This window comes from Glaciecola punicea, from assembly GCF_001756615.1.
GTDB lineage: Bacteria > Pseudomonadota > Gammaproteobacteria > Enterobacterales > Alteromonadaceae > Glaciecola > Glaciecola punicea.
In genome coordinates this window covers 57672-115342 of record NZ_LZXY01000009.1, presented here as the reverse complement: position 1 = coordinate 115342, position 57671 = coordinate 57672, and the positions used below count along the sequence as shown (strand labels likewise).

50 protein-coding genes and 1 other RNA gene (1 of these 51 only partly in view) are annotated in these 57671 nt (G+C 43.9%); 12 read left to right on the top strand and 39 right to left on the bottom strand.

Going from position 1 to position 57671, the window contains the following annotated elements:
- From udk to BAE46_RS11335, 3 genes are all read left to right on the top strand, one after another.
- Positions 1-402, top strand: partial view of a uridine kinase gene (gene udk / locus BAE46_RS11345; RefSeq protein WP_006002929.1) — the 3' portion only. The gene continues 249 nt to the left of window position 1, outside the view; the window shows 402 of its 651 coding nt (coding positions 250-651); its start codon lies beyond the left edge, outside the window; the stop codon is at positions 400-402.
- Positions 395-1618, top strand: coding sequence for a NupC/NupG family nucleoside CNT transporter (locus BAE46_RS11340; protein ID WP_006002930.1), 1224 nt, complete (start codon positions 395-397; stop codon positions 1616-1618). Before udk ends, BAE46_RS11340 begins: the two co-directional genes overlap by 8 nt.
- Positions 1619-1700: 82 nt before the next feature.
- Complete coding sequence (locus BAE46_RS11335) at positions 1701-2540, top strand: 2OG-Fe(II) oxygenase family protein (RefSeq protein ID WP_006002932.1); 840 nt, start codon at positions 1701-1703, stop codon at positions 2538-2540.
- Between the two features lie 71 nt (positions 2541-2611).
- Here BAE46_RS11335 and BAE46_RS11330 read toward each other — a convergent pair whose 3' ends face one another.
- From BAE46_RS11330 to BAE46_RS15130, 3 genes are read right to left on the bottom strand one after another with little or no spacing between them, the layout of a single operon-like run.
- Positions 2612-3292, bottom strand: a complete 681-nt coding sequence (locus BAE46_RS11330) for a 3'-5' exonuclease (RefSeq protein WP_006002934.1) — start codon at positions 3290-3292, stop codon at positions 2612-2614.
- A gap of 2 nt (positions 3293-3294) precedes the next feature.
- Positions 3295-4314, bottom strand: a complete 1020-nt coding sequence (locus BAE46_RS15135) for a DUF294 nucleotidyltransferase-like domain-containing protein (RefSeq protein ID WP_342341488.1) — start codon at positions 4312-4314, stop codon at positions 3295-3297.
- Entirely contained in the window at positions 4295-5170 is an 876-nt protein-coding gene (locus BAE46_RS15130; RefSeq protein WP_342341487.1) for a CBS domain-containing protein, read from the bottom strand. Before BAE46_RS15130 ends, BAE46_RS15135 begins: the two co-directional genes overlap by 20 nt.
- A 153-nt stretch (positions 5171-5323) precedes the next feature.
- On the opposite strand from BAE46_RS15130, the gene BAE46_RS11320 reads away from it, so the two are divergent.
- Entirely contained in the window at positions 5324-8770 is a 3447-nt protein-coding gene (locus BAE46_RS11320; protein WP_006002937.1) for a PAS domain-containing hybrid sensor histidine kinase/response regulator, read from the top strand.
- A gap of 5 nt (positions 8771-8775) precedes the next feature.
- On the opposite strand, the gene BAE46_RS11315 is transcribed toward BAE46_RS11320, so the two are convergent.
- The 5 genes from BAE46_RS11315 to BAE46_RS11295 all read right to left on the bottom strand — a co-directional run bounded on the left by BAE46_RS11315 (position 8776) and on the right by BAE46_RS11295 (position 15064).
- Complete coding sequence (locus tag BAE46_RS11315; protein ID WP_006002939.1) at positions 8776-9426, bottom strand: response regulator transcription factor; 651 nt, start codon at positions 9424-9426, stop codon at positions 8776-8778.
- 125 nt (positions 9427-9551) lie between these two features.
- Positions 9552-11495 (bottom strand): acetate--CoA ligase, encoded by a 1944-nt coding sequence (acs, locus tag BAE46_RS11310; protein WP_070112862.1) that lies wholly within the window; start codon positions 11493-11495, stop codon positions 9552-9554.
- Between the two features lie 224 nt (positions 11496-11719).
- Positions 11720-13336 carry a sodium/solute symporter gene (locus BAE46_RS11305; RefSeq protein WP_006002943.1) on the bottom strand — a complete coding sequence of 539 codons (1617 nt, stop codon included), beginning with the start codon at positions 13334-13336 and terminating at the stop codon, positions 11720-11722.
- Positions 13336-13554, bottom strand: coding sequence for a DUF485 domain-containing protein (locus BAE46_RS11300; protein ID WP_070112860.1), 219 nt, complete (start codon positions 13552-13554; stop codon positions 13336-13338). Before BAE46_RS11300 ends, BAE46_RS11305 begins: the two co-directional genes overlap by 1 nt.
- A gap of 340 nt (positions 13555-13894) precedes the next feature.
- Complete coding sequence (locus tag BAE46_RS11295; protein WP_006002947.1) at positions 13895-15064, bottom strand: DcaP family trimeric outer membrane transporter; 1170 nt, start codon at positions 15062-15064, stop codon at positions 13895-13897.
- A 292-nt stretch (positions 15065-15356) separates the two neighbouring features.
- On the opposite strand from BAE46_RS11295, the gene BAE46_RS11290 reads away from it, so the two are divergent.
- Positions 15357-17507 carry a TonB-dependent receptor family protein gene (locus tag BAE46_RS11290; RefSeq protein ID WP_070112857.1) on the top strand — a complete coding sequence of 717 codons (2151 nt, stop codon included), beginning with the start codon at positions 15357-15359 and terminating at the stop codon, positions 17505-17507.
- On the opposite strand, the gene BAE46_RS11285 is transcribed toward BAE46_RS11290, so the two are convergent.
- From BAE46_RS11285 to BAE46_RS11270, 4 genes are all read right to left on the bottom strand, one after another.
- Entirely contained in the window at positions 17504-18718 is a 1215-nt protein-coding gene (locus tag BAE46_RS11285) for a Na/Pi symporter (protein ID WP_006002951.1), read from the bottom strand. The genes BAE46_RS11290 and BAE46_RS11285 overlap by 4 nt on opposite strands.
- A gap of 186 nt (positions 18719-18904) precedes the next feature.
- Entirely contained in the window at positions 18905-19957 is a 1053-nt protein-coding gene (locus BAE46_RS11280) for an aldo/keto reductase (RefSeq protein ID WP_070112855.1), read from the bottom strand.
- Positions 19958-20118: 161 nt separating this feature from the next.
- Positions 20119-21042 (bottom strand): histone deacetylase family protein, encoded by a 924-nt coding sequence (locus BAE46_RS11275; protein WP_070112853.1) that lies wholly within the window; start codon positions 21040-21042, stop codon positions 20119-20121.
- Positions 21039-22928, bottom strand: coding sequence for a bifunctional acetyl-CoA hydrolase/transferase family protein/GNAT family N-acetyltransferase (locus tag BAE46_RS11270; RefSeq protein WP_006002954.1), 1890 nt, complete (start codon positions 22926-22928; stop codon positions 21039-21041). The genes BAE46_RS11275 and BAE46_RS11270 overlap by 4 nt, the downstream gene beginning before the upstream one ends.
- 160 nt (positions 22929-23088) lie before the next feature.
- Between BAE46_RS11270 and BAE46_RS11265 the strand changes: the two genes are divergently transcribed.
- Positions 23089-23325, top strand: a complete 237-nt coding sequence (locus BAE46_RS11265) for an RNA recognition motif domain-containing protein (RefSeq protein ID WP_006002956.1) — start codon at positions 23089-23091, stop codon at positions 23323-23325.
- A gap of 57 nt (positions 23326-23382) precedes the next feature.
- Here BAE46_RS11265 and BAE46_RS11260 read toward each other — a convergent pair whose 3' ends face one another.
- The 16 genes from BAE46_RS11260 to phoB all read right to left on the bottom strand — a co-directional run bounded on the left by BAE46_RS11260 (position 23383) and on the right by phoB (position 42519).
- On the bottom strand, positions 23383-24861 hold the full coding sequence (locus BAE46_RS11260; RefSeq protein WP_083256867.1) for a tetratricopeptide repeat protein: 1479 nt from the start codon (positions 24859-24861) through the stop codon (positions 23383-23385).
- Between the two features lie 11 nt (positions 24862-24872).
- Entirely contained in the window at positions 24873-25478 is a 606-nt protein-coding gene (locus tag BAE46_RS11255) for an energy transducer TonB (RefSeq protein WP_006002960.1), read from the bottom strand.
- A 3-nt stretch (positions 25479-25481) separates the two neighbouring features.
- Positions 25482-25886 carry an ExbD/TolR family protein gene (locus BAE46_RS11250; protein ID WP_006002961.1) on the bottom strand — a complete coding sequence of 135 codons (405 nt, stop codon included), beginning with the start codon at positions 25884-25886 and terminating at the stop codon, positions 25482-25484.
- Between the two features lie 89 nt (positions 25887-25975).
- Entirely contained in the window at positions 25976-26503 is a 528-nt protein-coding gene (locus BAE46_RS11245; protein WP_070112851.1) for a MotA/TolQ/ExbB proton channel family protein, read from the bottom strand.
- Positions 26504-26518: 15 nt separating this feature from the next.
- Positions 26519-27943 (bottom strand): MotA/TolQ/ExbB proton channel family protein, encoded by a 1425-nt coding sequence (locus BAE46_RS11240; protein ID WP_006002964.1) that lies wholly within the window; start codon positions 27941-27943, stop codon positions 26519-26521.
- 22 nt (positions 27944-27965) lie between these two features.
- The gene (locus BAE46_RS11235) at positions 27966-28745 is read right to left on the bottom strand and encodes a DUF3450 domain-containing protein (protein ID WP_070112849.1); all 780 of its coding nucleotides are present in this window, start codon (positions 28743-28745) and stop codon (positions 27966-27968) included.
- Positions 28746-28909: 164 nt separating this feature from the next.
- On the bottom strand, positions 28910-29308 hold the full coding sequence (locus tag BAE46_RS11230; RefSeq protein WP_070112847.1) for a DUF2784 domain-containing protein: 399 nt from the start codon (positions 29306-29308) through the stop codon (positions 28910-28912).
- Positions 29298-29642: a PBPRA1643 family SWIM/SEC-C metal-binding motif protein gene (locus BAE46_RS11225; RefSeq protein WP_006002970.1), complete on the bottom strand. Its 345-nt coding sequence runs from the start codon at positions 29640-29642 to the stop codon at positions 29298-29300. The genes BAE46_RS11230 and BAE46_RS11225 overlap by 11 nt, the downstream gene beginning before the upstream one ends.
- Before the next feature lie 324 nt (positions 29643-29966).
- Entirely contained in the window at positions 29967-31010 is a 1044-nt protein-coding gene (locus BAE46_RS11220; RefSeq protein ID WP_070112845.1) for an alpha/beta hydrolase fold domain-containing protein, read from the bottom strand.
- Between the two features lie 97 nt (positions 31011-31107).
- On the bottom strand, positions 31108-33753 hold the full coding sequence (locus BAE46_RS11215) for a TonB-dependent receptor domain-containing protein (protein WP_070112843.1): 2646 nt from the start codon (positions 33751-33753) through the stop codon (positions 31108-31110).
- A gap of 189 nt (positions 33754-33942) precedes the next feature.
- On the bottom strand, positions 33943-36726 hold the full coding sequence (locus BAE46_RS11210) for a hypothetical protein (protein WP_070112841.1): 2784 nt from the start codon (positions 36724-36726) through the stop codon (positions 33943-33945).
- A gap of 308 nt (positions 36727-37034) precedes the next feature.
- Positions 37035-38315 (bottom strand): DUF3422 family protein, encoded by a 1281-nt coding sequence (locus BAE46_RS11205; protein WP_006002979.1) that lies wholly within the window; start codon positions 38313-38315, stop codon positions 37035-37037.
- A 218-nt stretch (positions 38316-38533) separates the two neighbouring features.
- Positions 38534-39124: a hypothetical protein gene (locus BAE46_RS14840; protein ID WP_171901031.1), complete on the bottom strand. Its 591-nt coding sequence runs from the start codon at positions 39122-39124 to the stop codon at positions 38534-38536.
- Positions 39125-39435: 311 nt separating this feature from the next.
- Entirely contained in the window at positions 39436-40509 is a 1074-nt protein-coding gene (locus tag BAE46_RS11195) for a PstS family phosphate ABC transporter substrate-binding protein (RefSeq protein WP_006002982.1), read from the bottom strand.
- A 2-nt stretch (positions 40510-40511) separates the two neighbouring features.
- Positions 40512-41825 carry a phosphate regulon sensor histidine kinase PhoR gene (gene phoR, locus BAE46_RS11190; protein ID WP_006002984.1) on the bottom strand — a complete coding sequence of 438 codons (1314 nt, stop codon included), beginning with the start codon at positions 41823-41825 and terminating at the stop codon, positions 40512-40514.
- 4 nt (positions 41826-41829) lie between these two features.
- Entirely contained in the window at positions 41830-42519 is a 690-nt protein-coding gene (gene phoB, locus BAE46_RS11185; RefSeq protein WP_006002986.1) for a phosphate regulon transcriptional regulator PhoB, read from the bottom strand.
- A 227-nt stretch (positions 42520-42746) separates the two neighbouring features.
- Between phoB and rdgC the strand changes: the two genes are divergently transcribed.
- Positions 42747-43652, top strand: a complete 906-nt coding sequence (gene rdgC / locus BAE46_RS11180; RefSeq protein WP_070112839.1) for a recombination-associated protein RdgC — start codon at positions 42747-42749, stop codon at positions 43650-43652.
- 133 nt (positions 43653-43785) lie between these two features.
- Here rdgC and BAE46_RS11175 read toward each other — a convergent pair whose 3' ends face one another.
- Entirely contained in the window at positions 43786-44529 is a 744-nt protein-coding gene (locus BAE46_RS11175; RefSeq protein WP_141567192.1) for a hypothetical protein, read from the bottom strand.
- A gap of 161 nt (positions 44530-44690) precedes the next feature.
- Here BAE46_RS11175 and BAE46_RS11170 point away from each other — a divergent pair, with 161 nt between their 5' ends.
- Positions 44691-45851, top strand: a complete 1161-nt coding sequence (locus BAE46_RS11170) for a sensor histidine kinase (RefSeq protein ID WP_006002989.1) — start codon at positions 44691-44693, stop codon at positions 45849-45851.
- Positions 45844-46491, top strand: coding sequence for a response regulator (locus tag BAE46_RS11165; RefSeq protein ID WP_006002990.1), 648 nt, complete (start codon positions 45844-45846; stop codon positions 46489-46491). The genes BAE46_RS11170 and BAE46_RS11165 overlap by 8 nt, the downstream gene beginning before the upstream one ends.
- Positions 46492-46574: 83 nt before the next feature.
- On the opposite strand, the gene rnpB is transcribed toward BAE46_RS11165, so the two are convergent.
- The 3 genes from rnpB to zapE form a co-directional block, all read right to left on the bottom strand.
- Positions 46575-46963: RNase P RNA component class A (gene rnpB / locus BAE46_RS11160), an RNA gene on the bottom strand.
- Positions 46964-47041: 78 nt separating this feature from the next.
- On the bottom strand, positions 47042-47758 hold the full coding sequence (locus BAE46_RS11155; RefSeq protein ID WP_006002991.1) for a YebC/PmpR family DNA-binding transcriptional regulator: 717 nt from the start codon (positions 47756-47758) through the stop codon (positions 47042-47044).
- A 209-nt stretch (positions 47759-47967) separates the two neighbouring features.
- Entirely contained in the window at positions 47968-49065 is a 1098-nt protein-coding gene (gene zapE, locus BAE46_RS11150) for a cell division protein ZapE (RefSeq protein WP_006002992.1), read from the bottom strand.
- Between the two features lie 201 nt (positions 49066-49266).
- Between zapE and BAE46_RS11145 the strand changes: the two genes are divergently transcribed.
- The 3 genes from BAE46_RS11145 to BAE46_RS11135 all read left to right on the top strand — a co-directional run bounded on the left by BAE46_RS11145 (position 49267) and on the right by BAE46_RS11135 (position 52466).
- Positions 49267-49725 (top strand): ZapG family protein, encoded by a 459-nt coding sequence (locus BAE46_RS11145; RefSeq protein ID WP_006002997.1) that lies wholly within the window; start codon positions 49267-49269, stop codon positions 49723-49725.
- 86 nt (positions 49726-49811) lie between these two features.
- Entirely contained in the window at positions 49812-51170 is a 1359-nt protein-coding gene (locus BAE46_RS11140) for a DegQ family serine endoprotease (RefSeq protein WP_006002999.1), read from the top strand.
- A 213-nt stretch (positions 51171-51383) separates the two neighbouring features.
- A complete protein-coding gene (locus tag BAE46_RS11135; protein ID WP_070112837.1) occupies positions 51384-52466 on the top strand; it encodes a trypsin-like peptidase domain-containing protein in 1083 nt (360 codons plus the stop codon).
- A 71-nt stretch (positions 52467-52537) separates the two neighbouring features.
- Here the strand turns inward: BAE46_RS11135 and murA are convergent, their stop codons facing one another.
- The 7 genes from murA to BAE46_RS11100 are packed head-to-tail and all read right to left on the bottom strand — an operon-like array spanning position 52538 to position 57328.
- Positions 52538-53803, bottom strand: a complete 1266-nt coding sequence (gene murA / locus BAE46_RS11130) for a UDP-N-acetylglucosamine 1-carboxyvinyltransferase (protein ID WP_006003003.1) — start codon at positions 53801-53803, stop codon at positions 52538-52540.
- 9 nt (positions 53804-53812) lie between these two features.
- The gene (locus BAE46_RS11125) at positions 53813-54061 is read right to left on the bottom strand and encodes a BolA family protein (RefSeq protein WP_006003005.1); all 249 of its coding nucleotides are present in this window, start codon (positions 54059-54061) and stop codon (positions 53813-53815) included.
- A gap of 53 nt (positions 54062-54114) precedes the next feature.
- Positions 54115-54429, bottom strand: a complete 315-nt coding sequence (locus BAE46_RS11120) for an STAS domain-containing protein (protein ID WP_083256866.1) — start codon at positions 54427-54429, stop codon at positions 54115-54117.
- A 2-nt stretch (positions 54430-54431) separates the two neighbouring features.
- The gene (locus BAE46_RS11115; protein ID WP_006003008.1) at positions 54432-55205 is read right to left on the bottom strand and encodes an MlaC/ttg2D family ABC transporter substrate-binding protein; all 774 of its coding nucleotides are present in this window, start codon (positions 55203-55205) and stop codon (positions 54432-54434) included.
- Positions 55206-55730 carry an outer membrane lipid asymmetry maintenance protein MlaD gene (gene mlaD / locus BAE46_RS11110; protein ID WP_006003011.1) on the bottom strand — a complete coding sequence of 175 codons (525 nt, stop codon included), beginning with the start codon at positions 55728-55730 and terminating at the stop codon, positions 55206-55208. It abuts the gene before it with no gap.
- Between the two features lie 12 nt (positions 55731-55742).
- Positions 55743-56528, bottom strand: a complete 786-nt coding sequence (mlaE, locus tag BAE46_RS11105; RefSeq protein WP_006003013.1) for a lipid asymmetry maintenance ABC transporter permease subunit MlaE — start codon at positions 56526-56528, stop codon at positions 55743-55745.
- Positions 56525-57328, bottom strand: a complete 804-nt coding sequence (locus BAE46_RS11100; protein WP_006003015.1) for an ATP-binding cassette domain-containing protein — start codon at positions 57326-57328, stop codon at positions 56525-56527. The genes mlaE and BAE46_RS11100 overlap by 4 nt, the downstream gene beginning before the upstream one ends.
- Positions 57329-57671 lie beyond the last annotated feature (343 nt).

Below are 57671 nucleotides of genomic sequence, written 5' to 3'. Positions count from 1 at the left end.
AGCAAAAGTATCGACTACCCTAGCTATTGCTACAAGACCCACACTCGCCTTAAAAAGGCGCAAAAAGTAGAGCCCTCTCCTATTATTATTATTGAAGGTATCATGCTGCTCACGCAGATACAGCTTTTCGACCATTTCGATTTTAAAGTATTTGTTGATACTCCCTTAGACGTGTGTTTAATGCGCAGAATGCTGCGCGACACACAAGAGCGTGGTCGTTCGCTAACCTCGGTTGCCACCCAGTACGAGCAGACCGTAAAGCCGATGTATCATAAGTTTATTCGTCCCAGCAAAAACTTTGCTGACTTAATTGTGCCTCACGGCGGCGAGAACTTCTTAGCAGTGGATGTGTTAAGCGCATATTTATTCAAACAACGAAATGGAAATACGCTTGATGATTAGCTTCCTTGGAATAATTTTTATATTTGCCGTTGGTTTTGCCTTAAGTAGTGCAAGAACGCGCATAAATTGGCGTACAGTGGGCGGTGCATTTGCCCTGCAGGCCCTAATTGGCGGCTTTGTTCTGTATACAAGCGTAGGCGTTGAAGTGTTAAATGGCATCACCACCTTTGTACAAAACATCATTGACTATGGAAAAGCAGGCACTAGCTTTCTATTTGGTCCCTTGAGTGACTTGTCACGGGCTGAGAACATAGGCTTTATATTCGCCTTTCAGGTACTCCCAGTCATTATATTTTTCTCTGCTTTAATATCGGTGCTCTACCATCTTGGCATTATGAGTATCATTATTAAAATAATTGGGGGCGGGTTGAAAAAGCTATTAGGCACAAGTAGCCCTGAATCTATGTCTGCTGCAGCGAATATTTTCGTAGGACAAACCGAGGCGCCCCTTATTGTAAAACCATTTATTCCCACCATGACTCGATCTGAGTTGTTTGCACTAATGGTGGGTGGATTAGCCTCAGTGGCTGGCTCAATTATGGCTGGCTATGCTAGTTTAGGAATAGACCTTAAGTATCTTATCGCGGCAAGCTTCATGGCCGCGCCTGCGGGTTTAATGATGGCCAAGATTTTAGAGCCTGAAGTAGCCGAACCAAATCAAACCTTGAGCGATTTAAAAACCGATGCTGAAACCTACGCTAACATATTTGACGCCGCGGCAAGTGGCGCAGCTTCAGGTCTTAAACTAGCGGTTAACGTGGGCGCTATGCTGCTAGCCTTTATCGCATTAATCGCTATGTTTAACGGCATCATTGGTTATTTTGGCGGATTATTTGGGGCACAAGATCTTACCTTACAAGCTATCTTAGGCTATTTATTTCAGCCGGTTGCATGGCTAATTGGCATTCCATGGGCAGAAGCCAATTTAGCTGGTAGCTTTATTGGCCAAAAAGTAGTGGTAAATGAATTTGTCGCCTATCTTGATTTTGTGAAGTATAAAGACGAATTGTCTATATCGTCGCAGGCCATTATTACCTTCGCACTATGCGGTTTTGCCAATTTGTCTTCTATTGCCATTTTAATGGGCGGTATTGGGGCAATGGCACCAAAACGCAGGCCCGAAATAGCCCGTCTTGGCTTAAAAGCAGTGTTGGCGGCTACTTTAGCCAACCTAATGAGTGCTGCGCTAGCCGGCATATTCTTGTCACTAGCCTGACTATAAAGCACGCGTTGTTGTAGTATGCGCGCTTTATGACATGACAAGAGCATTTATTAAAAGAGTATAAAAAGAGAGATTTATGGAATTAAAGGCTGTTGATTATCAATCCCCTACTGCCGCAGAAGACTTTGTTGAGTCCTTAAGACAAACAGGTTTTGGGGTGCTGAAAAATCACCCAATATCCAAGCAGCAAGTCAGCAATATTTACACTCACTGGCAGGCGTTTTTTAATTCGCAACACAAGGCGGACTTTACCTACAATAAAGGTACACAAGACGGTTTTTTCCCGCAGTCGGTGTCTGAAATTGCCAAAGGCTTTAAGAGGAAAGACATTAAGGAGTATTATCACTACTATCCATGGGGACAATGTCCAGCAGAGCTTAAGTCTGAAATTGATAAATACTATCAAGATACCTTAAGTCTAGCCGAGCATTTATTAAACTGGATAGAGCAAGAATCTCCTGAAAGTGTCAGCAAAAACTTTCGTGAGCCCTTGTCTAATATGATCATCAATAGCGGCCAAACTTTATTGAGAATACTTCACTATCCACCTTTGGCAGGCGATGAAGAGCCTGATGCTATCCGTGCGGCGGCGCATGAAGATATTAATTTAATTACTATTTTACCCGCAGCAAATGAGCCAGGCCTTCAAGTTAAAGCCAAAGATGGTACGTGGCTAGAAGTGCCCAGTGATTTTGGTAATTTAATTGTGAATATTGGCGACATGCTGCAAGAGGCTTCTGGTCATTATTTTCCATCAACAACTCATCGTGTCGTCAACCCCAAAGGTGCTGACGCCACAAAAGCGCGGATTTCGCTACCCTTGTTTTTGCATCCTAGGCCTGACGTTGTATTATCAGACAACTACACCGCCGATGCTTATTTGAAGGAACGACTGCGAGAGTTGGGTGTTGTTTAAACCCCCAATTTGTCCATAATAGCGCAAAGCTTTTGCTGTTCACTGCGCTATTTTCAGACTCAAATAGCACTCTACCCTAGCGTATAAGCTCTCACTGCCCCTGTATGGCCTAGTCCTTGCAGGGTTATTTTACTGGCTTTATTAAGCGAGTAGAGCTGCGCAAATAATAAAGTTAAGGTGGCTAGAGCATCGTCTAGTGAATTATGCGCGGGTGTAGAAGCTAGCTCATAACGGCCTCTTGATTGCCCTAGCGTCACCTCGCCATTAGGCACAAAACCATGTTTTTTCTCTACCACATACACTTCTAGCAACATGGTGTCGATGGTAGTAATGGTAACGGGTTCAAGCTCAAGCAGTTTCCACAGCTTACTCAGCACAGCGACATCAAGCGCGGCGTTATGAAACACCCAAACATGGCTTTGTGCATATTGCTGTAGCTGCGCTATTTGCGCCTTAACATGCTGGCCTTTCGCAATTTCATCGGCCACTAGGCCGTGTATTACTGGGCTTTGCTTCAAATCGCCGCTGGCTCGCACCACCTGATAATAAGCGCTCGACAAGTCTACATCAAAGCCTATACCTTGCACCCAGCCAATAGACGTTACTTTAGCCAGCTTTGTATTTAAGTCGGTAAGTTCTAAATCTAGCGCTAACATAGGCAGCTCGCTACAGAACATATTTTTAAAACGCTCTGCACTAGGCGGCGGCCTTCGCAGTATAGTAGTAAAGACCCGCACTATTTTGTCAATCATATTTAGCTAGCTCCGCCTGAAAACTTAAATACAACCGCCTGCTGCGTTTTATAAATGGCCTGCAAGGCCGCTTTAAGCTGATGCCTTTCAATAGAAGACAAATCACTTACCCGCACAAAATTGTTATCGACCTTGTTGGTGAGCTGATGACGCCACCTTAAACGATTCATAAACAACCATATATCGCGAAGGTTGTTTCTGTCTTTAAGCGTTAAGTCGGAGTTGTGCGGTAAATTATGTAGTCTAGCCACCGTGCCAGGCAAAGAAAGCCCGCTCGCTAAAGCGTAAAGTCTCACCACGTTATTAATAATTAGAACGGCCGATTTTTTGATATCAATGGCGTCTTTATGCTCATAGTCTTTTGCATAGATGAACTTTTGAAACATTGATAGCGGCACGCTTGCCTCATGCGCATTTCGCGCTAAAGCAGCCAAGAATGATGACTCTTTAAATAAATCTTGGCGATATTTTTGCAACTCAGTAAACAAGTCCATATCACCTGCAACTGCTCGCGCATCCAAATAAATATTGAAGTCTAATATTGCCTCGTTGGTTGGATTATCCACCCAGTTTTTTGATTCAAGCTTAGCCGCTTTCAGTGAAACGCGAAGTGCAGGATTGCTGGCCATTATATTACCGTCGCAAAGTTTAATACCGCATTCACCAAGCGCGTTACATACATAATCTGCTAAACGAGAGAAATACAGGGCTTGCGCCTCGCTAGGCTCACCTTCCAATAATAAGGCATTGTCTTGATCAGAGCCCATTGTTTGATCCTCTCTGGCCTGTGACCCAAATACTAACCATGTAAATGGCATTGTAGCGTAACCAATTTCTTGTTCAAAAAAGCTAATGAGTTTGCGGGTAATAATATCGGTGGCTTGTGCAAGTATCTTCCCAGCAATGTCATAGTCGCCCGCTTTAGTTGCCGACTTAGCAATGTACTGGGGTACTTGCAGGGCTATCTTTACTAAGGCCTCTTTATTGTTAGCTTTGGTTAAATCACGAATAACAAACAACACGCTGGCCCTTTGCTGTTTGGAAATATCGGTGTTTGTAATTATGGAGTACGGCTGCTTTGTGTGCATCTAAAACAGGTAAATGATGAATACTTTGTTCATTCATGATGCATATCGCATCAAATATAGTCTCATTTCTAGTTAAAAACACGGGCTGTTTAGTCATTACCTCACTCACCGGCGTAGACAAGGAAATACCTGAGGCAACGACTCTGCTTCTCAGGTCGCGATCGGTCAATATGCCCACCAGCACTTTTTCGCGGTGCACTTCGTTGCTCATGACTAACACCGACGACACTCTGCGTTCGTTCATTTGAACCGCCGCATGCTTTACGGTATCAGTAGGCAATACACAAAGCGGTATATTATCAACCACCTCATCTAAACGCTTATGCAACCACATGGAATTAGAATCACTGACCGCTTGATTCTGCAAAGCGTCGGCATTAAGAGCGTTGAAGAACCCTTTAAAGGCCCGCGTTTTAAGCCCTTTGCTAAAGTTAGCCGCGCTGACACACTGAACTATTCCGGGGCTGTCCACTTCAACGCTGAGACCATAGTCAATATTGTCGATTAAATTGGAAAAGCCAAAATAATCGCCGTCACTTAAGTGCCTAATAGGTGAAGAGGCGACCTTAATCGAAAATTGCCCGCTTTGAATCAAAAATAAAGCGCCACGATGCTTCCCTAATAAAGACTCTTTGTTTTGGGTGGTTAAGTAAATTAGATGACTCGTGCTGGCTATGTCACGTAAAGTACTAATATCAAGCTTATCGAAGGGGCTTTGCTGTTGTAAAAAACTTAAGGTTTGCTGCGAACTGTGGTTTGTGTTGGGCGGATGATCTGTTGTCTTACTCATAGTCCCTCCTTGTTAAGCGTCACTTAAGTGTATGCGCAATGTTAACAGCAAAGCTTTACCAAGCTTGTAAAATAATACCTTAGTCGTACCACCTTGGTATCAAAACGGTTTATGATAGAGTACAAGTTGTTACTTATTTGTTAGGAAGTTTACATGTCTTTTGCTTGGCTAGCCTTGGCTATAGCGTATTTAATGCTGCTATTTTGGGTCGCAAAATGGGGCGATACAAACTCACCCGCGGCGCGCTGGTTAACCTCTCACCCTCTAGTTTACTGCCTTGCATTAGGTATTTATTGCACCGCGTGGACTTTTTTTGGGGCAGTTGGCCAATCAAGTAAGCAGCAATGGATGTACCTGCCCATTTTACTGGGTCCTGCTATTGTATATTTGGTCTTCTATCGCTTCATTTACAAGCTTACGCACGTGAGTAAAAAACAGCATATAAGTACTATTGCCGACTTTATAAGCTCTCGCTACGGCAAACGTCAGGTGATTGCATTGCTGGTCACGATTATTGCACTGTTAGCCGCTATTCCTTACATCGCGCTGCAACTTCAGGCAATAGGCTCTACCTTTAGGTTAATCACAAAGCAAGAAGACACCGCCTTGATGATTATTTTATCGACTTCTTTCATTGCTGTTTTTGCCATGTATTTTGGCACACGCAACACCGACGTAACACAGTATAGAAGAGGACTAATATTAGCCATATCCTTTGAATCATGCTTCAAATTGTTCGCGCTTGTGTTGATTGCCATCGTTGGCTACAGCTATTGGGAAAGCACGTCTGGCGAAACGCTATTGCACGAATATACGCAGCCAAATGCCCTGCGTGCGTTCGCATCATTCGACTTTTGGATGCAAACATTGATGGCGGCCGCGGCGGTTATTTGTTTGCCTCGGCAGTTTCACGTAGCGGTTATCGATAATTTAAAAATAAGCCATTTGCGCACAGCCCGATGGTTTTTTCCTGCTTATTTAGTCTTAATAGCCTTGACCATTCCGGTAATTGCCGCAGCAGGTAAAGCAATTTTTGCTGAGCAAGGCTTAGGCGGCGACAATTACGTAATGGGAATTGCAATGGTGTCAGATTCTATCTTATTACAAGTAATTGTATTTTTAGGCGGTTTGTCAGCTGCGACCGCGATGATTATAGTCGCCACACTTACCCTTAGCACTATGATAACCAACGATTTGGTGCTACCTAAATTGATGGACAAGGAGACCTATGCTGGCGTGAACCGCGTGAAGAGAATCAAAAGTATAAGGCGCTTTATTATTTTTGGTATTTTATGCCTTGCATTTGTCTATCAACAGTATATGGCAAACCAAGCATCGCTTGCCTCTATAGGCTTACTTGCTTTTTCACTGGTCATTCAGCTATTGCCGGCTATTGTAGGCGGCTTATACTGGCACCGGGCACATGCCCATGGTGTATATGCGGGACTAATTGCAGGATTCTTAGTATGGCTTATGTTTCTTTTTATTCCCTTGTTGACTCCGAATGGATCTGACTATCTTTCTGGTTATCAAACCCACTTATTGAGCCAAGGTGCCCTGTATAGCTTGTTAACCAATATTATATTTTTTATTGGTTTTTCTCTTTTTGCAAAACCAAGCCTTAATGATCGCATTCAAGCCAAACTATTCGTTGAGCCCTCTAGTTTAGGCAATCAATATAGCGAAAATAAAATAGTTGAAGTCAGTGTCGCTGACTTAAAAACCTTAATTGCCCGATTTACAGGCAAAAGACGATGTGAGCAGTTATTTGAAGCATATGAGCGACAGTCATTAAATAAATCAGGCTTACACAACAAAGTAGATGAAGCACTGCTTGCGTTTTGCGAACGTGCACTTGGCGGCGCGGTAGGCTCTTCTAGCGCTAGGGCATTAATAGAAAGCTTAGTGCGCGGCAAATCACTCGATATTACAGACGTCGTCAATTTTTTTGATGACACCGCTCAAGCCATGCAATTTAATATGAGTGCCCTGCTTGCGTCTCTTGAAAATATTGATCAAGGCATAAGTGTCATAGACAAAAACCTTAAGTTAATTGCGTGGAATAAACGCTATACTAATTTATTTAATTATCCAGATCATCTTATGAACATTGGCACTCCAATTGAGCTACTAGTGCGTCACAACAGACTTCGAGCGAACTTCGATTCAAGCGATATTGAAGCACAGATTGACAGCCGAATGCGCTTATTGCGAGATGCCGCACCGCATAAATTTAGGCGTACTCAAGACAACGGTCATGTCATTGAGATGGTGGGTAATCCGCTGCCGGGCGGCGGCTTCGTTATTAGCTATCATGACATAACGGGATACATTGAAACGCAAGAGGCCTTAAAAAAATCAAATGTCAATTTGGCTGCACGCGTGGAAAAAAGAACCGAAGAAGTGCATTCTATTAATGCTGAACTACGCTTAGAAATAGAAAGACGTAATCATTTAGAAAAAAGCTTAATTCGCGCAAAAAAAGAAGCCGAAGATGCTAACGAAAGTAAAACCCGCTTTCTAGCCTTAGCCAGTCATGACGTTTTACAGCCCTTAAATGCAGCAAAGTTATATTTGGCTGCGCTACAAGAAAACAAATTTGACAATGATACAGGTGATATCTTAGCAAAGCTCAATGACTCTGTCGTATCAAGTGAGACCATTATAAGTACCATACTGGACATATCACGGTTTGATCAGGGGCAGTTAAAACCCTTTATAGAAACCGTCGATATTGCGGCAACCATTACGCCTATTATTAACGAAATGAGTATGAAAGCAAAAGAAAAAGGATTAGAGCTCAGGTATAAAGCGGTTGAATGCTGGGTGAGCGCTGACAAAACCTCTCTTTACCGAATTATTCAAAACCTTGTCTCAAATGCAGTGAAGTACACTCAAAAAGGCAAAGTATTACTGACCGTAAGAAAACGGGGAAGCAAAGTCCTTATTCAAGTGCGTGACACCGGCATCGGCATATCAAAACTTCAGCAAGCGGCTATTTTTGGCGATTTTTACAGAGTAGAAAATACGCAAGAGCAGGGGATGGGCCTGGGCTTGAGCGTAGTAAAAAGATTAAGCCAACAGCTTAAATGCAGTATTCGCGTAGACTCTAAAGTGAAAGTAGGTTCGTGCTTTAGTATTGAGTTTGCCAGTGTTGCGCCCCCTGAAGAACGAAAGGTAATGCCAAGCCCGATTAATTCTATTTTTAGCAAGCTAAGAATACTGTGTATTGACGATCAGCAAGAAAACCTTGATGCCATGAAAACAGTTCTGGAGAAATGGGGGATTGAAGTAGGCCTTGCGCAGTCTTACAAAGAATCTATTGAGGTCGCAAATACCCTTAAGCCGCATATTTTGCTGGTAGATTATCAGTTAGGCAAAGGCGCTGATGGCTTAGAAATAATAGATTTGTTGCGTACGCAGCTTAATATGATTATGCCTGCATGTTTAGTGACTGCGCAAAAGAGTGATGACTTGCTCAAGCTTTGCAGCGATCAGGGAGTAAACTACTTATCGAAGCCACTGAAACCCGCAAAACTACGAGCGCTTATTCAAAGCATGGCGAAATTTATACAAAACGTGGATGTTACCCAGGAGTGACATTTTTAATACTCGTTTACGGGCGGCTCTAACTGCAGCCCTGTTGCAATTAATACCCCTTGAGTGCGATTGTTTATACCTAGCTTACGGAAAATGACGGTGACGTGGGCTTTTACAGTCGCCTCAGCAATACCTAAGTTGTAGCCAATTTGCTTATTGAGCAGCCCGTCTTTCATGTAACACAGCACTTTGTATTGCGACGGCGTGAGACTGGCTACATCTTCAGCAAGTTTACTGAAGTTTTTGTCTACGTCTTTTATTTTCAGGCGCACAGACTCTGGCAGCCATACATCACCTTCAAGCATTGTGCTTATTGCCTCATTTATGCTGCTAGCGCTAGCCGTTTTAGGGATAAAACCAATTGCGCCTAAGGCTATAATTTTAGAGATGAGGCTGGCATCTTCAGTGCCCGATATAACCGCTATAGGCAAATCTGAAAATTGCTTTTGAATATGTAAAAATCCAAATAAATCGCTGCTGCCTGGCATATGTAAATCTAATAAAAGCAGGTCTACCTCATTTTCTTGCAATGTAGATACGGTGCTGTTTACATCGTTAGTTTCTAAAATGTTAAGGTCGGTAAAGGACAGGTTTAAAGCGCCTTTTAAGGCGTCTCTGTATAACGGGTGATCGTCTGCAATTAGGAGGGTGATCATAAGGCTTCCGTGTTTGTTAATCTACTTCAAGTAGTTTAACAATTTATTAACCAATCGCAACGACTGAATGAATAAAATAGTGAGGTAAACGTGCGTTCACCTCACTTCACGGCCTTTGTGACTAATTATCGGTTAAGTCGTTTGTCTATCAAGGAATCAACGACGCTAGGATCAGCTAGGGTAGATGTATCGCCTAGTTGATCATGCTCATTTGCTGCAATTTTTCGTAAAATACGCCGCATAATTTTACCTGAACGCGTTTTCGGTAGGCCTGTTGTCCATTGAATTAAGTCAGGCGTTGCAATAGGCGACAGTTCTTTTCTGACCCACTTTTTCACATCAGCGGTTAATTCGTCGGTAATTACGGTGCCTTCAATTGGGGATATATACACGTATATGCCTTGGCCCTTAATATCATGCGGGAAACCGACTACCGCCGCTTCTGCGATATTCTTATGCGACACCAATGCGCTTTCAATTTCAGCGGTACCTAGGCGATGACCCGACACATTCAGTACATCATCCACACGCCCTGTTATCCAATAATAACCGTCTTCGTCTCTGCGCGCGCCATCGCCCGTAAAGTATACGTTCGGGTATGCGCTAAAGTAGGTTTCAATAAAGCGTTTGTGATCGCCATAAACCGTTCTGGCTTGACTTGGCCAGCTGTCTTTTATGATTAAATTACCCTCTCCAATACCTTGGATTTCATTACCTTCGGGGTCAACTAGCGCTGGCTGTACACCAAAGAATGGGCGTGTTGCTGAACCAGGCTTTAACATTGTTGATGTTGGCATTGGGAAAATCATCATGCCCCCAGTTTCAGTTTGCCACCACGAATCTACTATTGGGCAGCGCTCTTCACCAATAAGCTTGTAGTACCATTCCCACGCTTCTGGATTAATAGGCTCGCCTACCGAACCAAGAATACGCAGCGACGATAAATCACAGCCTTCTACTGGCTTTTCACCATGGGCCATCAGTGCCCGAATTGCGGTTGGCGCTGTGTAAAGGCTGTTCACTTTATATTTTTCAACGATTTGGGCAATGCGACGTACGTCTGGATACGTGGGTACGCCTTCAAAGAATACCTGCGAAGCGCCATTTGCCAAAGGACCATACGCCATATAACTATGACCTGTGATCCAGCCTACGTCGGCAGTACACCAATAAATGTCGTTGGGCTTATAATCAAAAGCATAGCGAAACGTTAGTGATGTGTATAACAAGTAACCGCCTGTGGTGTGCAAAACACCTTTAGGTTGACCTGTAGAACCCGATGTATATAAAATAAATAGCGGGTCTTCAGCGTTCATGACTTCTGGCTCGCACTGCGCGCTACAGTCATCCACTAATTCATGCCACCAAACGTCAATGTTATTATTAAAAGAGACGTCGCCACCGGTAAGCTGAAGCGTTAACACTGCGCTTATCGAGGGGCAAGCGCCATTTGCAATGGCTTCGTCTACGTTTGATTTCAGCACAACGCAGCGCCCTGCTCTGCGCCCTTCATCGGCGGTTATGACTACTTTAGCTTGGCTGTTATTAATTCTGTCAGCGATTGCATTTGGCGAAAAACCACCAAAGATAACAGAATGAACTGCGCCTATTCTGGCACATGCTAGCATGGCGTAAGCAGCGTGAGGCGTCATGGGCATATAAATCGCAACACTGTCACCTTTTTCAACGCCTAACTTTTTAAGACCGTTGGCAAGCTTACACACTTCATAGTGAAGCTGTTGATAAGTGATTTGTTCTGAACTGTCTGGTGAGTCGCCTTCCCAAAAGATGGCCACTTTTTTAGCCTTATCTTTTAAATGCCTGTCTATACAGTTGTAGCTTGCGTTAAGCTGGCCATCTTCAAACCATTTAATCTGGCAGCTGTCGGAGGAGAAGTTGGTATTTTTAATGATTGTGGGGGTTTTAATCCAATCAAGCTCATCAAGATGTGAAGCCCAAAATGCATCAGGGTCACTCACCGAAGCTGCATACATTTCTTTATAATCGGCGTCGCTGAAATGCGGGCCTTGGGTTAAAGAAGCGGGTACTGGGTATTGTTTAACACTCATGGTTTTGTCTCCGTTGATCGGGTAATAAGTCCTTGCTTACAATAGTCTAATTCGTGTATATAAAAATAGTACTTTGGTAGTAATTGTTAAGACGTCAGACCAATGTAAGGCTCGTACTTTTTTCGATTGGCGCTTGTATTGTTGATAGCGAGTACCTAATAAAAAAGGGCGCACAAGCACCCTTTTTTCTACACTAGGTAGGACAAAACGAACATCGTTTTACATTACTTACCGTGTGCTTTAGCCATAAACTCGTCGAGTTCACCACAGTCGTTGGTCATTAAACTTACCACTATAGTGACCACAACAGCAAGCGGCATAGAGTAAAGCGCTGGGTTAATAAGTACGTCTAAGCCTATTATTGAATCGACACCGAAGAAGCGGGCGAATGTAAATAATAAAGACGTAACCAAACCTGTTGCCATACCAATAATAACTGCTTGACTAGTAAGCTTGCGCCACCATACGGCAAATACTAAAGCTGGTGCAAAGGTACTAGCGGCTATACCAAAACACATACCTACAAGCATTGCTACGTTTTGGTCTTTAAGCCAAACAGACATGCCAATAGCAATTAGGGCTAAACAACCAGCGCCTATTTTAGCAAAACGTAGCTGCTGTTCGTCAGTACTGTCAGGCCTCAAAATACCTTTATACAAATCATGTGAAAGACTTGTGGTAGCTGAAATTAGCAGGCCAGCAGAAGTAGACAGCATCGCCGCCATAGCACCTGCCGCAATAACACCCAAAAGCACTTGTCCGCCCATCATGTCGCCTAACATAGGCATGGTCATGTTGGTAGCAACGCCGCGCTTACCTTCTGCAAGTAAAGCAACTAACTGAGGATAAAGACCGTACATAGCGATTAAGCCAACAAAGAAAACCGCCGCGTAGAAAATCGCTAAACCCCATATAGTAATTTCAGCTGATTTACGCGCTTCTTTTGCACTTGAAACCGTGTAAAAGCGGATTAGGATGTGTGGTAAACCTAGCACACCAAAGAACAACGCAATAACCAAACTTGCATTATCAGCAAGGCTTCTCAAGCCAACACCAGGCGTTACTGCGCTAGCGGCGGCGGGCATTAATTCGCGTACTGCCGTTATTGCTTCACCAGGAGCAGCATTTGCCATACTGGCAGTAAGCGCGACTGCTTCAGGGTTAGCCGCTGCTAACAAAGGGGGCACCATTTCATTGGCCGCTGTAATAACACCAACAGGGTTACCAGCAAATATTGAAACAATACCAAACACTAACAAGAATAATAACGCGCCGAACAAGATCGCACCTTGAATCGCTTGGTTATAAGACGTACCTTTCATACCGCCTAAAATAACAAATACACCCATTAGCGTACCAGTAACCATCACCGTTGGTAAGTAGCTCCAGCCCAACAATAGACCAAACAAATGACCAGCACCTACAATTTGTGGAATTAAGTACATAACACACAGCGCTAAAGTAGACACCATGGCGATAGTACGAATACCTTTCTCTTTACCTTTAAAACGGGCATTGAGTAAGTCGGCAACCGTATACTTTCCCACGTTTTTGAGCGGGCTAGCGATAAGCAACAAAACAACAATCCAAGCGGCAAAGAAACCCAGTGCAAGCCACCAGCCGTCTACGCCCATAAGCGCAACCGCACCTGCCACACCTAAAAAACTAGCAGCACTTGCGTAATCTCCCAGCATAGCCCAGCCGTTTACGCGAGGTGAAATACCGCCACCCGCCACATAAAAGTTAGCAGTTGAACTGGTAGAACGACGATGGTAAAAACTGATAAAAAGTGACAGCGCAATACCTAACATTACAATGCTTAACGCAACTATATTTTCCATTATTTAGAATCCTCTTCACTCATCTTTTTGAGGTATAAACGGGTAATAATTACGCCCGTTACAATGATCAGCAAACCACCCCAAATAGCTAAAGGTAATCCTGCAATTGGTATTGCCGCGATGTCTTTAAATGCTGCAGACGTCATTAACGCAACACCAAAATATAGAACCGTATAAATTGATAACGCAATGGCTGCAAACTTAGTTTTACTATCCATAATGAAGCCCCCGTAGGTTTTTAAAAGTTTTATTTGACATATTATTCCTCAATATTTTTTTATAAATGGAACCGGACATGTATATTTTTAAAATCTGCTGTAACGGTGTGCCCATTCGACTACAGCAGATTATTTTTTTGATTCATTCAGTTATTAGCAACACAGCTTCATATCTTAATGTGTCTTAAACGTTAATTTTGTAAATAATGTGTTATCTAAAAATAACAAGAAACTAGCATTTATAACAATAAAGAATCGCACATTGCCACTAAAGTCTGATGATAATGGCTATGCTCTAATAAGGTAAGCATAAGGCCCGTCTTCACCAGAACACTCGCTATTAAAATGCATACTTCATTGAAAACTGAAGGCGGTTCATATCACCGTCAGCGCCTGACTCTATCTCACGTTTAGCCAATGCGTACTCAGCGCCAACGGTTATTTTAGCTGTTGGCTGATAGAATAAATTCAAGCGCATGCTTTGAGTCTTAGCTGTGACACTTTCTCCTGTTAACACCACGTTGTTGTCGGCGCTAAACGCTGAGTAAATAATGTTAGATCTGAATTCATCATTCCAAACATGGCGATAAGCAACAGCAAATGCACTTGAATCAATGGTTTCTATTTCTCCATTTGCGGTTAATACACCGCCGTTGGCTGCATTTATTGCCGAGTAGCGGCCTAAACCGGCGCCGCTGTTAACCGAAATACGGATGTCGTTTTGCGCGCCAACACCTATTTTACTGGTGACACTAAGACCATAAGAGGCTTGTGTAGTGTCAATGTCAGCGCCATTGTCATAGGCCAACTGACGCGCTAAACCAGCTACTTTCACATAACCCCAGTCAGCGGTATGAGTATATCTGACCACAAAATCAGGAATGGCGCCGTCATCGGCCACAATACGACCACCGCCGCCAAAGGGCGTGATTGTACTTTCAGAGTTTTCTACTGCAAAATCCCAGCTTCCAGCAGTATACCTAAGCTGTGTTTGACGATTGAATATTGTGCCGTCAGTGCTACCGATAAAATCGACAGACTCTGGTAGCGCGCCGGTGTCCATAAAGGTTGACCATGTTTGGCCTACTAAAAAGCCTTTATACTTAATAAACGCGTGTCTTATCCGTGGAACATAAGAATTGCTAACGCGCTCGTCCCCACCACCCGTTGCTAACATGTCAAATTCTAAAACACCTGTTATAGAATCACCTTCGTCGGTAGGCGTGTTAGTGGTGAAGCGAAAACGACTCTGTCTGATATGCGCATCAAACTGTGTGCTTTCCTTATCTTTGCCCACTGGTGTAAGCGAAGGTATATAAAAATCTCTGCCAAGGTTGCCTGAACCAAGCGACCCGTCTGAATAATTACTGAATATAGCATCGGCTTTTATATAACCGCTAAACTTAACGCTAGTATCGCCCAAAGTCGCGCTTGCTGCACTTGCAGTGCTACAAAGGCCTAAAGTACCTAGCGCAATTAAAGTGGCAGAACATAATTTTGTTAATTTCATTATAAGATCCCGTAGTTTGTTAACATTGTGTACATATTTAATTAACACGGAGTATTCACGATAATCAGCCTAGTTGAAATACGCCAATGGTCTGTAAGACTGAAGTCGTACTTGCGACTTTTAAAATATGAGATTACCGGCTAGTTCGAAAAAACCTTGCTTAGCTTTCATTATTTTCTACTTGTATTTTAAAATAATTAATATTCTGACTTGCAAATATACATGCAAATGAGTACTATTCTCGTTTACAAAAATGACTCTCCCACGTATTACGCCACCGACAAGGATCAAAATGAAACGAACTACACTTGCCAAGGCAGTTATTGCAGCATTAATCTCGCCGTTGTCAGTATCAGCGATAGCTGACGATACACTCGCCCTTGAAAGCAATATTGAACAGATAAAGATTATAGGCAGCAAGTCCCAAGCTAGAAAAATTGCTGGTTCTAGCGCGTATATCGACCAAGCCCAAATAACGGTAGAAGCCTCTACCGACATTAATCAGTTAATGAAAACCATTCCTGGTGTTTACATTAGAGAAGAGGATGGAGAAGGTCTGCGTCCAAATATTGGGATCCGCGCTGCTTCTGCAGGTCGTGTTAGTAAAGTAACCCTGTTAGAAGATGGCGTAATGATGGCACCTGCGCCCTACTCGAATCCCGCAGCTTACTATTTCCCTACCGCGTTTCGTATTTCAGCTATAGAGGTATTAAAAGGCGCGCCTCTCCTGCGCTATGGGCCACAAACCACAGGCGGGGTTATAAACCTTGTTTCTACGCCAGTACCGGTAAAATTCGGCGGCGAAGTGTTAACGCAGTTTGGTGAAAACAGTAGCCGAGATATTCATGCCTTTGTTGGTGGCACAAACGGTCAGTTTGGTGCACTAATAGAAACGGTTCAGCGTAGCAGCGATGGCTTCAAAAACATTGATCGCTCACAGCGCGATGCTGGCTTCAATATTGAAGACTATGTAGCAAAACTCGAGTGGACCGGCGATCAAAGCAGTCTTTTGGCCAAAATACAGTATTCTGAAGAAACAAGTAATGAGACCTATTTAGGCCTAGCGGATGTTGACTTTTTCCAAGATAAGAACAGACGCTATGGGCTATCAGAAATTGACCGTATGGACAATTCACACAACAGCTACACCTTGAACTACAACTACGACATAAACAATGAGATAAGTATAAACGTGCTTGGTTATTACAACGAGTTTTCACGCAACTGGTTTAAATTAGACGGCGGTAACAATTACGTTAATGCCGCTAATAGCGGCGACGCTGAAGCACTTGCAATTTTGCGCGGTGAGCTTGATGAAACGGGACTAAACTACAAAAACAATAATCGAAAATATGAATCAAAAGGGATCGAGTTTAACGTTCGGTGGTCATTAGATGCACACGATATTGAATTTGGTATTCGCGATCATAGCGACGACATGGACCGCTTTCAGCCTGTCGATATTTATGATCAAATAAACGGCAGCCTCCTTTTTACGGGTACAAAAGCACCCACAGGCAGCAATAATCGACTTGAGGGTGCCGATGCAACCAGCTTTTGGATAACTGATCGCTGGCAAGTAACGCAAGCATTAAACCTTAACCTAATGTTACGCTACGAAGACGTTGAGTCATTTCGCAATCAATTTGCAGATGTTGAGCGTACAGCTATCGCCAGCACTCGTGCAAATAGTACGGATGAATGGCTACCGGGAGTGTCATTTACCTATGACATAAACAATGAATGGCAAGTCCTTGGCGGTATGCACAAAGGCTTCTCTCCATTAGGCGGCGGCGCTAAAGCTAACCAAGAGCCAGAAACCAGCAATAACTTCGAAGTGGGTGCACGCTATAACGCAAATGCCTTATTTGCCGAGGCAATTATCTTTTACAGTGATTTTAGTGACACTACCCAAATTTGCTCAATCGCCAACCCCTGCGACAATGGCGCAGACTCAGGCTCATATGTGCTAGGCGAATCGCTTGTATCAGGCATTGAGTTTCATGTAAGTAACTCTTTTACATATGAAAGCTTTTTAATTCCCGTAGACTTTGCCTATACCTATACCAAAGGCGAAATAAGCAATGATAATACAACAGCAGGCTTATTTGATGGCGATGAACTAAGAGATATTCCGCAAAACGTGTTTAGCCTTAGGTTAGGTCTTGATAACAATGAAGGTTGGGCAAATTACGTTGTGGCAAAATATATGGATGAAATGTGTGTATCTGTAGGCTGCAACCGTGGCAACAGTGAATTTGACAAAACAGAGTCCTTATTTGTAACTGATTTTATAAGTCGCTTTGACGTAAATAATGACATGACTGTTTTTCTTAAAATACAAAACTTGTTTGACGAGCAGAACATCGTTGCCCGTTCACCACACGGTGCTCGCCCAAATAAACCACAAACAGCTTCTATTGGTTTAGAGTATTCGTTTTAAGTTAACAGGAATATAGCCAGCAATGGCACTATGAAGAACACGCCCGCAATATAGGCGATACCATAGGCCTTTTGCTCGGCTACTCTCAAAGAAAGCTGATACGACAAGTTAGGCGGCCATTCTCGCCAAAAACTCACGCCATATATTAGCAATACCGCCATTGAATTGTACACAAAATGCACAAAGGCAATTTGCAATGCCAAGTTGGCATTTGGGCCGGTTATAGACAGCGCAGCCACTACCGCAGTGATACAAGTGCCAATGTTAGCGCCAAGTGTAAAAGGGTAAATAGAGCGCGCTGTCACAATCCCATTGCCTACTAGGGGCACCATTAGTGACGTGGTGGTAGAGCTTGACTGCACTAATACTGTTACCAAGGTACCCGAAGCTATGCCTGATATAGCGCCTCGGCCTAAGCTATTTTGTAACATCTGCCGCGCGCGGCCAACCATAAGTGACTTCATTATTCTGCCCATCCATGTAATGGATAAAATAATCAGTACCATGCCAATAGCGATGCGGGCGGTGCCATCCCATAGGGGTGACAAACTTTCGGTGAGTGCTTTAACGGTGTCTATTATGGGTGAGGTAATTAATTTTATAGGATTAAAACCGCCTATATCAGTGGGCGAGCCAAAGGTGACAAAGGAGACTAAAAATGCGCTAGTTTTTTCGAGTAAGCCAAACAATATCTCAATGGGTAAAAAGATAAGCACCGCAAAAATATTGAAGAAATCGTGAATAGTCGCCGCGTTAAAGGCTCTTTGAAACTCTTGCTTGTTGCCAATGTGGCCTAGGCTAACAATTGTATTAGTGATGCTGGTACCAATATTAGCGCCCATCATCATAGGAATAGCGATAGTAATAGGCAGTCCACCCGCCACCATAGCCACAATTATAGAAGAAACAGTGCTTGAAGACTGCAGTAGCGCGGTGCACACCATGCCAATAATCAAGCCCAGTATTGGGTTTGAGGCATATTCAAATAAGGTGCTGGCATGCTCTTGAGTGGCCACCTTAAAGCCGCCACCAATAAGACCAACCGCGGTAAGCATCGCAAATATGAGCGCAATTAAGCAAAGCCAGCGAATAAACTTCGGCCAGCTTTGTAAGTTGTTCAAAACCTTTGAAGGCTCAATATGCGAAATAACCTCTTTTACATTGGCAATTTTGCTTTGATTCTGCTTTGAACTATTAGGCGATGAAGGCATAAATATAACTCAATAAGTTAACGGCACTATAAACACCTCACGGTTGTACAGCACTTTTGTGAAGCTTTTATTAAACTTTGAATAATTTCGCTAACTATACGCAAAAAGGCAAATAAAAAATACAAAGCGAGTCGCTTAGGTATGACTCGGCTCGACTCGTTATTTCACCTAATATCCGTTATTGCGTTAAAATGGCGCTGGAAACTGCTTGAATACAAGCGCAGTCTCTTTTAAGCATTCTTCGGGCAGTGTAATCTCAAATGCCGCAAGGTTTTCACGTAGTTGAGGCATAGTCGTCGCGCCAATAATGGTGGAGGTCACGCCGTCAATTTGATCAACCCATGCAAGCGCCAGTTGGCTTGGTGTTATATTATATTTTATAGCAATGTCACAGTATGCTTTTGTAGCGCCCTGGCTTTGTAAATTATCGCGAAATAAACCATTGCGCTGCAGCATCGTCCAGCGGCTGCCTTTAGGGCGCGCGCCGTTTGCATACTTGCCTGACAGCATCCCACTAGCTAGCGGTGACCATGGCAAGTACGCGATATTCTCAAACACGCACGATTCGATCAAATAGGGCCAATCTTTAGCGTGTAATAAACTAAATTCATTTTGAATAGACACAGGCTTGGGAATATTCATTTCTGCGCACAAGCGCAAGTAAGTGAGAATACCCCAAGGCGTATCATCTGAAAGCGCCCAGTGACGAATTTTCCCACTGTCGATGGCTTTTTTGATACCGCTTAAAATGTCACGCATACCTTCAATTTCTTCAGCCACATCGGTTGTTGAGGGTTTGAGTTTATTTGGCCAATGATTAGCAAAGTGCGGATGACTGCGATTAGGCCAATGCAGTTGGTACACATCTATGTAATCACTTTGTAGGCGAGCCAGTGAATCATCAATAGCAATGGCTATGCTGCTGCTTGCTATTGGGCTGCCGTCTCGCACATAGCTAAAGCCTGCGCCCACAATTTTCGTGGCAATAATGAGGTCTTCACGTTTTTGCTTGTTGCGTGATAACCAATGACCAATGTGCTGTTCAGTTTTACCATGGGTCGCTTGGGTAGGAGGTATTGGGTACATTTCGGCGGTGTCAATAAAATTGACGCCCGCGTCAAGAGAATATGCTAGTTGGCTGTCGGCTTCTGCTTGAGTATTTTGAATCCCCCAGGTCATCGTTCCCAAACATGCTCTTGAAACTGATAAACCTGAATTTCCTAGTGGTGAATATCGCATCGCTTTCCTACTAATATTTGAAAAATAAAATGTTGAGCATGCTAATACTCATCGGTGGTTAGTTACGTACTTGCCTAGATTTAGGAACGTATTTTTTACATTAAATGCCATTTGCTCTTCTGTGTAGTAAGCGTAGGCACAAAGCCACGCTTCTATAAAAACTATTTTGCCAAAACTTTAAGATGCGCAACCACACTTCGGCCCAGTGCGCTTAGGGCATAGCCGCCTTCTAACACTGACACAATATGACCATTACAGTGCTTATCTGCTACCATTTTTATTTGCTCTGTTAACCAGACATAGTCACCTTCAACTAAACGTAAGTAGCCCATTTCATCTTCAGCATGACCGTCGAAACCGGCTGATATGAAAATAAGTTCGGGTTTGAATTTATCTAAAGCCTCAAACCAGTGTGCTACTAGCAAGCGATAATCTTCACCGCCGGTGCCTGCTGCAATAGGCACGTTTAATATGGTATCACGCGTAGGACCGTCGCCGCTAAAAGGATAAAAAGGATGCTGAAAAGAAGAACAAAACATAATTCGTTCGTCAGATTCCACAATATTTTGAGTACCATCGCCATGGTGCACATCGAAGTCGATAATCGCGACACGCTTAAGACCCATTACATCGAGCGCATATTTTGCACCCACTGACACGTTGTTAAATATGCAAAACCCTGATGAATTAGAATACCCTGCATGATGTCCAGGCGGCCGTACCGAGCAAAAAGCGCTTCTCGTTTTACCCGCTAAAATTAAATCTACAGCGTCTTTTACCGCGCCTGCGCTGTGTAAAACCGCATCTAGACTTTTTGACATCAGCGAGGTGTCATCATCAATAAACACTCGCTCTCCTTCTTGCGTGGGTGCGCTGCTAATAACGCGGTCAACAAAGTCATTATCGTGAGCCAGCTTCAAGGTAGCGATATCTATTTTATGCGAATTCGCGAAATGAACCACATATTCAAGACCCGAGGCAATAAGCTGATCGTTAATCTGATGCAAGCGCGCAGATTGCTCAGGATGATCGTTACCCATGTTGTGTAGATTACATTTTGGACTGCCAATAATAGTGACGGTCATTGCACAGTTCCTTTTTCTGCGTTCTGGATTTCATCACCCATCGCTGGACTGTATAGATGGCGTACTAGTTCGATTTCCCCGGGATCGGCATTAAACACGCGTTTAAAACCAAAGTGTTCAAATACAAAAATCATTGCTTTGTTTTCGCTTTTAACCATGGCAAACATTTTTTTCAAACCCCGAGCGCTGGCAATGTATATCATTTCTTGCAGTAAGCGCTTCGCCATTCCTTTTCCCTGATTGGTCTCTCGTGTCACAAAAGCCACTTCACACGATTTTTCGGGATATAAGTAGTAGCGCCCAACGGCTTCAATTCGGGTTCTAGAACCTTCTTGCTGCACAATGGTTAGAGCAATATCTTTTGATTGATCCACACTGACTAAATCGCAGGACTTTTCGCGCGTCATGTTTTGAGGAATATAATTATACCTCAACCTTAAGGTTTCTTTAGTATGTGAATAGAAGAACTCTTGCAGGCGTCTTTCATCGGAAGGGTTAAGCGGACGCAGGTAGAATTTTTCAGCGTCAATAATAATCGGCTGAAGCTGCATGTCACCAAACTCTGGCACGTCAGTTGGGAAATGTTTTTGATAATCAGGCACCCATAAATGGCGTCTAATCTGCTGTAACAAGCCTTCACGAAAACTAGGATGCGCAACCCGAATGAGCTCTAGAGCTCGCTCGCGGACGCTTTTTCCACGCAGGCTTGCCACACCAAATTCCGTTACCACATAGTGCACATCACCGCGAGAAGTCACCACACCTGCGCCTTCACTAATGTTTGCCACAATTCTAGATATTGTGCCGTTTTTAGCCGTGGAGGGCAATGCAATGATAGGTTTACCGCCTATGCTTTTAGACGCGCCCTCTACAAAGTCGACCTGCCCACCAATACCGCTGTGAAACTGATAGCCGATAGAGTCGGCTACTACCTGCCCGCTTAAGTCCACTTCAATGGCGCTGTTAATAGACACCATATCTTTATTTTTAGCAATATTCGCTGGTTTATTAATATAGGAAGATGGATAAAATTCAACATGAGGATTGTTATGCACAAAGCGATAAAGCTTGTCGCTGCCCACACAAAAGCTAGTGACGGTTTTACCCGGGTGAAAGGTTTTTTCGCGATTGTTAATGACCCCTTTTTGCATAAGTTCGGCTATGCCGTCGCTTATCATTTCACTATGTACGCCTAGATTTTTATGGGTATGCAAATAGCGCGTCACAGCATCGGGAATTTTGCCTACACCGAGCTGAATGGTAGCGCCATCGCTGACCAACATTGCTACATATTGAGCAATCCGGTCGCTGATTTTTGAGCCTTCAACCACCGTCATTTCCGGTATGTCTTGGGCATGCTCAATACAAGCTGAAAATTCACTTATATGTAAAAACGAATGCCCTGCGGTACGCGGCATCTTAGGGTTAATTTGTGCAATAATATACTTTGAATTACGCGCTGCCGACATCACAATATCGACCGACACCCCAAGTGAACAATAACCTAGTGAGTCCGGTGGCGATACCATAATTAAGGCGACGTCTAGGGGCAGAGTACTATCGCTAAATAAGGTCGAGATCCTGGAAAAAGAGCAAGGCGTGTAGTCGGCTCGACCTTCATCTACAGCTTGGCGAACCGCATCTCCATGAATAAAAAAGGTGTTCACTTTAAATCTATTCTTGTACTCAGGCAGCGCCCATTTGTTCTTTCCAAATGTGGCAATGTGGATTAATTCCAGATCTTCTATTTTTTTGCCATCGGTAATTAAACTATCGATTAAGGCGTTAGGGACAGCAGCATTTGAACCAATAAACACGCGATTACCCGATTTCAACACGGTATGCCATTCAATCGCGTTGTTAAACTGTGATTTAACCATTTGCATGCAAACACTCCTTTATATTTTATGAATTTTAAATATTTATACGCCAGTATTATGGCTATTGGGGTATTTGTAAATAATACTAAGGTAGCCGATGTTTATTTCCTGCTGTTTGCTTTTTGCTGTAATATTACAGTTATAACATAACTATAATAGGCACAGCATGAAAATCCTCGTTCGCAATTTAGCGCGTACTACTACGCAAGAAGAAATATCGGTATTATTTACGGCCCAAGGTGAGGTGACCGAGTGCACCTTAGTGCTTGATCAAAAAACAGGGGAGTCAAAAGGGTTTGCGTTTATCGAAATGCCTAATGAAGAGCAAGCACATGCGGCGATTGCCACTTTGCATCATGCTAATATAGCGAATAATAAAATTAGAGTGAAGGCGGCTGACTAAGCACTTTGGCTACTAACAACTTTTTTTGCCTAAGATTTTGTACATTTTAGGCTCTGCTCACAGTTCGCTTAGCAGGGCGAACGCTACTTTTTCTTTCTCAACAAATTTACGCCACTGGCGCGCTGCTGCCCGGCTGCTGTTAAACTCCTCGGCCTTGGCAAGTTCATTTAAAGCATTTACAAAATCTTGTGTGGCATATAACGATAGGCCGAGCACCATATGAGTATCGCCAGGTCTGTCTAAGCTGCCTTTTGTAAGCGCATTATTTGCTGTGTCTATCGCTTTTTCAAAATTGTCTAAATTGTAATACAGCAGCGCTAACTGGGCGTCGAGTTTGCCGTCGGTCGACAAGGCCGCCGCTTCTATCATAACCGGCACTGCCTTTTCATCTTCTTGCGCCGACTGCCAAGCCTGAGCTAAAAACGTCAAGTTACGCAAGTTTTCATCTAGTAAGCCTGTTTTTATAGCGTGGTCCATCAGCTTAGCCCCTTTATAAGGCACACCATGATAGTAGTAAAGCTGCGCCAAATTAAAGGTGTCTGAAGCCGAGTTAATGAAGCCTCTGTGATAGGCAATTTCCATCGTAGCGAACTGCTTCTCTTCTTGTTCTAATTCGCCGTACATACCGGCAAGCTGAATCCAATACTTGGGTTGTTCATATAAACGAATTAATTTGATTATGATATCTTTTACTTTTTCAGGCGCCTGCATTTCAAAGTAAATAGCGCGCTGCAGCACTAGCCAGTTTTCATCCGGCAGAAAACCTTCGTCTTCGTGCCCTTTAATGGCGCTTTCAATATAATATGCGGCTTCTTCATAGGCCTTGTTTTGGTATAAAGCCTGTGCTTTCAAAATGTAGTTTTGGGGGGGGATAAGGCCATGGTTAAGTGACTCCCACCTTTTTAGGTAAGTAATAACATCACTAAATTGGCTCTGCGCCATACTGAGTTGCGCTAAACTGTATAGCGCGGTTTGCTCAAAACTAATGGGAATGGGCGATTGCGCCACCGCTTCTTTGAAAGAGGCTATAGTGCGTTGAATATCGTCTTGTGAATAATAGATAAAACCATAAAAATTGTGCATGGTTGCACGCTCTATGCTGTTCATGCTAAATGATTTTTCTTTTACAGCGTCAAGTACCGCTAAGGCGCCGGATATGTCACCTTCATCGGCTATTTTTTGAGCGCGCGCAAGCTGCTCATACACGGTAGATCTTAGAGCGGGGACTGTGCGCGTTTCTCGCTCGCTAGCGGATGCGTCCGTTTGCCCCATTGCGCCAGTTGATGAAGAACCGCTGATTTGGCCAGATGCATAAACAACAGGCACAACCATAAACACGCCAGTGATAACCGTAAAGCCTAAGACACTAAGTGTGCACACATTGAATGCTAGGGCGTTAAAGCGCGCTTTGAAGGATTGACATCGCAGCATAATAGTTTTTGCTGTTAATTCTACTGCGCTGATGCAGCGTAAGCAGAATTCTCGCGTCTTTTTTGGTACATTCACGCTAAGTGATTGATAAAATCTCATCGTCATCTAATGTCGCCTTACTCAATCTCAAAGGTAATACGGTTTTGAACCCCAGCAACGGCAGTTGGCTCACCATTAACCATACGTGGTTTGTATTTAAACTTTATTACTGCATCTAACGCAGCTTGCTCAAAGATACCCTGCGGATTTGCTTCTACCACCACGGGGTTTTGCACCGCGCCTGTTTTATTCACTGTAAATTCAACAATTACATAGCCTTGAATGCCGCGCTGCATAGCCCTGCGGGGATAAATTGCCTGTACTTTGGTAATAGGCACATACTCACCGTCTCCCGAGTCTAATGAGAGTCCGCCGTCGAGCGAAATATCACTGCTTAGGTCGGCGGCAAAATTTAGGCCGCTTTGCCCACCGTCTGGTGCGGCTGCATCCATTTGCATAGCCTCCATTGGCGGAGGCGGCTCTTGAGGCTTGGGCGGTTTTCTGGGCTTGCGATCTTTTTGCTGCGTCTGTTGCTCGGGCTGTATCCGCACAAAATCGAGCACTTTACCTTGGGCAGGCTCAGTTAACGCACTGCCACTGGATTGAATTAGCGACTGCATTAAAAAAAACAGGCCTAACGTGATAAGTGCTGCAGCAGCAAAGGCAATTACATATCGAAACATAAGCTAGTCTTGCGTCGCCACGGCGGCATCGTCAATGCCAGCGGCCCTTGTGGCGTCTAGTACTTTCATCAGCGTTTCGGTGGTCGACTTTTTATCCGCCTGTATTACCACTGACCCCTGTGGGTTTTCGGCGTGAAGGCGTTCAATATTAGCCTGCACCGCGCGAACATCTATACGGCGTTTGTTTATCCAGATTTCATTATTTTCGCTTATAGCCACCAATATACTGGCTTTATCCTTTTTCACCGCGGTAGACGCTTCAGGACGATTTACATCAATACCTGACTCTTTTACAAAAGAAGCAGTTACGATGAAGAAAATAAGCATAATAAATACAACGTCTAGCATAGGCGTCATATCGATGTTTGCTTCTTCTTCGTCCATCAAATTTTGAAAATGTTGCTTCATAGTATTTCCTTTATTTTGCTGACTGTGTGCCATTTAGCGTTATTGCAAAAATAATCTTAAAATCGCGGTGACGCTTGCTTAAGCATGCATTAACCAATATTTCTAACCAAGGGCAAAGCTTCTTCTAAGTGAGTGCGCTCGGCCTTTGATGTTCGCATTAACCAAGCAGAGGCAAATACGCCAGACAGTGCGCCTACCATGCCGGCCATGGTGGGAATAGTCGCTTTTGACACACCCGATGCCATAGAGCGAGCGTCACCACCGCCGGTGATCGCCATTACGTCAAACACTTCAATCATGCCGGTAACGGTGCCCATTAAGCCAAGCAAAGGACACAAAGCCACCAGCGCCTGAATGATGGGAATACTGCCGTTTAACTTCATGCTAAGACGCGAAATATACGCTTGGCGAATTTGCTCTGCACTCCAAGAAGTGCGTTCTTTACGCGACATCCACTGGGCAACCACGCTTTTTTTAAGCTGCTTATGCGTTATTTGTATATACATAACTCGCTCTAAAATAAGCAACCACATCACGAAAATAAGCAGGCCGATCACGAGTAGTACTTGACCGCCGGTTTCCGTAAAATCCCTGATTGATTCAAATATTTCAATCATGCACTGACACCTCAGTTACGCTAACTTACGAGAAGTTGTGCTTGCTCTTGCGCTGACCTGTTCAGCGCGCTGAGCGATAACCCCAGACGCTTGCTCTTGCAAGATATACACGATGTTTTTACTGCGCGTATTAAGCATGGCGTAAAACAAGGTAGTGGGGATCGCCACCACAAGCCCTAATACGGTGGTCACTAACGCGGTTGATATACCACCGGCCATCAGTTTAGGGTCGCCAGTTCCAAATAGCGTAATAGCTTGGAACGTCACAATCATGCCGGTGACCGTTCCGAGTAAACCCATAAGCGGCGCCACTACCGATATAATTTTAATAATAGTTAAAAAGCGGCCTAAACGCGGGACTTCACCTAATATAGCTTCGGTTAAATGCAGTTCAAGTGATTCAACGTCAGCGTGCGGGTATTTATCGCGCACTTGCATAACGCGCCCAAGCGGGTTGTTGTCTGTAAAGGTAGTTGATTTAAGCTGCTTGTTAACCTTGGTGCGCACAATGGTTAAGCTAATTAAACGTTCAAAGCACAGTAATAAAGCAATCGCACCCACTATTAATATGATGTAGCCAACTAAACCGCCCTGTTCTACGCGCTCTTTTATGCTGGGCGCCTGCACTAACAAGCCTAAAATAGAGCCTCCTGTGGGATCCAAACCAAAGCGCACCAAATCGCCACTTGATGCTTCCACAGCAGACACCGTGCTTAAAAAGCGCCCGGCTGGCTGGCGAATAAGCTCTGCAACAGTGCTTGTGTTATTGTCAAACTCTAAGTATTTACCGTCAGCGATTAAAGCGAAAGGTCCTACTCTCGTGACTTCTTTATTCACTTTGTCACCGTTTGCTTCAATCACCACGGTATTAAATTTCGTGACTTTGCCGGCTTGGGTCATTTCACGCTGTATTTCAAACCAAACTCTTTCAATTTCATCAATAGACGCCAGCTTTGAAGAGGATCCCATAGACTGCGCCATTTGGTCTAAGAAGTTGTCGCGGCCAGGAATTTGCGCACTAATAATAGAGTTTGCAAACTTATTTTTGGTATCGCCAGCCACCTGTTGCAATACGCCGAAAAGTTCTTTGAGCGAGCCTAAACGAGTGTCGAGAGCACCGTTTAAATCACCAAGTTTAAACTCGTTTTCTTCGAAGTTGGTTTCTAATTTTTCAGACTCGTCCAACAGCGCGTCGCGCTTGGCTAAAGTTTCACGTAAAATACGATCTTGGTCGGCGCGCTTGGCGGCAAACTCATTTTCACGGACCTGATTTTGCTGGGTTTGTGAAAAATTGCCTTCTTCTAGCTGCTTTAGTAAGGCATCTAAATCTAAGGCTTTTTCATTGTCCTGCGCGTGCACGCCTAACGCTAATATAGCGCTTAATGAGACTATACAAGCCAAGTTGGCTAATGGTTGTAGCAAAGTGTGGATTAATTTCATAATGCTTCTCTTTCGCCCTAAATTAGTCGGTAACAGCCACCGGCACCATGATCAAATCGGGTGCAAGTTCTTTTCTGGCCATACGTAGACCTTTCGTAATTTGTGTGCGGTAGCTAGAATCTAGCGCGTCGAACTGCCGAGTTTGCTTATTGTATACACCCTGAGCGCTGCCATCGCGGGTTTGATATAGAAGTGCGGTGCGACCGATGCGTAAAAAGTCGACATTAGTTTCGCTGCCGTTTATATTTTGAAATCCGCTATAAGCTTCAATAGTGCGCCCATAGTCCATCTCGACTTGGTAGGCTTCCATCACACGCCTAAATTTCTCTGATGGCGCCACGCTTGCTCTGTCCATCATAGCGTTCAAATCGGCGATTCTATCGCTTCGCTCTTGCGCTAAAAAAGGCACATCAAGCTCAACAAACTGACTTAGACCACTTATCATGTTCATCATAAGCGGGGTTATTTGGCGCTCAATAACACTTACCTCATCAATTGATGCGTTTATGTCGTCCATTTCTTGCATTTGACTCACTATTTGCTTGTTGAGTTGACCGTTATAAACGGCCAAGCCATCAATCTCTTTCATCAAGGTTTTGTACTGTGCGAGTTTGCTGTCAATTTGCTCAGTAATGGCGTTTATATTATCTTGTGAACGCTGAGCAGCCGCATTTATTTGTATTGCGGCTTTATTCGCTTGATCTAAGTAAAGCGCTTCTTGCGCATTTGCATTTGGCGTTACTGCAGTCACTGCCAGCGTGCTTAATACCGTTGCAGTCAATAGTGGTCGTAAAACCTTCATATGCGTTCCTGAAAAGTTGAATTTTAAGGTAAATAAGTGAACGCGATGAGGATAGGTATTTTCTGTGACAGTTTTATTACACTTTTGCGCAAAGATGATACCTTCACAAATCTGTCATAATTGACGCACGGGAGTGACGCTTGAAAAAAAGGCTAAATGGGAGTTTAGAAAGACTTAGGACGGGCCCAAAACCAGCTTAATACAACAAGTAAGGCAAATGCACTGTACACAAATACAAAAACCCATGGTGGGGCGTGGTAATACAACAAAGTTGATAGCCAGTGAGAAATAAAGGTGCCTGCATAAACCGCTTCACCCGCCTGTTCTCGCAGGGCCATTTCCCATGTAGTGAGCGGGCAAATTATCCCTAGCCAAGACTGCACAACCACAATGCCAATGCCTATAAGATGTGCAATACGAAACCTAACAGACCTTATCCATTGCCAGTGGCGTACTTTTCCTACAAAAATTAGCAGCAAGCCAAATACAACAAACATAATAAACAACACGTGGATTACGAGTAAGGCATCTGCCGCTAATAGATAAAAGAAATTACTGTCCACAGCACTTTTTATATTTTTTACCGCTGCTACAGCGGCAGGGTTCGTTGCGTGCGGTCACTTTTTCTACCGTAACCGCGCGCTGCTTATTTAGCACTAGTTTAAGCTCATAAATAGACTCTACCGCACCTTCGTTGCTGTCCACGCTAATATGAGCATGCAACCCTGCCTCATCCACTAGGCTTTGGACTTCTTGCTTGCGAGCTTCATTGATCACAACTAGCATAAGCGGGTATTTTTTGCTCCCTGAAATACGGCTAACTTTTGCTTTATAGCCAAACCTGAGGGTATTTTGACGCGCATCTTGGCGGCCTTTGAAAAAGAACTTGTCTGACATGTGTGGGTCCAACTGTGGTAAAAACGGTGACCATTTAGGTCGCAGCAATAAATTTTACTAATTGTACCGCGAAGCGCACAAGCAGCCTACCGTTTTCACAATTGTTGGGGGAAGTGTTAGCAATGCGCCCTAACTTTCTAACATCGCCTGATTCCTACCAGAGCCTTTTTCGGCGTATAGCGCGTTGTCAGCTCAACAAAGACCAGAACAATGACTTTTGCGTGTTATTTCTTATGTTTTATTTCGACGCCTTAGCAGCAAAACTTTAGAAATAACGATGATTTAATGGCGTATTTATGAAATATATATACGATAATCTAAACATTAAGCTCTTGTCGGGATTGACGCACAAAAATGAGCAATGCTTGAAGCTGTATCTTGGCTAATATCAACACACACGATCGGGAACACCTCAGTAGCATGAATAGTGCCCATGACTTGGCGGCATTTTGCATTAACGCCTGCTTTTAAAAGCAGTCGGTAAAAATTAATGCCTTCATCGCGCAGTGGATCACACTCATTTACGCTTATCATCGTGGGCACTAAGCCTTCTACGTCTTTTATATCAGCAAAGCCAGGCCATGCCAAAGGATTACGATTAGTGAACTCGTCAATGCCGTAAATAATAGCGCCTTGATTGTTATGCAGATCGAGCAAAATACCGTTATTCTCAGTTGAAGATGGATTTTGCTTCAGCGGCCACTGCCCGGCAATATAAGGACAAAGTGCATATATTCCGGCAATAATACCAAGCTTAGATTCTTGTTTTAACCGCAGCGCGGTCGCAATCGCCAAATTGCCGCCGCCACTATCGCCAGCCACCACAATGCGCTTTGGATTGATCAACAGTGATTCACTTTCTTCACTCAGCCATTTTACGCCGGCAACACAATCATCTAAACCCGCTGGATATGGCGCTACCTCTGGGGCTGATGAAGCCACTAAAGCATTTCTAAAATCGACCATGGCTACCGCTATTCCTTGCGCCGCCATTATTCTGCCCCATGCTCTATAATTGCCATCGAAGCAAGACATAGTGGCCATGCCGCCGCCGTGAATATAATAAACACAGGGCACTATTTGGTCATTATCAGGACGTATGAACAAGACCTTAACCGCGTTGCCATTAGGCTTTGACGAGAAGATTTTGGTGCTAATAGCAAGACCCTTTGAAGGCGCTATTTGTTCATTATCACACCTGTTCAAAAAGCCACTTATAGCAGTTCTGGTAGCGATGGCTCTGTCGGTATTGGCCGCTCCTAGGGCAGCCTCGCGGTTTTCAACGTTACCGCTACCGCCCATTGCTACTTTGCCAAAAATAGCTTTAATACGAGGGTCTATTCTTATATCGTCGTTGATCTTACTCATTTTTTACTCCTGTTTTACGTGTGGGTATATTATCGTAAATAGCTTAGACTACCCACCAAAAGCTTGGATAAAAAATTTCTGAATTAAGAAAATCGCGCTATTTAAAATTATACTTAAACGATAAACTTAATTCACGGCCCCGGGTTTCAGAACGTAGTAATACGTCTTCAAATTCTAGCCTTTTTTCTTGATCAAGCAGATTTTGAAGTTTAACCGTAATGGTCGTATTGAAGTTAGGATAGTACTTGTATACCGTATCAAATGAATGAAACGGCTGCTCAAAACTATCTGCAAAACCATCTATGCCAGGAATAAGGATCCGCTCACCAAACACGTTATAAACGAATGAAGCAGAATGCTCGCCGTTGTCAGAATCAAAACCTAACTGCAGGTTAGCCACAAATTGAGAGTGCCCTGTTAAACGCCTTTTGGTGTTGGTTATAGCCGCCGACACGCCTGTTAGTTCAACAATGCTTTGCCTATCTAGCACTATTTGTGAGTCGCTTAAGGTAATATTCCCCGATGCAAATAAGTTGTCCCACACACCGTCGCCCATAATGTCTAGACCTTGCAAAAACTCCATTTCAAGGCCGTATACAAAGCCCGATTCAGCGTTAGCTATGCGTATAAGCGGCGGACCATCTTGGGCCGGTGACTGCACAGATTCAATCGGATTGTCCATATCTTTATAGAAAAGACCCACCGAGATATTATTACCAGCCTCGCGATACCATTCCCAGCGCAAATCTAGGTTGATGATAGAGGTTGTTTTTACGCCCGGTGTACCGGCAATAGGAAAGCCTGTTAACGGGTCAATATAAGTGGCTGAACTCACTTCGCGTAGGTCGGGACGCACCACAGTTTGACCAATACTACCTCTAAACTGCATCGCATCACCAAGCATGTAGGTCAGCGCTAGCGCAGGGTAAAAGTCGCTCTCGGAAAAAGCAAGCTCTTCTAAACCGTTTTCAGTTAAGTCAAATTTGCCAGTTCTGGGGTCAAATGGCGCGACTACTTGCCTGAAGTCCTCAAAGCGAACGCCGCCGCTAAGGCGCCACTGGTTTTTATAGAAGAAATCACCTTCAACATAATAGGCATCCACTTTTTGACCAGCAACGTAATCATCGCCTGCGATGGTTGTATCGCGAATAACGGCACTGCCGGTTTGCTGTGCATTTAACAAAACCTCATCACTAAAAATACTGGAAAAGGTATTGCCTTGTAATATCTCAGCGTTAGCAAAAGCGCGTGTATTAATATCAAAGCGTCGGTTTTGCGCCGTTCGTGACTTAGTCACAAAGTCAGCGCCAAACTTAAACTCCATTTCCCAATTTTCAATGCTCATTGGGTAGCTAAAATTGTAGCCGAAGTTTTCCAGCCTATCGTTCAAATTTTGAAACGAATAGCGCGCGGCAGTAGGCGCATTAGTTAAACTTATTTCGCTGTTGATGTCAAAAATACTGTCTAGATTTGCATCTTCAATAATAAAGCGTGATTCAAAGTTACCAGGCGCATTACGCAGTGAACGACCCAATGAATAGCGCCAGTCAAAGCCAATAAAGTCATATTCGGGAAAGGTATGTTTACCTTTAAGCTGATTCGTAAACATTCTGCGTTCTTCATATTCAACCACCACATCACGAATACGCAGATTTTCCCCTACACTTAAATTCTCAGTGTTACCAAATTGTTCTCGTATTTCGTCTCGGGTGTCACTCAATACAATTAAGCTATAGTCAAGCTGATGGTTGCGATTATAATCAACACCAAAGGTGAATAGATTTGAATATTGAACGGTAGTTTCAGTGGCTGATATATCGTCAAAAAAGCGCACTAACTCTATCTCATCGCCAATGCGATCGGCCTGCTGTAGTTCATACTGTTGCGTTACTCTTGTTTTATTACTATAAGCATTAGCTAACAAAAAACCTATCCGCCACTTGTCAGTAATATCGTAGCTGTTGCCATAGGTAAGATTGAAGCTACCGTCGGGGCCGATAGACTCTGCTAATGGGTCGTAGCTGCGCTTTACTGATATAAATATATCCCGCGCGAAGTCAGGGTCGAGGTTATCTAAAAACTGCTTATTTTCCCAGCGTTGCAAGATTAATGCGGGTGCAGCACGGCTGCCGTCGTCTTTGCCGCGCCAGTCAGAATCTCCGCCTTTATAAGTAAGACCATTACTGCCATTGTCTGCGTTATAGCCCGTGCCTAAACTAATGTTGAATACTTCTTGGGTAGGAATAGACTTTAAGCGTATATCAACGTTACCGCCGCCAAACGACGCCGACATAGAGGGTGAGTATGATTTTTGCACCGACAAACTTTCTATAATGTCAGCGGGAAATAAATCTAGCGGGATAACGTTTCTTGTTGGATCGGGGCTTGGCACCGCCGCACTATTTAACGAGGTACTTGAATATCGTTCGCCTAATCCGCGCACGTAGATAAACTTTCCGTCTACTAAGGTTAAACCCGTTACCCGGCGAAGTGCCGACGCGGCATCGCTATCCCCAGTGCGTGATATTTGATCTGCGCCTAATATGTCTACCACGAAGGCTTGATTTTTGCGTTCTTCAATCACCGCCGTCGCGGTACCTTTAAGCCGCGTACCTTTCGTCACAACTTCTTCAATAGCTTCTTCATTTGTACTTTGAGCGCTACTAATATTTGTGACGGTAAGGGATGCTAGCACCATTAACGTGATTGTAAACAGCGGATACTGTTTTGCACCTAACAACATGTGTTACCTCATTCACTACTGATTTATGTGGACGTTCTTTACTATTTTACAAAAGCTAACTGCGTTTTTATAATGTGCAAATTCACGCTAGTAATCCGGTATGCAAACCCGTCTGATACAAAAGTACGCTGGCGTAATATCGTTGCTCAGCGTACTTAATTGCTTCAATTAATCCCCAAAGGCGCAGAATTAGTCTTCTAAACCCACGGTCCAATCAGCAGTCCAGTTATTATCAGCGCTTTTCACTGCGCCAATAAAGTTTGTGTTAATAAAGAAGCTATTAACAGCGCTTACATCAGTTGGGCTGGTGGTATCAATGGTGTATATGCCGTTAAGTACTGCCGCGATGCCGCCCGAAACGATGCTGCTGCCGGCTTGTGCAGTGAACCATGCTGTGGTGTCAAAGGCACTGTTGCTACTATTTTTCACCGCCTCATCGCAGGCTAACACCGAACTTTGAAAAACCATTTGAGGACTTGCACTGCCGTTAACGTTGCCAAGCAATGTCGTGTCAGCATCGTTTGTTAAGTCTAGCTCTAAACATTCACCCATGCCGGCAGGACCCGTTACCACAACGTTGTATAACTGTGCGTTAGTCTGGTCGCGCAACAACACACCTTCTGAGTCGTCTTCACCGTCAAAGGTGTTACCAATTATAGTCATATTGGCAATAGTGGGGTTTGAAAACGGTGAGCCAGTGCCGCCATCTCCGTCGCCTTCTATGCCACGATTAGCGTCGGAATTATCACTCGCATGTTTGACTAACACAAACTGTAGTTTACCCTGATAACCATTATCCCAATCGACCGAATCGTCTTGAATACCGGTTAATACAACGTAGCGAGCATTTACTGCACCGCCGAAGAACTCAATGCCATCATCAGCATTTTTATGCACTTGTAAATACTCAACCACCGTGCCTGATCCAACACCACCAAAGGTAATACCGTTAAGTTCGTTGTCAGGCGCTATTTCGAATCCGCCGTGCATAACGCGTACATAACGCAGTGTACCTGAGCTTTCGGTGTTGTTAGATCCACCAAATACAGCGCCCTCTTGCGCGCCTTCAACCTGCAGCGAGCAGTCGCCTGTTTCTGGGCATTTCGTTGAGTAAGCATTGCCAAGTACTATCATGCCCCCCCACTGACCGGCTGCACCATTGGCTAAGCCAGCAACCACACCATTTGCTACATGCTGACTTGATGTGAAAGTGATAGGTTTAGCGGCAGTGCCGTTAGCCTCAATTGCAGAGCCTCGACTAACAACTAAGTAGTCATTGCCAGATGCGCCGTATACTACTACGCCAGGATCAATCGTTAGCGTTACGCTGTCGCTGTTATCGCCGCCCACAAATACCGCGCCAGAAAGCGCATAGTGATTGCCTTCTACAAGGCGCAGATCACTGGTAATACGACCTGTAATTTCACAGGTGTTAGTGTTGCCGTCAACCGCCGCTATGCTGCTTGTGCCTTGTGGACAGCCCAGTGGAGTTTGCACAACTGTTACTGCACCGCCACCAAAACCAAATGCCCAGCCGCTGCGCCAATCGTTCTCACCTATGGCTCCTACAAAGTTATTGGCAGTAAAAAATGCGTCAATGTTAGCCGGGTTGGTACCTGCGCTTAGCAGTTCGCTTTGCGCAGTTAAGGTACCGTCTTGATTCAAGCCTAGCTGGCCGCGGTTCTCAAACGCCACTACCTTGTTATTGGCCTGTAAGGTGGAGAACCAGTTGCCAAGTTCCACACCGCCTTCAACCGTGTTAAACGGTTCAACACACGAAATATATGAGTGAGAAATAGTAATGTTACCATTGCCAAGATTGCCCTGAACGGTATCGTCTGAATCCATTTCTAAACATTCGCCTGTCCCGCTGGAGCCCGCAATTAGCATGTTGTAAATTTTGGCGCCGCTTTGATCGCGCAACAATACGCCTTCAGAGTCGTCTTCGCCGTCAAAATTGTTGGTAATAATGGTGATGTTAGCCAAGGTAGGCAGCGAGAAGTTGGGACCGTCTCCACCATCGCCATCGCCTTCTATACCGCGGTTTGCATCAGAATTGTCGGCAGCATGTTCGATGTATACGTATTGTAATTTGCCTTTATAGCCGTTGTCCCAGTCTACCGAGTCATCTTGTATACCGGTTAATACCACGTGCTTTGCGTTTACGCTACCGCCAAAAAATTCAATGCCATCATCTGCATTGGCGTGCACTTGTAAGAAATCTATTTCGGTGCCTGAGCCTACGCCGCCAAAAGTAATGCCGTTTAGTTCGTTGTCGGGGGCTATTTCAAAACCTGCGTATTTCAATACTAAGTAATTTAAATTACCCGAACTGTCGGCGTCGTTGGTGCCACCAAACACCGCGCCTGAAGCTACACCTTCCACCTGTAATGAGCACGTAGAGCCATCGGTGGGGCATTTAGTAGAAGGGGCGTTGCCTAAAATAACCATGCCACCCCATTGCCCTGCCCTTACTTCATCGCCTAGTACGTCGTTCAGCGAGGTCATTATAACAGGACGAGCCACTGTGCCATTTACTTCTATTTTAGAATCGCGGCTTATCACTAAATAATCGCCGCCGGTTCTGCCTAGTATGATAGTGCCTTCTTCAATTTCTAAGGTGGTGCTGTCAGCTTTATCGTTGCCGATAAAAACAGGACCTTCAAGCGCCCATACGGTGTCGTTGGTGAGTGTAACTTTACCGTTTATGGCGTCGGCGTTCGTTAAACGGCCGCTAATTGCACGTACTTCAATTTGTTGACCTAACGCGGCAGACACTTGACCCGTTAAAAACGAATTAGCCGAACCTACCCTGTTATTGTCCACCGGCGGCGCTACTGGGGGCTGATTATCGTTATTTATAACGCTGTTATCAATAACATCGCCTTCTGAAATATTAATGTCGCCACCACAAGCGCTAAGTGAAATGGCCGCAGCCACTAGTGAGATGCTAAAAATTCCGTTGCGTTTCATGTTGCTCTCCAACTCATAAGGGTAAGAAGTATTCGAATTAATGAGAGAGTAGCGCAGGCAAATGACAGATTTGTTACAAGCAAACATTGTCACAAAACTTTCATACTAGACAGGGATTTGAATCATGCAAGTGTTTTCTGGCGGGAGTAATAAAGGGTTTGGATATAAAAGTCAGGCCTTAAAAAACCCAGCGAGTCGAGCTTATTTGTAGCAATGGGGTTACCAAGGGATCCTATCGGTCTCATTATAAGGCTTATTTGCAACAGGAAATATTCACCGGCCAAGATTGTCGGCCGCCGCAGCTTTCTTCAATCGAGGCGTTTGCGCACTTGCCGCATTGCCCACCAGACAATACCAACAATCGGCAGAGTTACCCCTGCCGTCACTACTCCTCGTGATATCTGCGCCATCTCTGCAGCCGGATAAAGCAGATAGGCTGCCAGCGACACTGCGTAATAGCTGATTGCAACCACCGACAGGCCTTCTACCGTCCGCTGCAGGCGTAATTGGGCATCCGCGCGCCGGTCCATACTTTCAAGAAGCGATTGATTCTGGGTAGAGCGTTCTACGTCTACGCGCGTGCGCAGCAGATCGCCTGCTCGCATCGCGCGGTCTGCCATGGCCCGCAGCCTGACCTCGGCGCTGCTTACGGTGCGCATCGCAGGGGTATAACGACGTGACATAAACTCCTCAAATATCTGACGTCCCTCAAATCGCTCCTCGCGCAGCACTTCAATACGCTGGACCACAATCTCTTCATAGGCATGGGTGGCAGAAAAGCGGAATGAGGCCTGTGAAACCATTGCCTCGAGCTCAGCCGAGACCTTCAAAAGCCCAATTAAAGTATCCTGCGCCGGCAGGGTGTTACCACTCATTTCCTCAATCAGACGGGTTAGCTCAACGTCAACTTGCCCCATACGCCCCGACATCTCGCCGACCCTCGAAAAACCTAGCATCGACATAGTCTTATAGGTTTCAATTTCGCACAGGCGCTGCACAATGCGGCCTAGACTTCGCTTACCGATATCCTTATCAGCGCTCACAGCAAAGCGAGAGTGTCCAGCCGCATCGATACGAAAGTCGCCTGCTATAGTCGCGGTATCGCCCAAAACACGTGCAACCGCTACGCTCTCACCAACAAACCAGTCGGAAATTGCCCTGCTCAAAGTCTCTTGAGAGTTGCGTGTCTCAATCCGAATCAAAGCAGATGTGATCCGAACGCCAGGTGCCAAAGACAACCAATCGGCAGGGAAAACCTCGAAATCGGCCGGATCGAACGCCCGTTCTGATAGATGCTCAATGAACACAGTGTAGGTCACAAACTCAGAGTGACTTTCCCATTTTAAGGTGTGACGGCCAATTTTGCCGAAATAATGATTGCTATTAGGTGACGGGTGCACTGCACCAAAGCGGTCAAGCAGGTTGAGCAGATGCGCTCGGTCTACGCCGCGATCCCGCGCTATAGCACGCATTGGCTGTTTAACCGCAAGAAACACAGCCACGCAAGGCGCCGACAGGGACGGAAACGGCCGTGCATGCAGCTCATTTGCTAAGCTAAAACGCAGAGGGTGGTCGGTAATTGACGGCATAATATCGGTTCCAGCAAGATTTACGGCACTATATGCTTACGCAGCAGATATGAAAATGGATGGTTACAAGCCTGCATCTTATAAAAAATGAGCTTACACGCAAAAAGGTGGGGAAACAATTCACGCTAATATTGAGTGATTATCGGTAATACGCAAATGCATTACCGAGCCAACTCAAACAATATAACTGCGCACAATTTCGAAAGAGCCTTAAAAAACTAACTATTTTTTGTTTTCTTAGACTTTTTCTTCTTAGCGTTCTTTTTAGATTTTTTGTCTTTCTTGTTTTTCTTTTCCTTCTTTTTCTTTTTTTCTTTTTTATTTTTTTTGTCTTGCTTAGATTTATTTTTTTTCTTTGATTTTTTGCTCTTTTTCTCTTTCGCTTTTTTTACATCATCAGCAGACTCATTGTCTGCACTAGCGTCATCTATGGATGCTTCTTCTATATTAGCCACTGGCGTAATATCGGCTTCGCTCTTCGGCGATTTAGATGTTACCGAAATGGTTTTCTTAGCCTCACTTGTTTTTGTAAGTGTATTTTTTACAGATGTTTTTTCAGCGACTGCTTTTTTAGTATTACCTGATTCAAACATGGTCATACCTAATTTTTTAAAACGCGTAATTAGATAGCCAACCTGGACTTTGTTCAAAGATGATTTTTCAGAGGCTATGATCTTACTTTCTCCATTGTTAAGAGATAATAATGCCCTTGCGCGTTTTCCATTTAGGTTGGCATGTTGTGCTAATTGTTCACATTGCAGTAATGCAGGAGAATCGAGTAAGGGTTTAACAGTTGCAGAGTTGGTCATTGGTGCTCTCCATATCTTTTTAAGAGTGAAATTGGGACTAGATTAACTATAGGTTCTATTTAATAGTTTAGATACTTATTTGTCTGGATCACCATCGCTAAGTAATCATTAACGCGGTGTATGTTGCAATATAATATAGAGCTGATATTGCGCACCCATTTTAAGAAAAAATTCTCTAATATTTTTCACCCAAGCAATCAATGATGGCTTGATTGCATTTTTCTAAATTGGCCACAAACATTATTTTATCTGGCCAATTCACAATGGCTATTCCTTCGAAGCACTGAGGGCTTGAAAGTGTGAGTAAATTGCTACTGTGCTACCTCTACAGCGACCGAATTGGGCTCAAGTTGCGCTAGCTGGCGCAAAATAACCCGTTCAGAAACAGCGAAATATCCATTTTCTTCCACTAAAGCCTGGCCTTCTTGTGACATTATAAAACGCAAAAATGTGCGTGGGAGCGTAGTAAGAGCCTGATTAGGTGGCTTATTTACAATTATATAAAGATAGCGCGTAAATGGATAGTCACCTGCACGTAGATTATGCGGGGTTGGCCTAAAGTATTGCCCGCTTTCATTTGCAATAGAGAGCATTTTTACATTGTCGTTTTTATAACCAAGCGCAGCATAACCAAGCCCTCCAACGCTAGACGCTATGGATTGCACTACCGAAGATGAGCTAGGCATTTCGTTTACAGTTTGTAAGAAGTCACCGTTGCACAAGGCTTTTTGCTTAAATAAATCATAGGTGCCCGAGGCTGAATTTCGCCCGTATAGCTGAATTTTTCGGCTAGCGCCGTATTTGTTAATGCCTAAGTCTCTCCAATCGACTATTGCGTGTTTTGCGCCGCATAAGCGGGTAGCTGAAAACATCGCGTCTACTTGGGCCAAACTTAAGCGCTCTAAGGGATTATTTTTTTCTGTGTAAAGCGCAATAGCATCTATCGCCACAATAAGGGTGGTAGGCGCATAACCATGTTTATTAATAAAAGCAGCCACTTCTTGCGTGCTTAAAACCCGCGACATGGGGCCAATATCAGCGGTACCTTGAGTAAGTGCTTGGCTAGCCGTGGCGGAGCCTGTGGCCTGAATTTGGAAATTAATATGTGGGTACAGTTCTTGAAATCGCTGCGCCCATATAGCCATGAGACCGGCTAGTGTATCGGAGCCCACCGAACTTAGAGTGCCGTAAACGCCAGGAGTAGATCGATAATCATTCGTATCGACTATCGGCCTCACTTGCAGCTCTAACAGACTATCTGTAGGAATAACTTCGTTTGCCAGCGTTGGACTATTTACCAAAAACGCGCATAAAATTAAACCAACGAAAAAAAGGTCATTATATTTTCCACTCAGCTTGTGGTTTCGCCGCGCGCTTCGATTCATGGCTACAAGTCTTCCCAATCATCGCCGATGAGCTCATTAGGCAATAAAAACGAAAACTTACTGCCTTTTCCCACCGTGCTGCTTATTTCCAAGCGAGCATTGTGGTGGTTAAGTACGTGTTTCACAATTGACAGCCCTAAGCCCGATCCGCCTGTTGTGCGAGAACGGCCTTTATCTACTCGGTAAAAGCGCTCGGTCAACCTGCGTAGGTGCTTGTCTTCTATGCCATCGCCGTTGTCGATGACGGCAAAATAAGCGCCGCCGGCTTTACGTTTGAATTTTACTTCAATACTGCCCCCCCTAGGGGTGTAGTGAATAGCATTAAAAAGTAAGTTGGAACATGCGCTGCGCAGCTCTGGTTCAACTCCATATACGCGTAAATCATTGTCTATCGTGAATTTTATGCTATGTTTTTTGATTTTATTAAGGGCGTTTGCTTCTATTTCTACCTGCCTTAACATGGCCTGCATATCAACCACGTTCTCAAAAATACGGTCACTTGAGGACTCAATACGCGATAAAATAAGCAGGTCTTCAATGAGCACCTGCATACGTTTTGTTTGCGAACCCATTTCTGACAGCGCCTTTCCCACAATGGGGGGGGAGTCGGTAGTCGTAGATTCTAGCACCTCCAAATAGCCATTTATAACGGTTAACGGGGTTTTTAGCTCATGCGACACATTCGCCACAAAGTCTTTGCGCATTTCTTCTAAATGAGACACCCTTGAGACGTCGCGTGCAATCAGCAGTAACTGGTCTTGTCCGTACTCCATCATTCTGTATTCGAACATTTTGTTTGGGTTAGTGGGAGCAGGGACTTCAATGGGGTATTGATAGTCGCCTTTATGCAAAAAATCGACAAAGCTGGGATGGCGTATAAGATTGTCTACTCGACGGCCTTTATCTTCAGGCCAGTGTAAGCCTAGCTCAATGCGGGCGTTACGATTACACCACATAATACGCGCGTCTTTATCAATTACCACTAAGGCATCAGGCAAGGCTTCGGAACCTTCACGAAAACGCTTTACCAGATCGCCTAAACTCTTACGTTTAGCCCTATTACGGCGCTGCAGATAGTATATGCCTTCATAGATATGATGCCATATACCAGAGGCATTTGGCGGCGACATTGTTTTGCTATGCCATAGCCATTTGGTGAGTTTATATAAGTGCAGATAATTTATGATAAGCACTACAACCAGCGCTGAAATGAGCATGAGCATTACGTGGTCAAACAAAAATCCCACTAGCAAAATAGCGCTTAGGTACAGCGTGAATCGCAGCAGCGTACGCGACCAAAACTGAGGATAGTACATTAACTCAACTCTTAACCGAAAAACGGTAGCCCGAACCACGAACCGTTTGTATTAGGGTGTCGTGTCCATTAGCAGATATCGCTTTACGTAAACGCCGTATGTGTACGTCGACCGTGCGGTCTTCTACGTAAACATTAGTGCCCCACACGTTGTCAAGCAACTGCTCGCGACTGTAAACTCGTTCGGGGTGAGTCATAAAAAAGTGCAAAAGTTTATACTCGGTAGGCCCTACTTCAACCGCCTCATCAAAACTAGTCACCCTGTGTGACACTGGCTCAAGCACAAGGCCATTAAATTCTATAGGCTCTTCTTTAGTAGTGGGCGTAACTCGGCGCATCACCGCTTTTATGCGGGCAACTAGCTCTTTAGGCGAGAATGGTTTGGTGACGTAGTCGTCGGCGCCCGCTTCAAGCCCTCGAATCTTATCGTCTTCTTCGCCGCGGGCGGTTAGCATAATAATGGGAATATCTTTGGCGACGTCATGTTGTTTTAACTGCTTTGCAAACTTTATACCACTGCCACCCGGCAGCATCCAGTCTAACAAAATCAGTTCAGGGTATGGTTCTTTAATTTTGGCAAGACCCACGTCGTAATCTTGCGCTTCAACCACCGTAAATCCAGCCTGTTCTAATACGAAAGTAAGCATATCGCGAATTGGCGCCTCGTCTTCAACTACTAAAATGGTGCGGGACATCTTTTTCTTCACTCGCGTCATAAATTTAAGCCATAGTATTAGAGTGATGTGTGACAGTTTTATGAAACAAGTCACAAAAGATGTCAAGTAATGAATGATATTCACAGTGTACAACGTGTTGCAAAGCGACAACAGCAAGAAATTTTGATCAAGTCTTTGACCCATCGTCATGGTGTTGCTACTCTCTTGCTCCATTTTTGTAAATCAAAGGGCTAAGTGAAAAGAGTATGTGGTTTAAAAATTTAAAAGTATATCGTTTTACCAGTAAGTTCGCCTTCGATGAAGAACAACTCCAAGCGATGCTTGAGAGCATGCCGTTTCGCCCCTGCTCTTCACAAGACATAGAAAGTAAAGGCTGGATTAGCCCCATTCCCAAAGCTGAAAACTTATATCACAAAGCCAATCAAGACTTTTTATTCAGTCTAAAGCGCGAGCAAAAGCTGTTGCCTGCCAGCGTGATTAATAGTGAACTAATACAAAAAGTCGGTGAAGTAGAAACTGAAACCGGCTCGCCTATGCCTAAAAAAGCGCAAAAAGATTTGAAAGAAGAAATTACGCAGCGTCTTTTACCGCGTGCTTTTAGTAAATTTGGCGTAACTAACGCGTTTGTTTCCATCGATCAACAAATTGTGGTGGTAGACGCCAGTTCTGACAATAACGCTGAAGCAGTTTTGTCTTGCTTACGCAAGTGTATTGGCAGTTTGCCCGTAGTGCCTTTTTCTAAAACTCAGCAGCAAGAAGTATTAACCGACTGGTTGATAAAAGACGTCCCCGCTGGCTTTGAAATACTCAATGAAGCAGAGTTTCAGTCAACGGCGGAAGACGGCGGAACTATTCGCTGTAAAAATCAAGATCTCGACGCCCAAGAAGTGCTTAATCATGTGCAAGCGGGCAAAATGGTACACAAGCTGGCGATTTCTTTTCAAGAAAAGTTGACCTGCATTATTGCCGAAGACTTATCTATTAAGCGCTTGAAGTTTACTGACATAGTGCTTGAGCAAAACGAAGATATTGAAAAAGAAAACGTAGCATTGAAAATTGACGCAGACTTTATGTTGTTTAGCAGTGAAGTGAAGGCGTTTATTGCCGAGTTAGATACTGTCTTTTCGCTTAGCGAAGGGGACGCTATTTAGCCAAGCGGTTTGATATTAAGCAACGTTATTTGAGACAACCAACTTACCTTCATTCAACTTTCTTTGCGCTATACACGAAGCATCAGAAAGTTGAGAAAGGCTCGCCTAATCAAGCGAGCCTTTTTTCTGTTTTCTACGCCTCCGCTATTTCTCCCACACGATATACTTTTTTATATTTTTTCGTTAAATGTGCTGACAGCAAGCTACCCAACACAGCCGGCGCTATCCAGAAAATAATTTGATACTCGCCAATGCCAGATAAAAGATGTCGGCCGCCGAAAGCCGCAAATGCAGTATATGCGCCAATACCCGAGCCTATCATGCTGCCAATATGCTCAAGCAAGTAGCCGCCAGGCCTAATGTTGTTGCATAGCACGTAGCGCAGCATACTTATGCCCGCGCATGATCCTAAGATACCGAACAGCAAATGCAAGGTCTGCTCGCGCACAATGCCTATTGCTATAAATACAAGCCCGCCCAGTGCCAACATAGCCAAGGGACTTACATAGCTTACCTTGCGCAATAGACTGCGATTGTTAGCGGCTTTAAGTACCGCATCGCCATGGCGCGTGGTGGTATAGCTTAGCAAGGCTAAATACAGTAAAAACAACCAGAAATAACGCACGTTCTCTATTACTATCGCCGCATTGGGTGCATTGGCTAACTGCGGCTTTACAGCCAAGGGCATGGCAATAACCATGACCGCCATAACGGCGCCCGTGGCAGCAACGCAATACATTACATTGCGATAAGCGCGACCAAATTTCTTGTGTTTAAGCTGACCTTTTTTAGTCAACAGTGGCACCCAAAATAAGATTAAGGCGGCGGTGCCAACTACTATGTGTAAAAAGAAAAGCGTTGAATGAATGTGTAACATGCGTGTCTCTCGTGTAGTTAGATTTGATGTTACACAGCATAATGAATAGCGCATGACTAAATAAGTGTCGTTTGTCATATTATAAATCATGACTTTTGGCCTATACTGCACACAGGCGCTAAGGTGATAAGCTACAGAAAATTCGATGTGAAGAGTAACCTATGGAAATTTTAAAAATGTCTGCGGAAAGAATTTCAGCGACAGTGACTTGGCTGGTTGTTACCAGCTTTAGTCTTTGGATTATGTGGACATCGCAAAAGTTTAGCCTATTTCATATTACGTTTGCATTGGTGCTATGCATTATCTACTTTGCCATTTATATCCGCGTAGCGAGTGAGCACGAGCCCCAAAAGCCATTTTTTCAAAGAAGCACCTTAGCCATCACCCTCTATTTTTTAATAATAGGCATTTATTTCGTTATTCCCGTGTTCTTCATCGCTATTTTTATGGTAATTTTTAGCGCTGTAACGCGCTATTTTATGACCTTTCGACAAGCCATTTTGATATCGCCTATATTAGCCCTGCCCCTGTTTTTCGTATTCACATTTTATTGGGGACAAAGTACGGTAATCGTTAATACTCTGCTATTTTGGACATTCAACATATTTGCACTAGTAATGGTAGACACCGGGCTGCGAGAGCGCGAGGCTCGTCTGCAGGCCGAACTGACCACCAGAGAGCTCAAAGCCACTCAGTCTTTATTAAATGAAGCGGTAAAGCAAGGTGAACGCATGCGTATTGCGCGCAATATCCACGATTTATTAGGACACCACCTAACCGCGTTAACGATTAATCTGCAGGTAGCATCACGAAAATCCGAAGGCGACGTAAAAAATTCAATAGAGCAATGCCACCAACTAGCGCGGCTATTGCTTAGCGACGTGCGTGAAGCGGTAAGTGATATTCGCGATAAAGGTAAGCTTGATTTAGAGACCAGCATTCGCAGCATGCTGGAAAAACTACCCAAACTGTCGATGAATTTACATATTGATCAGAACATTCAAATTGACGATATTCAAATTGCAGACGCTATTATAAAAACGGTACAAGAAAGCATTACTAACACACTCAAACATGCGCATGGTGACAGCATTTCTATTAAACTCGCTTATTCTGAATTAACAAATGATTCAGTTAATCAATATAAACAGATTCAATTAGACATTAGCAACGACGGCAAAATGCCTAACAGTATTTATGAAGGCAACGGTTTACGCGGTATTAGAGAAAGGCTCGCAGCATTAAAAGGCAAAGTAGACTTTAAAGTACAAGCAGGTAAATTTTACACTCAATTACTCATTCCCATGAGTCAATATGATTAGGGTATTATTAGTAGACGACCAAACCCTCGTTCGCCATGGTATAAAAAGTCTGTTAGGACTTTCACCTTTCATAAACGTAGTGGGAGAGGCTGAAAATGGCGTCGCCGCCTTGGCATTTTTAGACCACAACAGCGCGCTGGTCGACGTAGTGCTTATGGATATAAGAATGCCAAAATTAAACGGTATTGAAGCGCTAATTGCCATGCGCGAAAAACAGATTAAGACTCCCGTCATTATGCTGACCACCTTTGATGATCACGAATCACTTATGCAGGCTATCAAATCGGGCGCCAAAGGCTACTTGCTTAAAGATGTGTCGCTTGAAACCTTAGTGCTGAGCATTGAAACCGTGCACAACGGTGACACCTTAATACAACCGGCTATCACTGAACGTCTTATTGCTGGTTTACAAGGCATAAAAGGTGAATTTGAATCTGCCAAGCTGCCTGAACCTTTGAGCAAAAGAGAAACCGAAATTTTGAGGCTAATGGCAGCGGGTTGCTCGAACAAAGAAATGGCCGATAGTTTATGTAAATCACAAGGCACCATAAAAAATCAGGTGTCGAGCATATTAAGCAAGCTTGGGGTTAGAGATCGCACGCGGGCGGTGCTAAAGGCAATTGAGTTAGGGGTGATTTAAACGTCACTTTAAGCAGAGTTTACGATTGTTTATGTAGGACCTAATAATCTCCCTACTGTTTAATAACATCATAACATTTGTAAAAGTAGAGTTGGCCGCATAAGCCGGGTTCTGTAGACTTCTTTCAAAGAATGACAATCATTCGTCTAGGCTATTAATCGCTTAATAGCTCAAGCAACCTACCCGTTCCCAACGCGGGCCGCGCCATAAGGGAACCTATTTGGTCTTGCTCCGAGTGGAGTTTACCTCGCCATATACTGTTGCCAGCAATGCGGTGCGCTCTTACCGCACCCTTTCACCCTTACCTGAGCCACTTACGCGGTGCAGGCGGTCTTCTCTCTGCTGCACTTGTCGTCGGCTCGCGCCGCCCAGACGTTATCTGGCACCCTGCCCTGTGGAGCCCGGACTTTCCTCCCCTAATAGTCAATAATTTTCATTACCGGCTACTCGCAGCGATTGTCTGGCCAACTCTGGGCGAGAGTATAAACTATGTGTCGAATAGGATATATATAAATTGCTACTTTTATAGAGCTTACTCGACACCTTGATGTCACACATTCGCGTTGTGATACACATTTTGCACGTCATCGCAGTCGTTCAGCATATCCATAAACTTTTCAAACATAGGCATGTCTTTTTCGCTAATATCTTTTGTATCTTGCGGAACCCACGAGATTTCCTCAACATCAAACTCAATATCTGGAAAACTTTCAAAGAGTGACGTCTTGGCTTTAAAAAATTCAGTATCAGGCACAAACACAGTCACTTTTCCGTCATCTACCTCTACGTCGGTCACATCTACATCGGCTTCCATGAGCGCTTCTAGAATGACCTCATCGTCGTCACCGTCAAATCCAAATATGGCGAGATGGTCGAACATAAACGCAGATGAATTTTGAGCGCCTAACTTACTGTCGGTTTTAGTGAAGCAGTTACGCACGTCGGTAATGGTGCGGTTTGCGTTGTCGGTTAAACAGTCTACTATTACCATACAACCACCTGGACCGAAACCTTCATAGCGCGCAGGCACAAAGTCTTCACCTGCTCCACCAACGGCTTTTTCAATTGCTTTATCAATGACATGGCCTGGAACTTGGTCTTTTTTAGCTCTTTCTATAAGCCTGCGAAGTGACAGATTTGCGTCTGGATCGGGGCCGCCACTTTTGGCGACAACATAAATTTCTTTCCCATATTTCGAATAAACTTTTGTTTTTGCCCCTTGGGTTTTCGCCATAGACAATTTTCTTACTTCAAATTTTCTTCCCATAAATAATTCTTCGCTGTTTTATGTTTTTATGATGTTTTTATGATGCTTTTAATAGCTTTGATAGAAAAGCTATCACGATAATATTATATAATGTTAAAGGTAGTGTAGTTAATTTATGCGCAAATTACGGTTACTGACTATAATTGCAATTGAGTTTTCGATACGGTTTTTAGACTGTCAGCCTCAGCGCACATTAGCTTAACGCAGGCCTAAAACAAATGAGCCTGCGATAAATATTCGCGTGACTGCATCTCTTGCAAACGACTTAGGCAACGCTGAAATTCGAAGCTTAAACGGCCATTTTTATACAATTCTTGCATATCGACTTCAGCTGATATAATTAGCTTCACTTTGCGATCATAGAATTCATCTACCATAGCAATGAAGCGACGTGCGATGTCGTCGTTAGTCTCATCCATTTGCATCACATTGGCTAACAGCACTGTTTTATATTGTCGACTGATACTAATGTAATCAGTTTGGCTTCTGGGACCATCACATAGTGCCATAAATTCAAACATAATAACGCCCTCGGCCTTTTTCATCGCCGGTATTTTGCGCCCTTCAATGTCTATCGCTACGTTAACATCATACTTATCGGCGCTTAGCTGCTCGAAATAATCGTTGAGGTTTGCTTGTGCCTGTTTATCCAAGGGAAAATGATAAATTTCAGCCTGCTCTAACGTTCGCATACGATAATCATTGCCGCTATCTACATTAACCACTCTTGTATGTTGTTTAATTAAATCAATAGCGGGTAAAAAACGTGCACGCTGCAGGCCGTTTTTATACAAACCTGAAGGTTCAATATTAGAAGTTGCTACCAGTACTATCCCATGAGAAAAAAGTTCTTGAATCAAAGTACCTAAAATCATTGCGTCGGTAATATCGGATACAAAAAATTCGTCAAAACAAATTATACGTGTTTCATTCGCTAGCTTTTTAGCAATGATCTTAAGAGGATCTTGCTGCTTGTCTAAGCGTGTTAACTCTTGATGCACTCTTTGCATAAAGCGATGAAAATGTACCCGCATTTTATTGTCAAAAGGTAAGCATTCGTAGAAAGTGTCAACTAAATACGTTTTTCCACGCCCCACACCACCCCAGAAATAGATGCCTTGAATAGTCGGCTTTGTCATACTGCGGCCAAAGGTCGCTTTTAAGGTAACACGCCATTTCCGTTTCTTTTTAAGTTGAGTAAGCTCATCATATAGTCGCTGCAGTTCTTTAACTGCATTTTCTTGTGTTTCGTCATACTGAAAATTTATAAAAGATAAGTCGTCTTGGTACTTTTCCCAAGGGGTCATTCATGCGCCTTTTTGTTAGCATAATCCATTCTTCCCTAATTATACAAGGCTAGTGCTTATTTGAATAGCTGTGTGCAAAGCATTGACGAAGATTAAGTTTGAGCACACCCATAAATTTACGTAAATAAGCATAAATAGCGCTTGCAACTCGCGCCACTATAGTAAAAGATCTAACAAATATTTTTATTTTTGGAATTTTACATGGACCTTCTCGCATTATTTATTGGCATTGCTGTTGGCTTAGTTGTGGGTTTTACAGTTGCTTGGCTATGGGCTAATTCACTTTCTAAAGCTAAAAGTTCTGCTTCTCAGTCGACTGAATCTGAGTTGAAAACGATGCTTACTCAGCAGGCCAGAAATCACTTAGAAGCTAGTCGTGTTTCTATTCAAACGCTTGAGTCTGAACTTAATCGTTTACTGGCTAGCGTAAAGGAATATGAGCAATCGTTAACTATTAATAACGATGATTTTTCAAAAAGCACATTTTTCGGTGAACACACCGCTATGTTCTTACGTAATACAGAAGGTAAGCCAAATAAAATTACAGTGACTGAGTCAAGTAAAAATCAGCCTAGGGATTTTGCCAACAGTGGTTCAGGGGTATTTGTGGGGTCACCTGCAACGCAAACAGCTAAGAAGGGGGAGAAATCATCCAATTAGCTTGAGATGTGAACTAACGCCCCTAAATTAGGGTCTGTACTAGGTAGTAAAATCCAAGGTATTTAAATTTAGGAGCATATTCATACATGAAACAAGCTATCCGCCAAGCTGCTTTTGTACTTCTGACTGCAGCTTTTGTTGCTGCAACTTCCGCAACTGCTTTAGCAGGCATTCCATTTTTTTCTAAAGATGAACTACCTTCTTTGGCGCCCATGCTAGAAGGTACAACACCAGCCATAGTCAGTATAGCAGTTAAAGGCACCCAGCCAACCAGGCAGCAAGTTCCCGAAATGTTTAGGTACTTCTTTGGCGCACCTAATAATCAAGCACAAGAGCGACCTTTCCGAGGGTTAGGCTCGGGTGTAATTATTGATGCAAGCAAAGGCTACATTGTGACTAATAATCATGTGGTAGACAACGCGGATGAAATTTTAGTGAAACTCACCGATGGGCGTGAGCTAGTCGCGACTAAATTAGGCGCTGATGAGCAAAGCGATATCGCGCTGCTGCAAATAGACGCGGAGCGCTTAAACGAGCTTAAAGTTGCAGACTCAAACAACCTTCGCGTGGGTGATTTTGTCGTTGCTATAGGCAACCCTTTTGGTCTTAGCCAAACGGTAACCTCTGGCATTGTGAGTGCTTTAGGTCGCTCAGGCTTGAACATTGGTGGTTACGAAGACTTCATTCAAACCGATGCTGCAATTAACAGAGGTAACTCCGGCGGCGCTTTAGTTAATTTACGCGGCGAGTTAGTTGGCATAAACACCGCTATTTTTGGTCCAAACGGTGGTAACGTTGGCATAGGATTTGCCATTCCTAGCAATATGATGCAAAGCCTGGTTGATCAAATAATTGAGTTTGGAGAAGTAAGACGAGGCCTGCTGGGTATTGTTGGTCGCGATGTTGATGCAGGTTTAGCCGAAGCATTCAATTCTCAAGTAAATATTGGTGCGTTTGTTAACGAAGTAGCGCCTGGCACTGCCGCGGAAAAAGCAGGCTTACAAGCAGGTGACATCATCTCCGAAATTAATGGCAACAGCCTATCAGGCTTTAACGAACTACGGGCAAAAATAGCCAGCTTAGGTGCTGGTGCAGAAGTAGAGCTGACAGTCATTCGCGCTGGTAAAACGCAGAAAGTAGACGTGGTACTAGACGCCGCTGCCGCCGCTCTAGCTGAAGCTAAAGAGGTACACCCAGCACTAGAAGGTGCAACTTTAAGCAATGGTAAAGACAGCGACGGTAAAGACGCAGTCATTATAGATGAAGTAGCTGAGAGTTCGCCCGCAGCGGGAATAGGCTTACGTGAAGACGATATTATTGTAGGCGTCAACCGTAACCGGGTCGATAATATTAGCGAGCTGACAGAGCGGATCGCAGATAAAAAAGATGTAATAGCACTGAATGTTAAGCGCGGTAATAGTAATTTGTACATTGTGATACGCTAAGATACTACGTTTAGTCGACTTAAATTTGTGCGTGTAAAAGTCCATCAATACTGATAGGCCTTTTTTATTTCCACCTGAAAACACGCTACTTATTAAGCCTTTACAAGCAGTTTAGAAAACGGACAAGTGTAAAGACTATGCTTAAACACATGAATTTGCTATAATTTGGCCAGTTGAGCAGGTGATTGTCACCGTTTTTGGATTGTAAATGCTATGTCTTTGTTCCCTCGGTTTTTGCTAGCGTTACTAAAACCTATCATTCTTGGTGTGGTAGTCGCCGCTTTACTACTGTTTCTTTTTCCTGAGTTTCGGCAAGGGGAAGGTTTAAAATTAAACTGGTTAAATCAAGAGCGCAACGTCCCGCAACGTTTAAGCTATTACGACGCACTCGCCATCAGCGCCCCTGCCGTTGTTAACATATATAGCGTTAGTCTAGAGAATTCAAACCGATTATTTAGAAGCCGCCCGATAGAAAGAACAAATTTAGGCTCGGGCGTAATAATGCGTGAAGACGGCTACTTATTAACGTGTTATCACGTGATCAGAAACGCTGATAGTATTTATGTAAGCATTCAAGACGGACGTTTTTTACCCGCTCAGTTAGTCGGTTTTGACGAGATTACCGATTTAGCTGTATTGCGAATATTTGAACAAAATTTACCGGTAATACCCCAAGTAGAAGAGCCCAACTTACGTGTAGGCGATGTTGTTATGGCCATCGGCAACCCTCTAGATTTGGGCCAAACAGTCACCTCTGGCATTGTGAGTCGCTTAGGTCGCAATGGCCTTGCTAATTACTTTGACCGCATACAAACCGACGCTGTGCTTAACCCCGGTAATTCAGGCGGTGCGCTTATCGATTCAAATGGATTCTTAGTCGGCATTACCAATGCTAATTTCAAAACACTCGACAGTCGCCGCAGGGTACAGGATGTGAACGGTGTTAACTTTGCGCTGCCCTACCCATTAGCCAAGCGCGTAATGGACGAAATTATTGATAATGGTAGAGTACGCAGAGGACAGTTAGGTTTTAGTGGTAACGGATATGACAACCGTGGGATTTTGGTCGAAAGCGTAGCGCCTAATGGCCCAGCCGCAGAAGCGGGTTTACGGGTGAATGACTTGTTGTTGTCAGTGAATGGGGAAGACACAATTGATTTGTCAAAAACCTTAGACCTAATCGCAGGCACTCGCCCTGGGGCTCAGCTAGAACTTGTTGTGAGTCGCAATGACGAGCTTATTACCATGACCGTTACGGTGGGTGAGTTAAATCCCGACATGGTGTTCAACAGCTGAGAGCCTAAACGTCAAGACGGCTACTGCTAGTTTTACGCTTGAGCATTATAAGATCTTCACAATCGGTATGCTTATTTAACGCTCACACGCTCTATATGCGCGCCTAGTCCGCCTAATTTGGCTTCAATTGCCTCGTAGCCTCTATCAAGATGATAAATTCTATCAACAATAGTTTCACCCTCAGCTACTAAACCCGCAATAATTAAACTTGCTGACGCACGTAAATCAGTTGCCATTACTTGTGCGCCCTTAAGTTTAGAAGAGCCTTGAGTGACTGCATTATTACCTTCTAACTCAATTTGTGCGCCCATTCTGTGCAATTCAGGCACATGCATGAAGCGGTTTTCAAAAATTGTCTCAGTAATAACACCATTACCAACTGCGACTGCGTTTAAGGTTACAAATTGGGCTTGCATGTCAGTGGGAAAACCTGGGTGAGGCATCGTTTTAAGACTGACCGCTTTCGGCGCTTTACCTTTCATGTCTAGGCTTATCCAGTCAGGCCCAGTTTTAATTACCGCACCGGCTTGTTCTAGTTTGCTAAGCACGGCATCGAGTGTAGCAGGCGCTGCTTTTTCGCAGCGAATAGAACCTCTCGTTACCGCCGCTGCAACTAAGAAAGTACCTGTTTCGATGCGGTCAGGCAAAATATCGTATGTGCATCCGTTCAGCGTTTCGACACCGTCGATAATAACCTTATCCGTACCGGCGCCGCGCACTTTTCCACCCATGGCATTAATACAATTAGCCAAATCGACAATTTCGGGCTCTCGTGCTGCGTTTTCAAGTATCGTTTGGCCTTGGGCAAGAGATGCTGCCATCATTAAGTTTTCCGTGGCACCTACGCTTACCATATCCATAAAAATTCGCGCGCCTTGCAACCTGCCATTAACAGAAGCTCTTACATACCCCTCTTCAACGTCGACCTTAGCACCCATTTTTTCAAGACCGCTAAGATGAAGATTCACGGGACGAGCCCCAATAGCGCAGCCACCAGGCAGCGATACATTTGCTCTACCATACTTAGCAAGCAGTGGACCTAGTACCAGAATCGAAGCACGCATGGTGCGCACTAGCTCATAAGACGCGGTGACACTGTCAAGTTCACTGGCATCAATTTCAAGCGAGTTTGCACTTATTTGATTTACTTTAGCGCCAAAATCTCTGAGCAATAAAATAGTGGTCGTAATGTCGCGAAGGTTGGGCACATTAGTAAAGGTACAAGCACTGTTGGCAAGCAAACTAGATATAAGTACCGGGAGCGCTGCGTTTTTTGCCCCCGATATGGTGACAGTGCCATGTAAAGGAGGACTTTTTTTAATTATTAGTTTATCCACGGTGAAATCCTAATTAAATAACTTTTCGCGCTGCCACTGAGCGGTACCGAATGTTTTTATGGAGACTGCGTGAATGGTGCCCTGTGAAATAAGCTCGGATAAAGGGGCATATACAAACTGCTGCCTTTTAACACGACTCATGTCTTCAAACCGATCGTCAATCGCAATAATTTGAAAGTGAGTGCCTTCACTCTTCACCTTCACTTCTTGTAAGCTCAAAACGCTTGTTAGCATTTGCGCAATTTCTTCGTTAGTCATAATCTTCCTAAATTAATATTGTAAACGATAACACTCAGATATTTAAAAGGATTCTATCGCGTTAAGATTGTGTTAGCGCCACTCAATTGCGCAAGATTAAGGAGTTTATCAGGAACGTTTGCAAAGCTCACATTTACTTTGTTTACTTTTGCGTCTTTTACCACATTAATTAGCCATGCTAGTCCCGCTGTGTCTGCGCGCGCTACTTGCGCTAAATCTATTTTCAGATTGCCTTCACCCACAAGTTCCTGCTTGTCCTTATCGGCAAGGGTTGACCAATAGTCGTGCACGAGGACTGTTTGGTCTAACTCTCCGCTTATCAATAAACAGGCAGTATCGTTGTTAGTAGAGGATAAACTCAGTGTCATTTTCACTCTGTTTTTTCACCCTCGTTCAAAGATGCTTTTTCTTCAGTTTTCGCTTCACCATTGTTCAACACGATAGGTCGTCTAATATTTTCGCGCATAAGCTCAATAACTTTCGTGATCCCCTCTTTGCGCAATATACTTTCAAACTCAGACTGTTTACTAGACAAAAGACTTATGCCCTCAGCAATCATGTCATATGCTTGCCAGTTGCCGCTTCTAGGATCTTTTCGTACCTTAAACGCAACTTTTATGTCGGGACGATCATCGTCTTTAATCACGGCGCGTACCGTAACATCACCGCGATCACCGAAATCTCTGGGGGGATCAAATTCAACCGCCTGATCGTCATAGTAGCCCATTGCAACAGCGTAGGTAGTTATTAGGTACTCGCGAAAAACCGACACAAACTCAAATAACTCTTTCTTTTCAACTTGCCGAGCATATTTGCCAAGCACTTTAAATGCAGAAAAGCGGTGGTCTATATATGGCATCAATTCTTCTTCCATAATAGTACGCAGGTTTTCAGGATCTTGCTTAATCTGTTCTTGCTCTCGTTTTATGCGTGCGAATGTATTTGATCCAGCGTGCTCTATCATTAGATAAGGGTCGTCTTGCGCCACCATAATCTTTTCTACAGATACTAACTGAGCCGATGGATTCACCGGATTAGCTAAAGAAGTGTTAGCAACAACAGCACCAGAGGTGGTAAACATCACAAGCGCCGATAACAAAGTAAGAGAGCGCAAAGCAATTGTCGCATTAGTAAGAGTTTTCAATTATTCGCTTCCTTGTTTAAACAGTATCTGGCCAATTAGATCTTCAAGTATGAGTGCAGACTTAGTATCGAAAACTTCTTCACCTTCTGTCAAATATGGACAATTATTTAAGCTAGTAGTTTCACACACCTTGTCCTCTTCTATTCTGGCCAAGTCTTCTGGAAAAATGAAACCCGGTAACAAGCCAATAAATTGCTCGCCTAAAAGCCCCGATGTTAGAATAGACAAGCTGCTCGTGTCAGGGAAAGTGTTGGCATACTCGGTTGATATTTGTAGTTCAACAATAGGCACCAAATCCGTTTTGTGCAAATAAATGCGCTCGACGCGGCCAACCACAACACCGCCCACTTTAACTGAAGAGCGTGGTTTTAAGCCGCCAATATTGTCAAAACGGGCCTTGACAGTGAATGTCTCACTGTTGCCGGCCATTCCTTGGTTGACAACCCTTAAAGCTAATAACATTGTCGCTGCAATAGCAAGTGCAACAAACAAGCCTACTAAAGTTTCTGTTTTTCTTGTGGTCATTGATAATCCTAGCTAAATGCCGAACATTAAAGCGGTTAATATAAAATCTAATCCAAGTATTGCGAGTGACGAATACACAACGGTTTGCGTGGTAGCCTGACTAATACCTTCGGAGGTTGGGATGCAAGAATATCCTTTATAAAGCGCAATCCACACAATAACCAAGGCAAAAACTGCACTTTTTATTATGCCGTTTACCACATCTTTATCCCATTCCACGGTTGCCTGCATGATTGACCAATAACTACCAGCGTCAACACCAAGCCAGTCAACCCCTACTAAATGGCCGCCTAAAATACCAATCGCTGAGAATATAAGCGTTAGCATAGGTAAACTAATAATTCCCGCCCAAAAGCGCGGCGATACCACGCGACGAAGCGGATCAATTGCCATCATCTCTAGCGAACTGAGTTGTTCTGTTGCTTTCATCAATCCAATTTCGGCGGTTAGCGCTGAACCCGCTCTACCCGCGAATAAAAGTGCCGTAACCACAGGCCCAAGCTCCCTTAAGATTGACAGCGCAACCATGGGGCCTAAGCTTCCCTCAGCGCCATAGTTAACAAGTATCGTATAACCCTGCAGCGCCATTACCATGCCGATAAACAATCCTGACACCATAACAATAAGCAAGGACTGCACGCCAACAATGTAAATTTGGGAAATGGTTAGGCGTATATTCTTCCATTGCGGAAAAGCAAACAAGGCGCCATAAAGCATGATAGACGCGGCACCAACGCCGTTAACACGATTAAGCGTTGACTTACCTAACCCTGAAAAATAATTAACTAAAAAATTCACGCTGAGTCTCCTACCAAGTCGGCTTCAACGGGGCTAGCAGGAAAATGAAATGGCACAGGGCCATCGGCGTCCCCTCGCAAAAACTGTTGAACTAAAGGTGAATCAGAGTTTTTTATTTGCTCAGGCGTACCTGCACCTATAATCGTTTTATTCGCCATAATATAGGCATAATCAGCAATACCCAATACTTCTTTCACATCGTGCGTAACCACGATGGAAGTAAGATCTAATGCTTTATTCAAGGCTTTTATTAGTTTGACTAGCACGCCCATTGAAATGGGATCTTGTCCAGCGAAGGGTTCGTCATACATTATGAGTTCTGGATCAAGCGCAATTGCACGCGCTAAGGCAGCTCGCCTTGCCATTCCGCCCGATAATTCATTAGGCAGCAATTGCGCCGCACCACGCAAACCTACCGCTTCTAATTTAAGCTTAACAAGCGTTTCTATAATAGACTCGTCGAGTTTAGTGTGTTCGCGAAGTGGGTAGGCTACATTGTCAAAAACCGACATATTGGTGAATAAGGCACCACTTTGAAACAGCATGCTCATTTTTCGGCGCATTTCATACAAACGATTGCGTGAGACTTTATGCACGTCGTCGCCTTGAAAGATTATACTGCCGCGATTTGGGGTTAACTGCCCACCAATGAGCTTCAATAAAGTCGTTTTACCAATCCCACTGGGCCCCATAATGGCCGTAATTTTACCACGCTCAACCGACAAAGAAATGTCTTTGTAAATTTCGCGTTCGCCCCGATAGAACTGCATATCGGTAATTGAAACTATATTTTCAGACATCCGAACTTTTTTAAAACTCCATTGTTTTCTAATCTTTATTTTACGCTTTTACTTTGGCTGTTATCATTAAGAATAGTTCATACATACATGCACGAATATGTTAATTTTAAAGCACATTGCGCCAGCTTAATAGAACACCTTATTAGGCTTAGCTGGTCGAGGTGAATTAGGCGTTTTTGAACAATTACAACTGCCTATAAAAATGCAGACCCCGAAGATGTTGGGTTAGTTTACCGCTTTTCAAGCTTGTTAGCGTGTGAAATACGTAACAAAACGTATATATTATCGATATAGCATATTTATTTCTATTTTTTTGTGATTTTCTAGCCTGAAATCGCTACAC

Bases quoted from the DNA above. Each gene is read 5' to 3' on its own strand.
- BAE46_RS11340 (WP_006002930.1), top strand. From the start codon at position 395: ATGATTAGCTTCCTTGGAATAATTTTTATATTTGCCGTTGGTTTTGCC.
- BAE46_RS11335 (WP_006002932.1), top strand. From the start codon at position 1,701: ATGGAATTAAAGGCTGTTGATTATCAATCCCCTACTGCCGCAGAAGAC.
- BAE46_RS11330 (WP_006002934.1), bottom strand. From the start codon at position 3,292: ATGATTGACAAAATAGTGCGGGTCTTTACTACTATACTGCGAAGGCCG.
- BAE46_RS15130 (WP_342341487.1), bottom strand. From the start codon at position 5,170: ATGAGTAAGACAACAGATCATCCGCCCAACACAAACCACAGTTCGCAG.
- BAE46_RS11320 (WP_006002937.1), top strand. From the start codon at position 5,324: ATGTCTTTTGCTTGGCTAGCCTTGGCTATAGCGTATTTAATGCTGCTA.
- BAE46_RS11315 (WP_006002939.1), bottom strand. From the start codon at position 9,426: ATGATCACCCTCCTAATTGCAGACGATCACCCGTTATACAGAGACGCC.
- acs (WP_070112862.1), bottom strand. From the start codon at position 11,495: ATGAGTGTTAAACAATACCCAGTACCCGCTTCTTTAACCCAAGGCCCG.
- BAE46_RS11305 (WP_006002943.1), bottom strand. From the start codon at position 13,336: ATGGAAAATATAGTTGCGTTAAGCATTGTAATGTTAGGTATTGCGCTG.
- BAE46_RS11300 (WP_070112860.1), bottom strand. From the start codon at position 13,554: ATGGATAGTAAAACTAAGTTTGCAGCCATTGCGTTATCAATTTATACG.
- BAE46_RS11295 (WP_006002947.1), bottom strand. From the start codon at position 15,064: ATGAAATTAACAAAATTATGTTCTGCCACTTTAATTGCGCTAGGTACT.
- BAE46_RS11290 (WP_070112857.1), top strand. From the start codon at position 15,357: ATGAAACGAACTACACTTGCCAAGGCAGTTATTGCAGCATTAATCTCG.
- BAE46_RS11285 (WP_006002951.1), bottom strand. From the start codon at position 18,718: ATGCCTTCATCGCCTAATAGTTCAAAGCAGAATCAAAGCAAAATTGCC.
- BAE46_RS11280 (WP_070112855.1), bottom strand. From the start codon at position 19,957: ATGCGATATTCACCACTAGGAAATTCAGGTTTATCAGTTTCAAGAGCA.
- BAE46_RS11275 (WP_070112853.1), bottom strand. From the start codon at position 21,042: ATGACCGTCACTATTATTGGCAGTCCAAAATGTAATCTACACAACATG.
- BAE46_RS11270 (WP_006002954.1), bottom strand. From the start codon at position 22,928: ATGCAAATGGTTAAATCACAGTTTAACAACGCGATTGAATGGCATACC.
- BAE46_RS11265 (WP_006002956.1), top strand. From the start codon at position 23,089: ATGAAAATCCTCGTTCGCAATTTAGCGCGTACTACTACGCAAGAAGAA.
- BAE46_RS11260 (WP_083256867.1), bottom strand. From the start codon at position 24,861: ATGACGATGAGATTTTATCAATCACTTAGCGTGAATGTACCAAAAAAG.
- BAE46_RS11255 (WP_006002960.1), bottom strand. From the start codon at position 25,478: ATGTTTCGATATGTAATTGCCTTTGCTGCTGCAGCACTTATCACGTTA.
- BAE46_RS11250 (WP_006002961.1), bottom strand. From the start codon at position 25,886: ATGAAGCAACATTTTCAAAATTTGATGGACGAAGAAGAAGCAAACATC.
- BAE46_RS11245 (WP_070112851.1), bottom strand. From the start codon at position 26,503: ATGATTGAAATATTTGAATCAATCAGGGATTTTACGGAAACCGGCGGT.
- BAE46_RS11240 (WP_006002964.1), bottom strand. From the start codon at position 27,943: ATGAAATTAATCCACACTTTGCTACAACCATTAGCCAACTTGGCTTGT.
- BAE46_RS11235 (WP_070112849.1), bottom strand. From the start codon at position 28,745: ATGAAGGTTTTACGACCACTATTGACTGCAACGGTATTAAGCACGCTG.
- BAE46_RS11225 (WP_006002970.1), bottom strand. From the start codon at position 29,642: ATGTCAGACAAGTTCTTTTTCAAAGGCCGCCAAGATGCGCGTCAAAAT.
- BAE46_RS11220 (WP_070112845.1), bottom strand. From the start codon at position 31,010: ATGAGTAAGATCAACGACGATATAAGAATAGACCCTCGTATTAAAGCT.
- BAE46_RS11215 (WP_070112843.1), bottom strand. From the start codon at position 33,753: ATGTTGTTAGGTGCAAAACAGTATCCGCTGTTTACAATCACGTTAATG.
- BAE46_RS11210 (WP_070112841.1), bottom strand. From the start codon at position 36,726: ATGAAACGCAACGGAATTTTTAGCATCTCACTAGTGGCTGCGGCCATT.
- BAE46_RS11205 (WP_006002979.1), bottom strand. From the start codon at position 38,315: ATGCCGTCAATTACCGACCACCCTCTGCGTTTTAGCTTAGCAAATGAG.
- BAE46_RS14840 (WP_171901031.1), bottom strand. From the start codon at position 39,124: ATGACCAACTCTGCAACTGTTAAACCCTTACTCGATTCTCCTGCATTA.
- BAE46_RS11195 (WP_006002982.1), bottom strand. From the start codon at position 40,509: ATGAATCGAAGCGCGCGGCGAAACCACAAGCTGAGTGGAAAATATAAT.
- phoR (WP_006002984.1), bottom strand. From the start codon at position 41,825: ATGTACTATCCTCAGTTTTGGTCGCGTACGCTGCTGCGATTCACGCTG.
- phoB (WP_006002986.1), bottom strand. From the start codon at position 42,519: ATGTCCCGCACCATTTTAGTAGTTGAAGACGAGGCGCCAATTCGCGAT.
- rdgC (WP_070112839.1), top strand. From the start codon at position 42,747: ATGTGGTTTAAAAATTTAAAAGTATATCGTTTTACCAGTAAGTTCGCC.
- BAE46_RS11175 (WP_141567192.1), bottom strand. From the start codon at position 44,529: ATGTTACACATTCATTCAACGCTTTTCTTTTTACACATAGTAGTTGGC.
- BAE46_RS11170 (WP_006002989.1), top strand. From the start codon at position 44,691: ATGGAAATTTTAAAAATGTCTGCGGAAAGAATTTCAGCGACAGTGACT.
- BAE46_RS11165 (WP_006002990.1), top strand. From the start codon at position 45,844: ATGATTAGGGTATTATTAGTAGACGACCAAACCCTCGTTCGCCATGGT.
- BAE46_RS11155 (WP_006002991.1), bottom strand. From the start codon at position 47,758: ATGGGAAGAAAATTTGAAGTAAGAAAATTGTCTATGGCGAAAACCCAA.
- zapE (WP_006002992.1), bottom strand. From the start codon at position 49,065: ATGACCCCTTGGGAAAAGTACCAAGACGACTTATCTTTTATAAATTTT.
- BAE46_RS11145 (WP_006002997.1), top strand. From the start codon at position 49,267: ATGGACCTTCTCGCATTATTTATTGGCATTGCTGTTGGCTTAGTTGTG.
- BAE46_RS11140 (WP_006002999.1), top strand. From the start codon at position 49,812: ATGAAACAAGCTATCCGCCAAGCTGCTTTTGTACTTCTGACTGCAGCT.
- BAE46_RS11135 (WP_070112837.1), top strand. From the start codon at position 51,384: ATGTCTTTGTTCCCTCGGTTTTTGCTAGCGTTACTAAAACCTATCATT.
- BAE46_RS11125 (WP_006003005.1), bottom strand. From the start codon at position 54,061: ATGACTAACGAAGAAATTGCGCAAATGCTAACAAGCGTTTTGAGCTTA.
- BAE46_RS11120 (WP_083256866.1), bottom strand. From the start codon at position 54,429: ATGACACTGAGTTTATCCTCTACTAACAACGATACTGCCTGTTTATTG.
- mlaD (WP_006003011.1), bottom strand. From the start codon at position 55,730: ATGACCACAAGAAAAACAGAAACTTTAGTAGGCTTGTTTGTTGCACTT.
- BAE46_RS11100 (WP_006003015.1), bottom strand. From the start codon at position 57,328: ATGTCTGAAAATATAGTTTCAATTACCGATATGCAGTTCTATCGGGGC.